The organism is Cytobacillus dafuensis (assembly GCF_007995155.1).
Lineage (GTDB): Bacteria > Bacillota > Bacilli > Bacillales > Cytobacillaceae > Cytobacillus > Cytobacillus dafuensis.
This window is the reverse complement of the sequence record NZ_CP042593.1, coordinates 1,958,007-2,015,677: the sequence shown is the minus strand read 5'-3', so window position 1 is coordinate 2,015,677 and position 57,671 is coordinate 1,958,007. Positions and strand designations below refer to the sequence as shown.

The following is a 57,671-nucleotide window of genomic DNA, read 5'->3' as shown; positions in this document are numbered from 1 at the left end:
ACATTAGGGGCTTTAGAAATTTCTTTTGCTACTGCAATATAGTCTTCTTCCAGCGATCCTGCAACATTTGCAATAATTGGCACATCAAATTGTTCCAGCCAACGAAGCTCTTCGTTTATTACTTTTTCTAACCCAGGATTTTGAAGCCCAATTGCATTCAGCATTCCTGCAGATGTTTCTGCTACTCGTGGCGTTTGATTTCCAAATCGAGGTTCAAAAGTCGTTGCTTTAATCATAATGGCACCTAACAAGCTAAGATCAAAGAGCTCGCTAAATTCACGGCCAAACCCGAAACATCCTGATGCTGGCATAATCGGATTTTTTAATTCCAATCCTGGTAAGCTAACTTGTAATGATTTCATAGGACAACCTCCCCCGCTTTAAAAACAGGACCGTCACTGCATACCTTTTTATACGTATAACCAGTTGGATCATCCCCAGTATGGCAAACACATGCGAAGCAAGCACCAATGCCGCAGCCCATACGTTCTTCCAAAGAGAGATACACCTTCTTTTGTTTATAAGCTTGTTCAAGTGCTTTAAGCATTGGTGTTGGACCACAGGAATAGAGAATGTTAAAATCAATTTTTTCACTTTCAATTACATCTGTAACAAATCCATTTGCTCCATAACTGCCATCAACTGTTGCAATATATGTTTCACCAAGTTGTGTGAATTTTTCATGATAGAAAACTACATTAGAGGATTGAAAGCCAAGTACATGGATAACCTTTACACCTTTATTTACAAGCTGCTTAGATAATTCATATAAAGGTGGAACACCGATACCTCCGCCAACTAAAAGAGCTGTTTCACCTGGCTGTACCTCGTTAATTGGAAATCCATGGCCTAATGGTCCTAAAACATCAATAAATTCCCCGGATTTTTTCTTTGATAACAAAACAGTTCCTTTTCCTTCGGCACGGTAAATCATTGTAAATTGTTGTTGATTTTTATTTATGTTAGAAATACTTATTGGTCTCCTTAATAGTGGGTCAAGATGATCAGATACTTTTAAATGAACAAATTGCCCCGGCTCATCCATTTCGTAGACAAGCTCACCTTGTAAGGTGAGCTCGAAAATATGTTCCGCTATTTCTTTTTGTGAAACGACTTTACATAATTCCTTTTTGATCATGCCAAGACTTCCTCCTTGATATCCGCAGATTTCTCCATTGCATCTGCAGAGAAATTCATGGACTCAATTACCTGTAGAATAGCATCAGCTGTATCGAGAGAAGTTAAGCATGGAACACCATTTTCTACAGCTTCCCGACGAATGCGGAATCCATCTCTTTCAGGCTGTTTTCCTTTTGTTAAAGTGTTAATGATAATTTGTGCTTCTCCGTTTTTGATTACATCAAGGAGATTTGGACCTTCAGAACCAATTTTATCGACAGTTTTTACAGGTATTCCCGCTGATTGTAGATATTTCGCAGTTCCGTTTGTGGCCATTAACCGATAGCCAATTGATACGAAGCGTTTCGCAAGTGATAAAGCCTCTTCTTTATCCTTATCAGATACAGTCATAAGGACTGAACCAAATTTATGAATTTTCATACCAGAAGCGACCAAACCTTTGTATAATGCTTTTTCTAATGTGCTATCTTTCCCCATTACTTCTCCAGTGGATTTCATTTCAGGTCCTAAGGTAATATCCACTCTTCTTAATTTGGCAAAAGAGAAAACTGGAACTTTAACATAAACCCCACATTTTTCAGCTACAAGGCCAGTTTTGTAGCCTTGCTGTGCGAGTGTTTGTCCAAGTATAACCTTTGTTGCAATTTTAGCCATTGGCACATTCGTAATTTTACTTAAGAATGGTACTGTACGGCTGGATCTTGGGTTAACCTCTATCACAAATACCTCTTCATTAGCGACTACATATTGGATATTTAATAATCCGATGATTCCTAATCCCTTTGCAAGCTTCTCAGTATATTCTATTATTTTTGATTTTACTTCGTCTGAAATGCTTTGAGGAGGATATACGGCAATTGAGTCACCAGAATGGACGCCTGCACGTTCAATATGCTCCATTATTCCAGGAATTAATATTCCTTCGCCATCAGAGATCGCATCTACTTCAATTTCTTTTCCTGTCAAATAGCGATCAATCAATACTGGATGCTCAGGGTTAATTTTTACGGCATTTTTCATATAATGCAATAGTTCTTCCTCTTTATAAACAATTTCCATTGCACGGCCGCCAAGAACATATGATGGGCGAACAAGTACTGGATAGCCAATTTCGCTAGCAATGGCAACTGCCTCTTCTACAGATAGTGCCGTCTTTCCTTTTGGCTGAGGAATATTTAATTTTGCCAATGCATGTTCAAATTTGTCTCTATTCTCTGCACGATCAAGGTTTTCAAGTGAAGTACCAAGTATTTTTACTCCTCTTTCAACTAGACTTGCTGCAAGATTAATCGCAGTTTGTCCTCCAAATTGGACAACTACACCTTCTGGTTTTTCGAGATCAATAATATGCATGACGTCCTCAATTGTCAGCGGCTCAAAGTATAGCTTGTCAGAGATGCTAAAATCTGTAGAAACAGTCTCAGGGTTATTATTAATGATAATCGCTTCATAGCCAGCTTCCTTAATTGCCCATACCGAGTGTACTGTCGCATAGTCAAATTCTACACCTTGGCCAATTCGAATTGGGCCTGAACCAAGTACAACAACACTTTTACGATCTGTCACAACCGATTCATTTTCCTCTTCATACGTGCCATAGTAATAAGGTGTTTCTGATTCAAATTCGGCTGCACATGTATCAACCATTTTATAAACTGGAATTATTCCATTCTCAGTTCTCCAGTTGTATACTTCTTTTTCCGAAACTCCCCAAAACTGAGCGATCACAATATCCGCAAAGCCCATTTCCTTAGCTTTCTTAGCAATTTCTATGTTGTAAGGATACTTTGATAGTTCTTTTTCAAATGCTACGATCTTTTCCATCTTATGAAGGAAAAATAAGTCGATTTGACTCCACTCATGAAGGGTTTCAATACTTACCCCTCTTCTAAGAGCTTCACCGATAAAGAATAAGCGTTCATCTCCAGCTTTTCGGATTCTCTTCTCTAGCAAATCATCGTCAGCTTCATTAGCACTATTTACACCAAGATGAAATACATTTGCTTCAAGAGAACGGACTGCTTTTAATAAAGATTCTTCAAGTGTCCGGCCGATAGCCATGACTTCACCAGTCGCTTTCATTTGCGTGCCTAAGGAACGGTTTGCTGATTCAAATTTATCAAAGGGCCAACGTGGGATTTTTGTCACGATATAATCTAATGCAGGCTCGAAACATGCATATGTTTTCCCGGTAACGGGGTTCATCATTTCATCTAAAGTTAATCCCACAGCAATTTTTGCTGCTAATTTTGCAATAGGATACCCTGTCGCTTTCGAAGCTAATGCTGATGAACGACTTACCCTTGGATTTACTTCAATAATATAGTAGTTAAAGCTGTATGGGTCGAGAGCTAGCTGAACATTACATCCGCCTTCGATTTCCAACGCACGAATGATTTTTAAAGATGTATTTCTTAAAAGCTGGTACTCACGGTCACTAAGTGTTTGACTCGGTGCAACGACAATTGAGTCGCCAGTATGGATACCGACTGGATCAATATTTTCCATGTTACATACAACGATGGCGTTATCGTTCGAATCTCTCATCACTTCGTATTCAATTTCTTTATATCCGGCAATGCTTTTTTCTAATAAACATTGTGTAACAGGACTGTGTTTTAATCCACTTGTTACAATTTCGATTAGCTCTTCCTCATCATTACATATTCCTCCGCCCGTTCCACCAAGTGTGAATGCTGGGCGAACAATAACGGGATAGCCAATTTTATTTACGAAATCATATGCTTCCTCTAATGAATGAATAATGTCACTTTCTGGAACAGGCTCACCTAATTCATTCATTAAGCTTCTGAATAGATCGCGGTCCTCTGCTTTCTCAATTGCTGAAAGCTTTGTACCTAAAATTTCTACCCCGCATTCTTCAAGGACGCCTGATTTAGCTAACTCGACAGCAAGGTTTAATCCGGTCTGACCTCCAAGGGTCGGTACAAGGGCATCTGGACGCTCTTTTCTAATAATCCGGCTTACAAATTCCAAGGTTAGCGGTTCGATATACACCGCATCAGCAATCTCTGTATCCGTCATAATCGTTGCAGGGTTTGAGTTGATCAAAATGACGCGATAACCTTCTTCCTTTAAGGCAATACATGCTTGAGTACCTGCATAATCAAACTCTGCTGCCTGACCAATAACGATTGGACCTGATCCGATGACTAAAATACTTTTTATATCTGTGCGTTTTGGCATTAGCAAGCACCTTCCTGTTCTTCAGATTCAATCATTTGCAAGAATTGTTCGAATAGACCATTCGCATCTTCTGGTCCAGGGGAAGCTTCTGGATGATATTGGACAGTAAATGCAGGAAAATCTTTATGCTTTAATCCTTCGACTGTACCGTCATTTAATGCTATATGAGTTACTTCTAGTCTAGTATTATCAATAGAGCTATCCTCTACCGTATATCCATGATTTTGTGAAGTCAGTGCAACTTTCCCCGTTTTTAAGTCTTTTACAGGGTGATTAGAGCCCCTGTGACCAAATTTCATTTTTTCTGTATTAGCACCGCATGCTAGAGCGAATAGCTGGTGGCCTAGACATATTCCAAAGAGCGGAATCTTACCTAATAGCTCTTTAATCATGTCAATTGCTTCTGGTACATCTTTCGGGTCCCCAGGTCCATTTGATAACATGACCCCATCTGGGCTTAAGTTTAATATTTCAATTGCTGATGTATTATAAGGTACAACAATTACATCACAATCCCTTTTATTTAACTCTCTTAAAATGCCATGCTTCATTCCAAAGTCTACTAAGACCACTCTTTTTCCACGCCCCGGACTAGGATAAGCCGTTTTTGTAGAAACTTGCTTTACTTGATCCTGGCGAAGCTTTGTAGCCCGCAATTTCTCCAAAACCGACTCTACATTATCGTCTATACTACAAATCGCACCTTTTAATGTTCCGTATTGTCGTATGATTCTAGTAAGCTTTCTCGTGTCAATCCCTGCAATTCCAGGAATATTTTTGATTTTGAAGTATTCATCAAGTGTCTTTTCATTTCTCCAATTGGATGGAAAGCTGGCAGCTTCCTTTACGATAAAGCCTTGTATAGCAGGTGTAATCGATTCAAAATCGTCTCGATTTATTCCGTAATTTCCAACGAGTGGATAAGTTAGCGTGACGACTTGTCCGCAATACGAAGGATCTGATAGTACCTCCTGGTATCCAGTCATACCTGTATTAAAGACAATCTCACCAATCGTGTGTGTATCACTTCCAAATCCTTCTCCAATAAACACAGTGCCGTCTTCTAAAATAAGCTGTTTTTTCATGCTGTAACACTCTCCTTATTCCATACGATTTTTCCATTTACGATTGTTAATACTGGCCAGCCTTTGCATTCCCAGCCAGCAAAAGGTGTGTTTCGCCCTTTTGAAGCAAATTGTTCCGGATTAATCTTTTCAGAATGGTTTAAGTCAAGTAAAACGATATCCGCATATGCTCCTACTTCAATTCTTCCTGAAGAAAGGCCAAATGCTTTAGCAGGTTTTACTGTTAAAAAGTCAATTAATTGTTTTAAGGTAAATATTCCTTTTTCAACAAAGTGAGTATAGAGAAGTGGGAAGGCTGTTTCCAATCCTACGATTCCGAATGGAGCAAGCTGCATGCCTTCTAATTTCTCCTCTGTTGTATGTGGTGCATGATCAGTAGCGATAAAGTCGATTGTCCCATCTAGTATGCCTTCAATGAGTGCTTCTTGATCTGCTGCTCCTCTAAGTGGAGGATTCATTTTATAATTTGCATCAAGACTCGGAATATCCTCGTCACAAAGCAGGAGGTGATGAGGTGTTACTTCTGCAGTAACCTTAATTCCTGCTTTCTTCGCATCACGAACAACTCTTACAGATTCCTTCGTGCTTATATGACAAACATGATAGTTGCAATCTGCAGCTTCTGCGAGCAGAACATCTCTTGCAATATGAACTGATTCACAAACTGATGGAATTCCATTTAATCCATGCTTTTTTGAAAATTCTCCCTCATGTACTGATCCTTTGTTGATAAGAGTATTTTCTTCGCAATGCGCAACAATTGGCATATTGATTTCCGCAGCTTTCTTCATAGCAGCTAGCATCATCGCAGCGGATTGAACTCCAACTCCATCATCTGTGAAGGCAAATGCTCCTGCTTCCTTCAAAGTTTGAAAATCAGTCAGTTCTTCACCTAATTCACGAATCGTTATGGATGCATATGGAAGTACACGGACAGATGCGGTTTCTTCAATTCGTTTATTAAGTTTCTCTAATTGCTCCTTTGAGTCAGGAACTGGTCTTGTGTTCGGCATAGCTGCAACAGTTGTAAATCCACCTTTTGCTGCAGCTCTTGTACCTGATTCAATCGTTTCCTTCTTTTCACCGCCTGGCTCACGTAAATGAACATGAAGATCAATAAATCCAGGAGCAATCAACAAATTGGTTGCATCAATTGTTTCATCCGCTTCTCTAACCATTCCCTCGCCAATTTCCACAATTTTTCCTGAGTCGATTAAAATATTGGTTCTTTTTAACTCACCCTCATTAGTTAGCAACTGGCCATTTTTTATTAGTGTTGACATTGTTATCGCTCCCTTCAGATTGTTCAATTGCTTTTTTTAATACTGCCATTCGGACATACACACCATTTTGCATTTGCTTAAATATTCTCGAACGTTCGCATTCTACTAAACTATCTGCAATTTCCACATTACGGTTGACAGGCGCTGGATGCATGATGATGCTGCCAGGCTTCATTTGTCGTTCTCTTTCTTCTGTCAATCCGTATGCTTTGTGATATTCTTCAACTGTCCTTTTACCTTTAACTTCATGGCGCTCATGCTGTATCCTCAAGAGCATGACCACATCAGATGTTTGTATTGCTGTATCGATGTTCTCATAATCGCCATTTTCAAGAAGTTCATTATCAAACCACTCCTCAGGTCCGGAAAAAACAACCTTTGCACCAAGTCTCACTAGAACATCAGCATTGGATCTCGCTACACGGCTATGTCTTATATCACCAATTATCGCGACCTTAAGACCTTCAAAGCTGCCAAACTCCTGCTTGATTGTTAATAAATCAAGTAATGACTGTGTTGGATGATGCCCACAGCCATCACCTGCATTAATAATGGAAACGTTTGATATTCCTTTTAGTTCGTCAAAATACCGATCTTTGCTATGGCGAATGACAACTGCATTTGCGCCAATCGCTTCAAGCGTTTTAACCGTATCATAAAGGGATTCACCTTTAGAAACACTCGATGTACTAACCTCAAAAGGAATGATATCAAGACCTAGTCTTCTTTCTGCTACTTCAAAACTGCATTTCGTTCTTGTGCTGTTTTCAAAGAAGAGATTGGCCACAAATATATTTTCTTTCGGTGTCCATGTACCACCATCTAAAAAATACTGTGCATCTACTAGAATCTCTTTCACTTCCTCAATTTTTAAGTCAGTTGTGGTAAGTAAATGTTTCAATTAAATCCCTCCCCTTAATATAGAAAAACACCCTAACTTTTGTTAGGGTGTTGAAAAACTTCATAGCAAGGCTCAGCAAATAAATATAAGAACTCTTATATGCTAAGCTTTGGCTTTCAACACCCTTTTAAATCTCTCTGGACTTACTTAAAAGGCGTTATCAAATTCTTTTTCTAATTCAATTTCGAACATATTTTTCTGTTCTTTTTCTCTTCCAGGTAATAGTAGGTTTAATAATACCCCTGCAATTGCTGCTAATGCCATTCCTTGGATCTGTACCATACCTATATCAATATGTGCACCGCCAATTCCAATAACAAGGATAACAGATGCGATAACTAGATTGCGCTTGTCACCAAAATCCACTTTGCTATCTACAAGCATTCTTAAACCTGATGATGCGATAATCCCGAATAAAAGGATAGATACACCACCCATTACTGGTGTTGGGATTGAACTAATTAATGCTGATATTTTTCCTATAAAACCAAAGATAATCGCGATAATTGCTGCTCCAGCTAATACATAAACACTATAAATCTTTGTAATAGCGAGTACTCCAATGTTTTCACCATAAGTAGTCTTTGGAGGGCCACCCATGATTGCAGAGATAATTGTAGCCATCCCATCTCCTAGAATCGAACGATGTAGTCCAGGATCCTTAATATAATCTTTATTTACTACTTTTCCAAGTACAAGCTGATGGCCGATATGCTCAGATATCGTCACGATTGCAACTGGAACCATCAAGAGGATAATATCCAATGTAATTTTTAAATCATAATCGACAAATGGGAAGACAAAATTCGGAACTGCTATCCAATCAGCATCTATTACCCCAGTAAAATCTACAACTCCTACGATTACGGCATAAATATAACCAATAATTATTCCAGCAAGTATCGGGATCATGCTGAGCATTCCCTTGAAGTAAATTGAGAAAATGATCGTTACTGCTAATGTTATGAGTGCAACCGAGAAGTGCACCATACTGTATTTCCCTGTTACGGGGTCATTCATCGCCATACCTACTGCTGTTCCTGATAATGCTAATCCAATAACCATAATAACAGGTCCTACAACGATCGGTGGCAGGAGGTTCATGAGCCAACGATATCCGCCATTTTTAATAATTAGAGCTATAACTCCATAAACGAGTCCAACCATAAAGCTTCCAATCATCATTGCTCCAATCCCACCAGCATTATTAGCCGCTATTAGTGGGGTGATATAAGCGAATGATGAGCCTAAATAGGCTGGGACTTTCCATTGTGTAATGATTAAAAAAGCAAGTGTTCCAAAGCCGCTCGAAATTAATGCAATCGCAGGATCCAAATCTACTAAGAAAGGAACTAAAACAGTTGCACCAAACATTGCAAATAAATGCTGTAAGCTTAATGTTATCCATTGTATTGGTGTTGGTACGTCTTTAATATCTAAAATGGGTTTGCTCATTATTTATCTTCTCCCTATTAGATTTTGCAGGTACTGGTTCTAAAAAAATTCTTCATAAGCACCAGCTTCTCTATATTCTTCTGCGTTTTTCAGTTTTCCAAAAAAATACCCTCTTTTTGCCAATTGGCACAAAGAGGGTATAAAAGTCATGCAAAAGAATAATTGCTTTTGCATGCTTCCCCCTTTGTCAGCCTCACGGGACTGCTTTTAAAAAAGGGCTATTTAGTTATTATGAATACTTACTTGATCGACATTGTCTACTTCTTTTAGTTCCACTACAATTTTTTCTGAACTTGATGTCGGGATATTTTTCCCAACAAAGTCAGCACGAATTGGCAGTTCTCGATGTCCGCGATCGACTAAAACTGCAAGCTGAATTGACGAAGGTCTGCCAATATCAATAAGTGCATCTAAAGCAGCTCTAACCGTTCTTCCTGTGTATAAAACATCATCAATTAGGATAACCTTTTGATCATTAACATCTGTCGGTAAATCTGATCCTTTTACAAGCGGTTCTTGATTCTCTGTTTTTTTTGTCAGATCATCTCGATAGAGAGTAATGTCTATCTCCCCGACTGAAACTTTAGTTCCTTCAATTTGCTCAATTCGTTCAGCTAGACGGTTTGCGAGGTAGATACCTCTAGTTCGAATGCCTACAAGAATACAGCCTTCAATTCCTTTATTCTTTTCAATTATTTCATGAGCGATTCTAGTCAGTGCTCTTCTTATTGCTTGTTCGTCCAAAACGACTGCTTTTTGTGAAATGATAATCACCTCATTTGAATGCTGAAACAAACTAAATTCATTTACTTGAGAAAAATTATTCTAATATAAAAACCCTCTCGCCGATTTGGCGAGAGGGTAAACGACTGTTCCATAAATCAAGGTATAATTCAATACACTTGACCATTATCCGCTTCCTTCCCAGCCTCACGGGACTGCTATTAAAGGACTTATTTAACTATAGCAATTTTATTGCATATTTAGCCGCATGTCAATGGTTAATTTTTAGCTGCTCGAGTAGTTGCTCAAAATATGCAGGCAATGGTGCTTCGAATTCCAAATAGTCTCCTGATCTTGGATGTATAAAGCCTAATACGCCTGCGTGTAAGGCTTGTCCACCTAATTCAAGTGTTTTTCTTGGACCGTATTTTGGATCTCCTACTAGGGGGTAACCGATATATTTCATATGTACACGTATTTGATGTGTTCGACCCGTTTCTAGTTGGCATTCAATATAGGTAAAATCATTAAAACGCTCGAGAACTTGAAAATGAGTTACAGCTTTTTTCCCATTGTCAGATACTGCCATGCTCTGTCTGTCCTTTTGATCACGTGCGATTGGCGCATCAATCGTTCCGTAGTCATGTGGAATCACACCATGTACAATTGCTTTGTATTTTCTTGTTACTGATTTTTCTACTAATTGATTGACAAGACTTTCATGAGCAAGATCATTTTTTGCTACCATTAATAATCCTGAAGTATCCTTGTCAATCCGATGAACGATGCCAGGTCTCATGACACCATTAATTCCAGATAAATCCTTACAGTGTGCCATCAATCCATTAACAAGTGTTCCAGTTAAATGACCTGGTGCAGGATGAACAACCATCCCTTTTGGTTTATTTACGACTAAAACATCATGATCCTCATAATAAATTTCTAAATTCATTTCTTCCGGAACTACATCTAATTCTTCCGGTTCAGGAATATTGATAACGATTTGATCATTGATGCTACACTTATAATTAGTTTTAATTTTTTGTCCATTAACGAGAACATTCTCGTCTTTAATCCACTGCTGAACTTGAGTTCTAGACCATTCCTCATTCAATGCTGAGAGGACTTTATCTATTCTTTCACCCACTTGTTCCTCAGGAATGATGTGTTCCATTTTCTCCATTAGATTTCTCCTTTTTCAATGCTCTCTCTTCCAGGAGCATTTGTATCATCAGCATTCCCACGCCGATTACTAAAGCAGAGTCAGCAATATTAAAGATAGGGAAATTATAGCCAAAAGGATACGTGTCAATAAAATCCACTACTTCTTGACGATAAACCCGATCTATAAAATTACCAATGGCTCCTCCAAGCATGAAGCCTAAAGAGACACCTAAAAGCCACTTTCCCTTTGCTGCCTTTTGAATATAATAAATAATCCCAATAACTACAATAATGGTGATGATATAAAAAAACCACATTCGACCTTCTAATATTCCCCATGCTGCACCCTTATTACGATGGGAGGTAATATAAAGGAAGTTATCAATCACTTCAATGCTTTCGCCTAATTCTAAATTCTTTACGATTAGCCATTTAGTAAATTGGTCAAGAGCAATAATAAATAAGGCAATTATGTAAAAAAACACAAAGGTAACCTCCAAACTCTTCATTGTATTACCTTTGCATTTTAGCACATTCTATTTAAAAAACACAGTTTTACGAAAAACAGTTGCAATTACAATTAAGAAAACTAAAAAATCTAATGATAAGCTTAACTTAATCAAATAATGCCTTTCGAAAATAACCATCTATTTTGAAGCAATCATCTAATGTTTTTATTGTAGGCACCATTTCCAATAGTTCTTCAGGTATTAGTTCCCCTGATATTTCACATTTACCATAAAGACCCATTTCAATTTTATTTAATGTGTCTTCAATATCTGAAAGCTCTTCTTGAATAATTGGTCTGATAAGTGATGATGCATCTTTATACTCTAGTCTTTCAATAAGTTCCTGTCTAATTTTACGGAGTTCTGAATAAAGGGCTTCTGCTTTTGCATCCATTTAAGATCCTCCGTTCTTATTTGTTTCTAACTATTATCTCCGTACAATTTAATTAAAATCTGAGTAAGTTTTTACAATGGGAACAACAATTTACGGACATGGAAATAAAGAAAACTCGCAGATTGGTGAGCCTTGGAAAGGCGAAGACAGAGGCGTAGTTGCACTTATCGCGCTCATATATGCCACGTCCTCCCAAAAGCTTCTCTTTTGGTCGTGCGATGTATCTCTGACGAAGCTTTCCTTGTCCTGTGGCATTCGCCCGACTAGGACATCCTGTCCGTCGTACTTAATTCCTAAATTGGCAACTGCGTCGAATCATCTTCTGCGCTGTCAATTTATACTTTCTTAATGTAGAACTAAAAATCAAAAAAATAAACCCCTGCAAAAATACAGGGGCTTTGTCAATTAAACTAAGTGACTATAATGACTTTTTACAACTTCAGCGCAACGTGGACATAAAGTTTCAAATTCATTTACTTGACCAACTTCAGGTGTAACAACCCAGCAGCGCTCACATGTTTCTCCTTCAGCTTTTGAAATTACGATGGCAGTATTTTCAAACTTGAGTGCATCCTTAGGTGCATCCTCATATTTGCCTGCGACTTCAAATGCAGAAATAATAAAGAGCTGTTGAACATTTTCTTCAATTGAATCAAGTAAGCTCTTAGCATTTTCATTCACATACATCGTAACTTTAGCAGTTAATGATTTACCAATAACCTTTTCATTACGTGCTTCTTCTAATGCTTTTAATACATCATCACGAAGCTTCATGAAGGAAGTCCACTTCTCTTCAATCTCTTTTGATTTTGGAAGTTCTTTAAATTTAGGCATGTCTGTAAGCTGAACACTTTCATCTGTCACAGAAGGGATTGAATTCCAAACCTCATCTGCTGTGTGGGAAAGAATCGGTGCAACTAGTTTTGTCAATGAAATTAAACATTCATACAGAACCGTTTGAATTGCACGGCGGTCAGCGTGATCTTTTCCTTCAATATATAGAATATCTTTTGCAAAATCCAAGTAAAAGGCACTTAAATCAAGTGTACAGAAATTGTTTACTGCATGGTAAATATCAGAGAATGCATAATTTTCGTATGCTTGACGAACTTGCTTAATTAATTTATTTAATTTGACAAGCATAAATTGGTCAACTTCACGTAAACTCTCGTAAGCAACCATATCTTTTGCAGGATCAAAATCTGCAAGATTTCCAAGCAAGAATCGGAAAGTATTTCGGATTTTACGATAGACCTCAGCTACTTGTTTTAAAATGGCATCAGAAACGCGAACATCCGCTTGATAATCTACAGATGAAACCCATAATCTTAAAATGTCTGCACCAAGCTGATCCATCACTTTAGCAGGGACAACGACATTCCCAATCGATTTACTCATCTTTCTGCCTTCTCCATCTAAAACAAAGCCGTGGCTTAAGATACCTTTATATGGTGCTTTTCCTGTGACTGCCACTGCTGTAGACATAGAGGAGTTAAACCATCCTCGATATTGATCAGATCCTTCTAAATAAATATCAGCAGGCCTTTGCAAATCATCACGTTCTAATAATACAGCTTGATGGGAAGACCCAGAATCAAACCACACGTCCATAATATCCGTTTCCTTTGTAAACTTGCCGTTTGGACTACCTGGATGTGTAAATCCTTCTGGAAGTAAATCTTTTGCTTCCTTTTCAAACCAAATATTAGATCCATGCTCACGGAACATGTTAGAAACATGATCAATTGTTTCTTCTGTAATAATTGGATCTCCATTTTCTGCATAAAAGACTGGAATTGGTACACCCCATGCACGCTGTCGGGAAATACACCAATCACCGCGGTCACGAATCATATTATAGAGCCTTGTTTCTCCCCAAGCAGGGACAAATTTTGTCTCATTAACTGCTTCTAAAAGCTCTTTTCGGAAATCCTTAATAGACGCAAACCATTGTGCAGTTGCACGGTAAATAACTGGCTTCTTCGTTCTCCAATCATGCGGATATGAGTGAGTAATGAATGTAAGCTTTAATAACGCACCGGCTTCTTCTAATTTTTCAGTGATCGGTTTATTGGCAGCATCATAGAATAGACCTTCAAAGCCCTCTGCTTCTTTCGTCATATGTCCGCGATCATCGACTGGGCATAATACTTCTAAACCATATTTTTGCCCTACATAAAAATCGTCTTCTCCATGCCCAGGCGCTGTATGAACACAACCAGTACCAGCATCAGTTGTAACGTGTTCACCAAGAACAACTAGAGAATCTCGGTCATAAAGAGGGTGTTTTGCTTGAATATATTCAAGCTCGTTCCCTTTTATTTTTTTCAAAACTTGAGGATGTTCCCAGCCAATTTCCTTAGAAACAGTTTCAAATAAATCCTCAACAACTACATATTTTTGACCTTTTTCTTCAACTACTACATAGAATAGATCAGGGTGGACAGCAATTCCTAGGTTTGCTGGAATTGTCCAAGGAGTAGTTGTCCAGATAATAATTTGTGTATCATTTTCAAGTACATCCTTGCCATCCTTTACTTTAAAGCCTACATAAATGGAAGGTGACTTCTTATCTTTATATTCGATCTCCGCTTCCGCTAATGCAGATTCAGATGAAGGAGACCAATAAACTGGTTTTAAGCCTTTATAAATATATCCTTTTGTAGCCATTTCTCCAAAAACTTTAATTTGCTGGGCCTCATACTCTGGCTTTAATGTGATATAAGGATTTTCCCAGTCTCCTCTTACACCAAGGCGTTTAAATTGTGAACGCTGACTATCAATTTGCTCGTAGGCATACTCCTCACAAAGCTTACGAAACTCAGCAACAGTCATTTCTTTACGATTTACTCCCTTATTTGTAAGTGCCTGCTCAATGGGAAGACCATGTGTATCCCAGCCAGGTACATATGGAGCGTTGAAGCCAGTCATCGATTTATGGCGAACAATAATATCCTTTAAAATTTTATTTAAAGCATGGCCAATATGAATATCACCATTTGCATAAGGAGGTCCATCATGTAATACAAACATCGGACGGCCTTTTGTGCGCTCCTGCACTTTATCGTAAATATTCATTTCTTCCCATTTTGCCTGAATTTCAGGCTCGCGTTTAGGTAAGTTTCCTCGCATTGGAAACTCTGTTTGTGGCATTAATAAGGTATCTTTGTAATCCATTTCAAATCCCTCCCGATTGTTTCACTAGCTTCATAATAGCCATTCTTCTAGTACATAAAACATAAATGGTTTTTTTAAAAAATGGCTATGTTAATTTCCGCTGCAGGCACTAAGCGATCGCGGGCGGTCCGGAAGCCTCCTCGTCGCTATCGCTCCTGCGGGTTCTTCCTTCGACTCGCTTTTCCCGCAGGACATTGAATAAGCTTCCTAGAATAATCACCGCACGAAGAAAATGCGATAGCATTTTCGAGGAGCTCGCGCCTTCCGCTCCAATTAACAACAAAATAGAATTATCAACATTGTGCTTTAACACAGCCAAAAAAATAAAAAAACCTCCTCATCCCAAAAAGGGACGAGAAGGTTATATTTCCCGCGGTACCACCCTTGTAGATAGAAAGACTTAAATCGAATTTCTATCCGCTTAAAACATTCATAACGTGAATGATTCGCCTTTATCTAATAATCCAAATATGGATGTTCAATAAGGAACTCGAGGGTGATCTTCCAAGTTTTCAGCTTATTCGGGCTTTCACCATCCCCGTATCGCTAACAATGCATATTTCTTGAATAACACATTGATTAATAAGCTTCGAGAAAAATGTACTGTCCCTCTCACAGTTACTATTCTTAATTAACTTTGTTTTTAAAATTATATTCGATGTATTCGGCTTTCGTCAAGCTAATGAATCTTCTTCTTGTGCAGATTTTAACTCAGTTGCATCAAGCTTATACGCAAGTAAATGATCCCAATCATCATTATTCAATAAATCTAATTGAGCCTCAATCAGCATTTTAAACCGTGTTCTGAACACCTTCGATTGCTTTTTCAATTCTTCAATTTCAAGAGCAATTTTTCGAGCTTTTGATAATGACTCATTAACAATACGATCAGCATTCTTCTCAGCTTCTTTTATAATTAACTTCGCTTCTTTTTGAGCATTTCTTTTTACTTCTTCAGCTGCTTCTTGTGCTATAACTATTGATTTATTTAGTGTTTCTTCAATATTGTTAAAATGGCCAATTCGTTCGTTTTGGTCATTTAACTTTTCTTCTAATTCCTTTTTTTCACGAATTAAAATTTCATAATCTTTTATCACTTGGTCAAGAAATTCATTTACTTCGTCTTCATCATAGCCGCGGAATCCTTTGCTGAATTCTTTGTTATGAATATCTAACGGTGTTAATGGCATCATGGCCACCTCCCAAAATCAATGTTCAATCATTTATGTATATTATAAAATAAAAAAAGTTTTCTTTCACTCAACAATTCGACAACTTGCACCAAATTCCTGCATTATTAATTATTATTTTTGTTTACCTGCAGTTATTTTCCACTTATCTTTTTTCGTTTTCCCTTCAATTCCAATGAGCTTTGTTCGTCCAAATCCTCTTACTGAAATAATATCACTTTCTCTGCATTCAAATGCTGAATTTTCAATGCTTGTCCAATTGACCTTTACGAGACCATGTTGAATCAGGCTTTGAGATTTCTGCCTTGAAATATTGAAAACAGCTGAAATGACTGTATCTAACCGGAGTGATGATGAAATGACAGATAATTCCACCCAAGAATCAGTTAGTTGAATTGCATTTATTAATGGCAGTTTTTTTAAACTCACGGTTGCTCTGCCAATTGATTCTATTTGAATACTTAAGTACTCTTCAATTTCCTGAGTGACAAAAAATTGGATTCGTTCATCCTGAAAAAGAATGTCACCAAACTTTCCTCGTTTTAATCCAGTCGACATTAAACTGCCAAGCACTTGTGGATGCTCAATCGTAATAAATTTTTTGGGGTAGATCACTTCATATAAAGATATATTAAAATCTTGTTCTTCGCACTGAAAATATTCAGGGAAAATTAGTGCCCTCTTCCTTTCGGCAAAGCTAGTACCGCCAAACAAATTCACTTTCACTTCATGATTACTTCCAATGATGTTATTAACAATTTCCTGTTCCCTCGGGTCTAGAAAATCCGTTAGCTTTGGAGCGTAATCAGCTTCCACTGTATGCTTCCAATTAAGAACCTGATCAATAAATTCCTTTTCTTCAGGACGATAATGCTGATAAATAGTCATCCTAATATTCCCCTTCAAAAAAGCTTAGCGAATATTTACATAAAATTAGCTAATTACATATATGGATTAAAACAAAAAGGGGCCTAAAAAAGCCCTCTTCTGTTCGCAAATTATGCAATCCAGAGAAATAATTGTCTTAATCCACCTGCCGCTAATTTAAGAACAAAAATCGCAACGATAGGTGAAATATCGATCATACCTATCGGAGGAATAATTTTCCTAAAAGGTTCTAAATATGGCTCACATATTCGTGCTAAAAACTGACCAATTGCGGATTCCCGAGCATTTGGGAACCAGGACATTAGAATATAAATGATTAATGCCCAAGAATATATAGAAATAATGGAAGTCAAAACATCATATAAAAAAATCATTAAATTTTACCACCTCGAATTTTCAAAATCTTGTTCTTGCATGATTTGGGAGATATTACCTGAAACCTCAATATTGTCAGGTGTACAGAGAAAAATATCTGTTCCAACTTTTTGGATATCTCCGCCAATCGCATAAACAGTACCGCTTAAAAAGTCAACAATTCTTTTAGCTTGATCCCTATCAATTCTTTGTAAATTAACAACTACAGCCCGTCTGTTTTTTAATTGATCTGCAATATCTTGAGCCTCAGCATATACTCTCGGCTCAACTAAGACTACTTTCGAAGACATTTGAACACTTTGTAGACTGACAATATTATTCTTCTGTGCTTGTTGTTTTTGATGACTTTGTGGTTGCTGTTTTAATTGCTCTGTTTCTTCTTCGATCACTTCCTCTTCCTGATAGTCATAATCATCATCTAGGAAGAAAAATGTTTTAAATTTTGATTTAATGCTCATATCTTTTAACCTCCAATTCCTAAATCTTCTTCACCTACTAATGCTGTCCCAATACGCACCATCGTAGCACCTTCTTCGATTGCAATACGATAATCATTTGACATCCCCATTGAAAGCTCGTTGCACGGTGCATAATCTAGATTTAAGCTTTGGATCTCAGCTTGCAAATCTTTAAGCTTTCGAAAACATGAACGTAAAATCTTTTCATCAGAAGTAAATGGGGCCATCGTCATTAATCCGCAAACACGGATATTTGGGTATTCAATAAGCTGGGAAATAAACTCATTTACCTCATCAGGCTGTATTCCTTGCTTCGTTTCTTCACCGGAAACATTAACCTGGACTAAACATTTTACTTGTTTCTCAGTTCGCTTATTAATTTCTTCTGCAAGTGATAATCTGTCTAAAGAGTGAATATATTCAACTTTATCAATAATATTTTTCACTTTTCTTGTTTGTAATGAACCTATAAAATGCCATATTGGCTTGTCCTTTAACTTTTCCCATTTTTCTAATAGCCCTTCATCTCTATTTTCTCCTAAGTGAACAATCCCTGCATTAAGTGCTTCTATTGCTCTGCTAGTTGAAACATATTTAGTTACGGCTATTATTTTTATATCTTCCATATTGCGTCCAGACTTTTCACATGCTTCTTTAATTTTTAATTGAATTTCCTTTAAATTTTCTACAACTTTCATTTAAGCCTGTAAATCCTCCTTCCAGCCAATAAAACTCATCATTCTTCCAGTTTTCCCTTTATCTCTTCTATGTGAGAAAAAATGATCATTTTGACAGCTGGTGCATAAAGTTGATACTTTAATATTTTTTTCAAAGACTCCAGATTGAATAAGGATTTCTTTATTTAATTGTTTTAGGTCAAGATTATATTGATTCTCACCAATTTGATTATATGGTTTATTATCAATATCTTCTAGTCTATTTTCAATTAATGTAATAACATGATCATCGACTATATAACAGTTATTGCAAATGGAAGGCCCTATCACCACATGAAGTCCTTCTAAATCCATTCCTTCATTTTTAAAGAATTTTACCATTTCCCTTGCAATGCCATTAACAGTCCCTTTCCAGCCTGCATGAGCAGTACCAATTGCTCCTGTATTTTCATGACAAAAGTAGAGAGGAACGCAATCAGCATAGCATAAAGTTAATAAAAGGCCTTTTTCGAAAGTAAAAAAACCATCTGTTCCATTGAACGATTCCTCATAAACAGCCGAGCCTTTACCACCATCGGCTTTTGATACCTTTTGAATGTGAATCTCATGTGTTTGTTCTGCCCCAACCCATGTATCAAGCGGAAAATTTAATAATTTTGCTATTGATTCACGATTTTTCCTAACAGATTCTGATGAATCCTTTACATGAAGACCCAGGTTCATGGAGGAAAAATGATTAATGCTATATCCGCCATTTTTGCTTGTAAAGCCTGCCAATAACCCCGGAAATATTTCAGTCCATTCTTTTATGACAAAATACTCGCTTTTATTCAAAATAAATGGTTCCATTTAACATTCCTCAACTTGTCTAGCGCAAGTAGCCACCCTGACATACAGGACAAGGCAGTTTTTGTCGAAGTTCTTCTTTCAAGTAGCTGCGCATTTCTCATTTTTCTATAGTTTAACACACACGAAGGTGTCTTCACAGTTAAATGAAGTTTTTTTGCACGCTTATTCGACGTCCTTGATCACGCTGTCATCCTTGAATCTTACTAATATGACATCTTCCCCAATTTTTAATATATTTTTCCATGGAATAATGATATCCTCTTCACGGCCAAAAAAACCTAACACTTTGCCATTACCGCCAATAATAACTGCATTTATTTCTCCCGTCTGAACATTAATATCAATATCTCCTATATTTCCAAGCTTCTTTCCATTTGCCACGTTAATGACATCTTTCTGTTGAAATTCTGATATCTTTATCATAGCCTCCCACCTCCGCCATTTTGTCCCTGATTTATATATATGAATTTATTTAATAAATTATCGTTATATGCAGAAAGAAAAAGCTGGATACCCTTCGTATTTCCTGCTAATTAAGTAAAACCTCAATCAGCGTGGGTTTTAAAGCCAGTTAATAAAATAATAAATAAAGCTAAAGCTGCCAAATGGCAGCCTTAGCTTTGAATATTTTTATTCATTTGTTTTATTGCGGCTTTTTCAAGTCTTGATACTTGGGCTTGAGAAATACCGATTTCCTCTGCAACCTCCATTTGGGTTTTCCCTTGAAAAAAGCGCTTTCTTAAAATGAGCTTTTCACGCTCGTTTAACCTTCTCATCCCTTCTTTTAATGCTATTTCCTCGATCCATTGAATATCCTTGTTTTTTTCATCGCTTAATTGGTCCATTACATAAATCGGATCTCCGCCATCATTGTAGATAGGTTCAAACAAAGAAACTGGATCCTGAATGGCATCTAAAGCAAAGACAATTTCCTCATGCGGTACATCTAGCTCCTTAGCGATCTCCGCTGCCGTTGGCTCTCTCGATGTTTTACTCATCAACCGTTCTCTCACTTGCAATGCTTTGTACGCAATATCCCTTAATGAACGAGAGACTCGAATTGGATTATTATCCCTTAAATACCTTCTAATCTCTCCGATAATCATGGGAACAGCATAGGTGGAAAACTTTACGTTTTGACTTAGATCAAAATTATCAATAGATTTCATTAGACCGATACAGCCGACCTGGAATAGGTCATCAACAAATTCACCCCTGTTATTAAAACGCTGAATAACACTGAGAACAAGTCGTAAATTACCATTGACGAGTTTTTCCCGAGCGGTTATATCACCCTTATGCATTTGCTTGAAGAGCTCTCTCATTTCTTCGTTTTTCAAAACTGGAAGCTTTGAAGTATCAACACCGCAAATTTCTACTTTATTTCGAGTCAATCTTTTCCCTCCTCACAGGAGCTGCTGTACAAAAAACAGTATTTCCTTGAGGAGGAAAATTATGCACCTTCATTCGAGCAACTAATATGAGAAAAAAGACAAACTCCATAAATGTAAGCTTTATTTAGCTACTTTTTTATGATAAAAAATTTTTTAATAAAACCATACAAATAAAAAAACTGTGGAACAAGCGTACAAATTATACCCTATACCATTTTATTAAATTCTTTCTTTAATCTTTTAATAATTCTCTTTTCTAACCTAGAGATATACGATTGTGAAATACCTAGCATATCAGCTACATCCTTTTGCGTTTTTTCCTCTCCAGTTCCAAGACCAAACCGAAGCTCCATAATTTGCTTCTCACGATCAGATAATTGATGCAAAGCTTTTGATAATAACTTCTTATCTACATTCGCTTCAAGATCCTTCGTAATAATGTCTTCTTCCGTTCCTAACACATCAGAAAGCAAAAGCTCATTTCCATCCCAATCAATATTTAGAGGTTCATCAAATGAAACTTCTGAGCGAATTTTGTTATTTCTTCTTAAATACATTAATATTTCGTTCTCTATACATCTTGATGCATAAGTGGCAAGTTTTATTTTCTTTTCTGGATTAAAAGTATTAACTGCCTTGATAAGCCCGATTGTGCCAATACTTATTAAATCTTCAATATTAATTCCCGTATTTTCAAACTTCCTTGCAATATAAACGACTAGCCTTAAATTTCTTTCAATTAAAATAGATCTTGCTGCTTTATCCCCATTTGGAAGCTTTTCTAATAAAAGCTCTTCCTCCTCTTTACTTAAAGGAGGAGGCAGTGCTTCGCTTCCACCAATATAGTATACTTCATCTGATTTAAGTCCAAGTTTCATTAATAATTTATACCAATAGTATGATAAGCGAAGTTTTATGCGTTTCAAGATTTGTCCTCCCTCTATATTTCTATTTCAAAAATTACGAGTTATATGCATCTTTAGATTTCGGTCATGCATGCTTTACAAGAATATCGTTTTTCACCTTCTTTATTGTGGTAAGCATTTTAGGATGGACAATACATTGGAATGCATTTTCTGCAGAAAACTGCTGCAGCGAAAATGATACAAGACCTCTCTCCACTTTATATCGTTCATTCTCTTTTTCTATAATAATTTCATCTGGTTTTATTGCTATAATAAGCTGATGTTCTTGTCCAACGACTTTGTATGGAATCACCCTCATTTTATGAACCCATTCTGAAGCTATCTGCTCTTCTCCAAGTATATAATGTTCGGGACTTTGAGCTACTTTTACTAATTCCTCTGGGAAATTTTCTTTCATATCTTTGATTGAAATAAACATCACAGGCATTTTTGTAATCGGGTCATAAAGCTGATTCCCACTATCTACTAACCCATTAAAAATATAAGACTCTCCATTAATTGTAACAATCACTTTGATTAAGGAATCATACTGTATTTTTGTCATTTCAATTTCATCCATTTTTCGCTTAGAAAAATGCCATGCAATTGGAAATCCGAGAAGAACAAACAACCAGCTAATTGGGTCACCAAACCCTTTTACACTTTCAAGAAAAACAGAGGAGGATAACTGGGAATCAAATTTAATAAAATAATGAACGCCAATCATAGATCCGCCAATTAAAAAAGTCGTTAAATAAAAAGTCGTTAGCACTTTAATAAAATATCGTAATCTTTTATATCCAAATGCTATTAATATCATGAAAATAGAAAATAATAATTTTGTTAATGGATGGCCCGAATAGGAATTTAAAGGAGTAACAGATAATAATATAATTACTGAACCAACTAAGCCTCCTGCAAAAAGTCTCCAGATTTTTATATTCCTTTTTAAAATTAACGCGGTTAAATAAAGAAGAAGGCAATCAAATAATAAATTTAATATCCAAATAATATCTAAATAGACCTCCAATCTTCATCCTCCTTATCGATTGGTAGGAACATAATTAGAGCATAGGTAACCGAAATAATAATTTGAATAATATCTAGTTTTATAGCCTATTAATCTGTTAAAAAAAGTATAGCGTACACCATTGTATAAAGTGTGTCACTTTCTGGAACGAAAACTTTAGAAATTTCCACTTTTCTTTTCGTATTTTGTCATTATTTATCTTTTGTTGTTTGAAATCTTCTTTGCTAGTAAATGTGTGATTTAAATCACAATCCAACCTTTTTAAATCACCTATAATTATAGTGACAATAAAGCAAAGGAGTTTGGACATCATGTTAGATCAAAAAACAATTGATATTATTAAAAGCACAGTACCAGTCCTAGAACAACATGGAGAAAAAATTACAAAGAGATTTTATGAATTAATGTTCAACAACCATCCTGAGTTATTAAATATTTTTAATCATGCAAACCAAAAACTAAGCCGTCAGCAAAAAGCATTAGCGAACGCTGTATATGCAGCGGCAAAATATATTGACCAGCTTGAAACGATTATTCCAGTCGTTACACAAATTGGACATAAGCATCGATCATTAGGGATCAAGCCGGAACACTACCCAATTGTTGGTGAGCATTTGCTCTTAGCAATTAAAGATGTTTTAGGGAATGCAGCAACAGATGAAATTATCAATGCATGGGCTAAAGCATATGAAGTAATTGCAAATGCCTTTATTCATGTAGAAAAAAATTTATACGACTCTGCAGAAAATCAGCATGGAGGATGGAAGGATTTCAGAGAATTTAAAGTGGAAAAAGTCGTTAAAGAAAGTGATGTTATTACATCATTTTACTTTAAGCCTATAGATGATAAACCGATCGCAGAATTTATTCCAGGTCAATATATAAGCATTAAATTGTCCACTATACCTAACGAACAATATACACATATTCGTCAATATAGCTTATCCCAATCACAAGATAAATCTTATTATCGAATTTCTGTAAAAAGGGAAGATCTTATGGGCGAAAAGCCTGCGGGGATCGTTTCAAACTATTTGCATAATCATGTCAAAGCTGGGGAAATCATTGAAATCAGTGCACCTGCTGGAGAATTTGTTTTAGAGGAACAAGCAGACAAGCCAACCATTCTTCTTAGTGGAGGAGTCGGAATCACACCTATGCTTTGTATGCTTCACCAATTAGCTGATAAACAACAAGAAACAACTTTTATCCATGCTGCAATCAATGGTAATGTCCATGCTTTTGTTGATGAAGTAAAGCAAATTGTACAGAAGAACGATTTGGTAAAAAGCTATTATTGCTATGAAAAACCAACGGAAACTGATAGAGAAGCAGCCATATTCGATAAAGAAGGCTTTATTACTTTAGAATGGTTAAATAAGATCGTAAAAAATAAAGAAGCCATTGTCTATATGTGTGGACCAGTCAGCTTTATGCAAGCCATGTATGAAGTATTAGTAGAATCAGGCTTTAAAAAGGAAAATATTCGTTATGAGTTCTTTGGCCCTGCTATGGAACTTAAAGAACCTCAAACAGTTTAATATGCATAAACAGAGGCATGACTATAAAAAAGTCATGCCTCTGTTTCAGTTACTCTTCTAATTATCTTCTTCGATTTCTGTTACGAAGGAATGTTGGTATATCTAGTGTATCTTCACTTTGTTGAGAAAAATTAGTTCTAACTGGTTCTTGTGTAACTTCTTCTCTTTTTGGTTCACGTTTAACCGTATTCATTGATGGTTTCGGCTGCTGACCAAAACTTGGTCTAGTCACTTTAGCTTGAGCATTTTCTTCCTTAAATCCAGTTGCAATGACGGTTACAACTATTTCATCATTTAAATTCTCGTTAATGACTGAACCGAAGATCATATTGACATCTTGATCAGATGCAGAAGCAACAATATCAGCAGCCTCTTGAACCTCATAGAGGCTGATATTTGTTCCACCAGTGATATTCATTAGAACACCTTGAGCTCCATCAATTGATGTTTCTAATAATGGTGAAGAAATCGCTTTTTTCGCTGCTTCTGCTGCACGATTTTCACCAGAAGCTACACCAATACCCATTAATGCAGAACCTTTGCTTGACATAATCGTTTTAACATCGGCAAAGTCAAGATTAATTAAACCAGGTTTTGCGATTAAATCTGAAATACCTTGGACACCTTGGCGAAGAACATTATCAGCTTCTCGGAATGCTTCAAGCATTGGCGTGCTTTTATCAACAATTTCTAATAAACGATCATTAGGAATAACGATTAAGGTATCTACTGCCTCTTTCATAGAAGCAATACCTCCAGCAGCTTGAGTTGAACGCTTTCGGCCTTCAAAAGTAAATGGACGAGTAACTACTCCAACTGTTAACGCTCCTAAGTCTCTGGCAATTTGCGCTATTACTGGAGCTGCACCAGTACCAGTTCCTCCACCCATACCGGCAGTAACGAATACCATATCAGCACCTCTGAGTGCTTCTTCAATTTGTTCTTTGCTTTCTTCAGCAGCTTTTTTCCCTACTTCTGGATTAGCTCCAGCACCAAGTCCGCGTGTGAGCTTGCCGCCAATTTGCATTCTTACTTCTGCTTTTGATAGATTTAGTGCCTGGGCATCTGTGTTAACAGCAATAAATTCTACCCCTTGTACACCATGCTCAATCATACGGTTAACCGCGTTGTTACCACCGCCGCCAACGCCGATGACTTTAATAGTTGCTAATGAATCTAAATTAGTATCAAATTCCAACATGACAAATCCTCCTAATTCGTCGATATCCCAGAGAACACCTTTATTTGATTGCTTTTTCTTTTAGGAACTATCCTTGAAATAGCTATTCAAAAAAGTATCCGAGGAACTTCTTCACTCTTGATGTTATTTTTTCTTCCGGTTGTTTTTCCGGCTTTTTTGGTTGCGGTTGTTTTGTTACGCGTTTTTCTTTTATTTCTGGAGTATGAACAGGGGCCCCTCCCCCCGCAACTTTTCTTCCTTGTACTTTCGCATTTTTATACGCAAATTTTATTAATCCTACTGCTGTTGTAAACTGAGGCTCTCGAACACCAATATAATCTGGAATGGCAATTCGGACTCGATTTTGAAAAATTTCTTGAGCTAGTTCAAGTATTCCTTGTGTATTAGCAACCCCTCCTGTTAATACAAATCCACCAGGCAAGTCTTCCGAACCTAATCTTCTAACTTCATTTTGAATAAAATCAAATATTTCTTCCATACGAGCTTCAATAATATCTGATATTTCCAATTGCGTGAACTGCTGATGCTGGTCACTTCCAATAATCGGTACACTGAAAACTTCTTCTTCAGATGCATGATCATAAAAAGCGTACCCATTTTTTATTTTAATTTTTTCTGCATCTTCTGTTGATGTTCGAAGGCCTATAGAGAGATCTTTCGTAATATGATCTCCACCAACAGGTAGTACACTCGTTGCTATCAGATTTCCTTGATCAAATAATGCAATCGTAGTGGAACCTCCTCCAATATCAACGAGGGCCACTCCAAGATTCTTTTCGTCCTTTGAAAGGGCGTATGCACCGGCAGCCAGTGGCTGCAGAGTAATATCAATAATCTCAAGTCCTGCTCGTTCAACACATCGTAATGTATTATGTAAAATTGTTTTCGATCCAGTAATAATGGTGCCTTCCATTTCAAGGCGAACACCAATCATACCTCGAGGATCATTTATTTCATCTAATCCATCAACAATGAATTGCTTTGGAATGACATCGATAATATCTCTTTCGGGAGGAATCGAAACCACTTGGGCGGCATCAAGGACTCTAGCAACATCATCATTCGTTATCTCTCTATTTTCGCTGGAAACAGCTACAACTCCATGACAAGGCTGAAGCATTACATGATTGCCAGTGATACCTACTATCACACTAGTAATTTCCATTCCTATCATTCTTTCAGCCTGTTCAATTGCCTTTCTAATTGAATGAACAGTTTCATCAATATCGACTATAGCTCCCTTTTTTAAGCCATCGGATCGCACACTGCCGACACCAATAATATTTAATGAGTCATTGACCATTTCACCTATGATAACTTTTACATTGGATGTACCGATGTCAAGACTTACATAGATTTCATTGTTGTTCATTCTCTGGCACCTCCTTTTGCTAATCCTTAAAAAATTGATCGATCTAAATCTGATAAAAAATATTAAATACCTGTCATTGCTTCATTCAAACTCCATAATGCCAATTTACTTACAAAGATACTACTAAAATTATTCGTCAAAATTAACAATTTCCCTTTAGAAAAATTAATTTTTTTCAGTTTTTTCACGTATTACAGTCCATTTTGTCAATAAAATTCTTCTAATTACAGCTATGTTTTGGAATAATCTCACTCCAAATGCAAAAACTGCTGCTAAGTATAAGTCTACACCAAGATGGACACCTAGAAAAGCTAAACTTGCAGCAAGCAAAATATTGAAAAAGAAACCTGAAACAAAGACTCTTTCATCATAAATATTTTGAAGCTGAGCACGAATTCCACCGAATAAAGTATCAAGTGCCGCTAAAACAGCAATTGATAAATAATTCGAATACTCATCAGGAATTTTTATTTCTGTTAGCAGACCGAGAATGACACCTATGATTAACCCCAGTATCGGAAGCCACATTATGAATTGCCTCCTTTTTCAGAATCCACAGGCTTCATATCCCTTATTCTAATTGTATTTTGATAAGCAGGTATTTCTATCATTTCATCTGGTTTAACTACTTTTACTCTTAGGTTATCAACAAAAAATTCATCAGCTGATTTGGAAACTTGCATTCGCTTAAATAGCTTGTCCGCTGATTTTGCATTTTCAGCAATTACTTTAATTTCGATGGGTAATCGATTTAAGGAATGACCATCAATTTTTGTTTCTCCATTAATATCTCTTATAACGGTTGAATTAATAATACGCTGGTTATCAATTGATATTTGCATGGCACCATACATATTTAATTCGTTTACAAGCCTTTTTAATAAATCTGGCGAAACACTTGAAACGGTTGTACCAATTAATAATTCTTCATAGACTGGCTCTATCATTAGGATGATGCCATATCCTTTTACATCCGTTAATCCAGCTTCAGCTTTTAATTCATCGAGTGTATCTCGAAGAACCTGTTCTTTACTTTGTTTTAGTTCAGTTTCGTATTTAGAAATTTTTTCCTCATTCGAACGAACTTCTTGAATTAGTTTAAGTTGGAGTTCATTTTCTTTGATCAAATCTTCCCTCAGCTGCCATGTATCACGTGTATCGCGTACAACAGGTTCTTTAACCGTTCGAAATTGTATAGCTAGCATAAAACCAATAATGACGGCTATGAGAGTGAAACTAATATTTTTTTTATATTTGTCCACATTTCCCACCTTACTTTCCAACTAATCTAAACTGTGGACAATTTGGGAGGAATATTGCAGCTAGCTCCCTAATAAAGGCTCCATAATAATTTCAGGTTTTTTCTCGAGAGTAAACTGAATATTATCATTTACTAATGAGTCCTTTACACCTCCTGTCAAGTTCAGTGCAGATGATAACACTTCCGAATCTCCAATGGCAGTAATGACGAATGGTGCAGGATGTTGATAGCCATCAATCTCAATTACAGGTCCATTGCAGAGGATATATGAATTATGAGAAAGCCTCTGTCCATTAATTGCAATAGCAGATGCACCTGATATATATAACTCATTAATTACTTTAAACACATGGTGCTCATGAACAATATAATTATTTACATTTTCTTCATCCGGATTATAAGCTCCATCCGCAAGAGTTACTTCAACACCTTGGCCCTTAACTTTTACTTTTCCTAAATACATTCTATATTTTTCAGTGTCTTCAGCAAGATTGAAATAAATTTGAGCTTCTTGTGACAATTCCTTTTCAATTTCCCGAACTCTTTCTTGTTTTTCATTTAATTCCTTCTGTAAGGAACGATTTTTTTCCTCAAGTTCAACTAATTGATTGCGAAGCTCTATGTCTCTTTCCCATTGTTTACTTGTTATCGTTGATTTTTTATTATCACTTTGTTGAGTCAGGTGGTAAGAAAAAGCAATCATATAACCAAGGACAAGAAACACTAAAGAAAAAATAACATGATTACCCTTCACTTTCATCTTCTTCTTCAACTTGATCAGCTCCCTCTTGTTCATAAGCTTTAAAATAAGAGCCGACTTCCAAATCAATAATACCTTTTTTATCAGGATCCAATTGGCTAACAATTGAAGGATAATGACTCATTTTCTCCGCAAAGCTTCTAACTGTAGCACTGACTTCAAAACCGTCATTCATGTAAAGTGTTATATGGAAAGAATCAGTTTTTTTGGGAGTATGATGTATTTCAGAAATTGAATTTAAGACTACTTCAGGTAATTCTTCAAGCTCTTTAATCATTCCATCTAATTCTTTACCTTCTGAAAAACCAATAAGAATTGGGGCAGATGCAGGAACCTCTGCAGTTTTACTATTTTTTAGTACTCGACCATTTTCCAAAACAGGAAGATAATTTTTCTCTTTCATTATGTATGCAATTCGATTGTATTCCTGAATGGAAATTTTAACAGTATTCGGTAAATGGATTTGAACTTTTGCAGATTTTACTTCATCCAGCTTTTCTAAATTACTCTTAATGACTTTTTCTTCTACCTTCCAAATATTTGTTTTCTCGCTAATCCCGGTTAAGGCAATTAATTCATCTTTACTGTAGATAGAGTTACCTGAAATAAGAATTTTATTAACATGACTTAATGGTGACTGAAAATAAATGATTAATGAGATAAGCGTAAAAAATATTAGCAGTAAAACAATTAGCCTACTATTCGCTTTTTTTCGCCTCTGCTGTTTTAGCTTAGGAATACGGTCCTCTAGAGAAACAACCTTTCCTTTTTCCATTCCCATACACCTCACAAAAAACACTCATATCATTCTAATTGCAATTTTAGTAAAACTTGACATTCGTCAAAACATTACGGTGAATGCCTTAGTTTTCCAAATGCATTAGCAGAGACGTAATCGATATTTCAATATCACTTTCGTATGCTAATAAACTTAAACCTTCCAATTAGTACGAAAAACATTATATTCGCGAAGTTCTCGCTGAGAAGATTAAAGTTTTTACTTATGCAATGACTCAAGTAGGTCTTTTGGATCATTTCTCCAATGAACGAGAAACAACGGCACGTATTAACATGCCGTCTTTTAAGAGAAAAAGACTAAAAACCATTGTCTCAATGAAATATTATACCACAGTAAATGGAATAAGTAAGGATTAATTCCCGTTACTTTCGACCGATTATTTCAACCTCAGTTTCAATATTTATATTGTACAATTCATAAATTGTTTTTTTAATATACTTAATCAACGCTAATACATCTTCAGCTTTTCCATTTCCTGTATTGACAATGAAATTTCCGTGCATGTCAGATATTTTTGCCCCGCCAATTGAATAACCCTTTAATCCAGCAACCTCAATCAATTTTCCTGCATAATTTGGTAATGGATTTCTAAAAATACTGCCTGCACAAGGATAATTCCATGGCTGAGTTTCTTTTCTATAGTCTTTATTTCTTTGCATTTCAGCAGAAATAGAATCTCTATCGCCTTCTTTTAATTCAAATACAGCTTCTAAAACGATACCTGGTCGTTTTTTCTGTAGAATAGAAGTTCTATAAGAAAACTCCATTTCTTCATTTGTTAACCAAGCTACTTCTCCATCCTCGAATAGAATGTGTGCTTTTGTAAGAATCTTAGAGATATCAGATCCATGAGCACCTGCATTCATATAAACGGCCCCACCAATGGACCCTGGAATCCCACTTGCAAACTCTAGACCTGACAGCCCTTTTCTGCTTATCTGAGTCGATAGACTTACAAGCGAGTAACCTCCGCCAACCTTTACCTTGTTTCCGCTCAACTCCATATTTGATACTCCTGCACCGAGCTTGATCACAGCCCCTGCAATACCAGCATCAGATATAAGCAGGTTTGAACCTCTCCCAATAGCAGTCCACTCCACTTTATAATTACGCAAAAGCTCCATTGTCTTTATTAAATTTTCAATAGACGAGGGCTCTATAAACAGATCGGCAGGTCCACCTATTTTCATTGTTGTATGGTTGGATAATAGTTCATTTTCCTTTACTTTTCCAATATTTAATTCATTAAGCTTTGTAATTATTTCGTTCATAAATACCTCCCTTTCTATTCGAAAGTAAGAATTGATATTAGTTTATGCAGTTTCACTTACGAGGGCTACTGCCCTCTTTTGCTACTAGTTCTTCCATTAGACGGAAGAGTCTCTTAGCAGCATCTGGAATACCTAATTTTTTAGAAGCCATTTTCATTTCTGATAATCTTTTATCATCTAATAAAATTAAATCCATAAGTTCAACAAGTTTTTTTCCTGTTAAATCTTTTTCTAATAGTATTTCTGCAGCACCGTGCTCACTCAAGGATCTTGCGTTCTTTTCCTGATGATTATTTGTTACATATGGACTCGGAATAAGAATACTAGGAATACCAAGGGAGGTTAATTCTGCTAAAGTGGTAGCGCCTGCTCTAGCGACAGTTAAATCCGTTCCTGCAAGAACTTCAGGCATATTATGAATGAAAGGTTTAATGATAACATTTTCTGGGCTACCAATTAATTGCACCTCTTTTAGAACTTCTTCATAATGCACATCACCTGTCACATATAATATTTGATACGCTTTTTCACCAAGTTCTGCTAAGGATTTAAGAACCGCTTCATTAATTGGTCTTGCTCCCCTGCTCCCGCCAAAAATAAGAACAACAGGGATATCCGTTTTTAATCCAATCGAAAGTCTTCCTTTTATTCCATCCTTACCAAGCACTTCAGACGCACGAGGATTACCTGTTAGTACAACTTTTTCTTGTGGAAAGAACGAACTTGCTTCCTCAAAACAAACTGCTATCCGGTCAACATATTTACTAAGAAATTTATTTGTCAAACCTGGTACACTATTTTGCTCATGAATAATTGTTGGGATACCCAGTTTACTTGCGGCGTATACAACTGGACCGCAAACATATCCGCCTGTCCCAATAACAACATCAGCGTTAAATTCTTTTATTATTTTTTTGCTGTCTCTTACTCCTTTTAAAAAACGAAAAATCGTCTTTATGTTTTCTAATGACAGCTTCCTTTTAAAGCCTGTTATATGTATTGATTTAAATGGAATATTTTCTCTAGGGACAAGATTGCTTTCCAGCCCTTTTTCAGTTCCTATATATAAAAACTCTGCATTCATATTCTCTTTTTGTATTTCTCTTATAAGGGCCAGTGCCGGATAAATATGTCCACCAGTCCCTCCACCGCTTACTACTACTCTCATTTTTTCACCTCATAGAAGAGTATAATCATTTGTGCATAATAAATGTTGTTTAAACACATCTGCACTTTACTTTACTCTATTCTACAATATAAAATCCACTTATTAGAAATGGATAACATATTGACACGTAAATGTAATAATTATTAGTAAAATATCTTCATTTTTATATCTAAGTAATGCTGTTATAACAAAAAGAAACCCTGTATCCCAGGGTCAAATATTAATAAATATAATTTTTTCTCGAGAAAGAGAAATGTCTAGATCCAGCGCTTTCGCTTTTCTAATACCTTGAATATCTGCTTATATTCAAAAGGACACCTACTGCCATTAACATGAGCGTTAAAGAAGAACCCCCATAGCTTAAAAAGGGAAGTGTTATCCCTGTTACGGGCATTAGGCCAATAACAACACCTATATTGATCATGACTTGGATGGCAATCATGGCAATAATCCCTACTGCTAAAAAACTGCCGAAAAGATCAGGAGCACCTAGTGCTATTCTTATTCCTCTCCATAACAAAAGAGAAAATAATAAAATGACGAAGGAACCACCGATAAATCCAAGCTCTTCAGAAAGAATAGCAAAGATAAAGTCCGTTTGCGGTTCAGGTAAATAGAAGAATTTTTGTCTGCTTTGACCGAGTCCTAATCCGAATAATCCCCCAGGTCCAATCGCAAATAACGATTGTATAATTTGAAACCCACTTCCTAAAGGGTCTTCCCAAGGATCTAAGAAGGATGTAATTCGTTTAATCCGATATGGAGCAGATAAAATCAACCCTACAAATCCTAATAGACCAATGAGACCTAGAATGATAAAATGACTAATCCTAGCTCCAGCAATAAAAATCATAACAATACTTGTTCCAACCATTACAGTACCTGTGCCAAGATCAGGCTGAAGCATAATTAGTCCAAATGCTAAAAACACGAGCCCTAATGAAGGTGCTAACCCTTTCGTAAAAGAGGTAATAAGTTTTTGTCGTTCAGATAAAAACTTTGCAAGGAAAATAATCATCGCAATCTTCATAAATTCTGAAGGCTGAATGGAGAAAGCACCTACACCTATCCAGCTTCTCGAACCATTTCTTTCAATCCCAATACCTGGAATTAGAACAACAAGCAATAACACAAAACAGATGATGATTATAACCTTTGCCCAAGTTCTCCAAGCCCAATAATCAATATTCATAATAAAAAACATCGCTACTATTCCAATAACAGCAAAGAGCATCTGTCTTTTTGCAAAAAAGAATGAATCATTAAATTTATACTCTGCCCATATAGCACTTGCACTGTAAACCATTGTTAACCCTACTGCAAGCAAGGTTAATGTAACAATGATTAGAATAAAATCGGGAGTCGTTCTTTTTGTTGGCAATACAAAACACCTCGAATGCAAGTTTTAGGGCTTTGTAAATTACGCTTCTTCAAGCGAAAAAAGATGACTCCCAATGTTGTTTTTACTGTTTTCGCGTACAAGCCCTCACTTAAGCATATGCACCGCTTGAATAAAAATGTCTCCCCTTACCTCAAAAGTTTTATATTGATCCCAGCTTGCACAAGCGGGAGATAATAAAATAACGTCACCTTGTTCAGACAACTCATAGGCTACGGGAACGGCTTTTTCCACATTATCGACATGTATAATTGTTTTTATTCCAGCTTCCTCGGCCACACGTTCTATTTTTTTAGCAGTTTGACCAAATGTAACAACTGCCTTTACATTTTTCAAATATGGAATTAACTCATCAAATTCATTCCCTCTATCCAAGCCTCCTGCTAAAAGGACAACAGGCTCAGTAAAGGCTGCAAGAGCATTTTGAGTCGCCAGCATATTTGTTGCCTTAGAATCATTATAAAATTTTCTACCCTTATGTTCCGTTACAAATTGCAGACGATGCTTCACTCCTTGGAATGAATTAAGCACTTTAAAAATAGCATCGTTATCAACTTTTGATAGTTTGGCAGCAGCGATGGCTGCTAAAATATTTTCAAGATTATGAGTTCCAGGCAATGCAATATTTTTTAAGGCTATTATTTTTTCATCATTGAAATAAATCCATCCTTCATGTGTATAGGCACCTGATGATAGTTTATTTTTAGATGAAAAAGGAATCATTATCGCCTTTGAATTATTTGCAATTTCCATCACTTCAGATTGCTCAGCATTTACAATTAAAAAATCATTTTCTGTTTGATTTTTTGTAATATTTGCTTTCGCTTTCACGTATTCATATCTTGTTCCATGATAATCTAAATGAGCATCATAAAGATTTGTTAATATTGCAATTCTAGGATTAAACGTTTCTATGCCCATTAATTGAAATGAAGAAAGCTCGATAACGATCGTATTCTCTGTCGATGCCTCCTGTGCTACTTCAGAAGCAACAATACCAATATTCCCTGCGAGTAACGGCTGCTTCTCCCCCGTTTTTAACATTTCAAAAACAAGTGTTGTTGTCGTTGTTTTTCCGTTCGTCCCTGTAATAGCAATAAGTGGGGCTTCCGAAATCTGATAAGCAAGCTCAACCTCAGTAATAACAGGTATTCCTTTTTCGATAGCTCCTGCAATCATTGGATTATGATATGGGATCCCTGGATTTTTAACAATTAGTTCAAAGCCTTCCTCAAGAAGCCCTATTGGGTGTTCCCCGCAAATGACTGTTATCCCCTGTTCAAGAAGCTCTTGGGCTTCAAGATTTTCAGATAATGGCTTGTAATCATTTACTGTAACAAATGCTCCAAGCTTATGTAGAAGAGAGGCTGCGGCAACTCCACTTTTTGCTAGTCCTATTACTAATATTTTCTTATGATGATAGTGATTAATCTGTTTCAATTACATCCACACCTCGATATAAATTCCAAGTATTGCACAAAGTAAGCCAACTGCCCAAAAAGTAACAACTACTCTCCATTCTGACCATCCTACTAATTCGTAATGATGATGTAATGGACTCATTTTGAAAATTCTTTTTCCCGTCGTTTTAAAGGATATTACTTGTAATATTACAGACAATGTTTCTATTACAAACACGCCTCCGATAATAATTAAAATAATTTCAAGTTTCGTTAATATAGCAATAGTAGCAATGGCTCCTCCTAAAGCAAGGGAACCAGTGTCTCCCATAAAAACTTTTGCAGGATGCGCATTAAAGACTAGAAAACCAAGTAAAGCTCCCGTCACTGCCACAGAGAAAATCGAGATTTCAAATTGCGATAAATTCCAAGCTAAAACGGCAAAAGCCCCAAAGGCGATCGCAGCAGTACCAGATAGGAGGCCATCCAATCCATCAGTTAAATTAACTGCATTTGAAAATCCAACTAGCCAAAAAATGATAAAAAATACATACGTCCATCCTAAATCATAGGAGAAATTAGTAAAAGGAATATGAATAACGGTTGAAAATTCATTTTGTTGAAAAACAAAATAAAAAATAACTGAAATGATTATTTGTCCAAACAGCTTTTGTTTCGAAGTAAGCCCGAGATTCCTCTTCATCGCTACTTTAATAAAATCATCAAGAAATCCAAGTAATCCAAACCCTAGCGTTACTAATAAAAGCAGATACGTCTTAACAGTAGGCTCCGCAAACTTATTTGTCATGATCAATGTGGTAATGGTAATGGAAAGGAGGATCATAATCCCTCCCATTGTTGGTGTACCAGATTTCTTTAAATGTGACTTTGGACCTTCTTCCCGAATACTCTGCCCAAACTTCAATCTTCTCAAGAAGGGAATAAAAATGGGAGAAAGTAATACCGTAACTAAGAATCCCATAATAATTGTGAAAAAGATAACTTTCTCCATCATTTTGCTCCCTCCTTTCCTTGTCGGAGCTGTTCTAATAATTTACTTATTTTGTCTGCTATAATTGCATTATCATATGTAGAATTATTATTATTAAGATCCATTTCTCTTGAAAAAAGAAAATGAGTCACTTCATTTAGTTTTATTTCGGTTTGATTTATTTTTTCTATATATAGTTCCATCATGTCCTTTAAGCCTTTCAATAAGTCATTAGTAAAAAATATTGGAAAATGATTTGGTGTATATCGTGGAATCTCTTCCCCCTCTTTCCATAGGGCAGCAATGGCTCCATTTTCAATGGCCATTTTCAATGCCCCTGAATTCTCTTCGAAAGGGATAAATATTCCTTTATACTGTTGTACATTCGAAATCGTTGTGACCGTATGAAAAAAGAGCTCATCATCCTGTATTCCTTTGTTTTTTGGAAACAGATTCGCTAAATCACCATAGGTCAATAACATTTTATCTCTCCTCTATTGCCTCTTTTGCAACTTGACGGTCATCAAAATTAATTACCTGATCTCCAATCAGTTGATAGGTTTCATGGCCTTTTCCAGCAATTAATATAACATCTTCTTCCTGAGCCTCGTGGATTGCAGATCGAATTGCTTCTCTGCGGTCAACTATTATCTTATAATCCATTCCTATTACCCCTGCTTCCATATCATTTAATATTTGGATAGGGTTTTCACTTCGAGGGTTATCTGAAGTAAATATTGGATTTGAACTATATCTGCAAGCTATTTCAGCCATTAGTGGCCGCTTTGAACGATCTCTATCCCCACCGCAGCCTACAATAACGAAAACACGTCTTTTTGCAAACTGCTTAACGGTCAATAGTACATTCTCTAAACTATCAGGGGTATGCGCATAATCAACAATCACTGAAAAATTTTGCCCGGCATCTACTGTCTCGAAACGTCCCGAAACTCCTTTAACTTCTTCTATTGATTTTATTATTTTTTCAATGGGAATATCTGAAACGATTCCAGCTCCAATACTAGCAAGTACATTATAAACGCTAAATTTACCAATCAGTTGCATAGATACTTGATGTTTGCCTAATGGACTGTGTAATTCAAATGTAGTTCCATACGCAGTCATTTGAATATTTATAGCTTGTAAATCTGCTGATTGATCTATCCCATATGTGAGTACATGTGCTGCTGTCGCTTTAATAAATACATTTGATGCTTGATCATCCATATTGATAATGGCGTATTTCTTACGCTCATGCTGAAATGCACTTCCGAGCTGAGCAAACAAGAGGCATTTAGCATTTCTATACTCATCCATCGTTTTATGATAATCTAAGTGATCTTGTGTAAGATTAGTGAATACAGCAATGTCAAAATCACAGCCATGAATTCTTCCTTCATCAAGGGCATGTGATGAAACCTCCATTACTGTAGTTTTTACACCTTTGTCAACCATTTCTTTAAAAATACGCTGTAATGTAAGGGAATCTGGAGTTGTATTTTTTACTTCAGATTTTTCTTCACCAATTTTTGTATACATTGTACCTATTAAGCCTGTTTTTTTTCCAGCATCCGATAAAATTTTTTCAATTAAATGACTTGTTGTTGTTTTTCCATTCGTTCCTGTAATACCAATTAAATAGAGATTCTTACTTGGCTGCTCGAAAAAGGCATCAGCTAATACAGCCATTGCTCGTCGAGTATTTTGTACGACAACGACTGGAACAGGCAGGTCTAAATCAATTTCTGATAGAACAGCAGCTGCCCCTTGCTTTACAGCATTAGACACAAAATCATGACCATCAACAGTAAAACCTTTTATACAAATAAATAGACTTCCCGGTTGAACATTGCGACTATCGTTTTCTATTGAAGTGATTATAGGATTTTCACCGCTAAATACCCTATATGGCTGCAAATAAGAAATAAGCGTATGTAATTCCATTTCGTCCATCTCCTCATAAACAAACTTTACATACATACAACCTATAGCAATCTCGAAAAACAGCCAAAACTCATCGCGGTTTTCATTTTACATGAAAACGAGAGTTTTAGCTATTTGTTTTATATATCCGAAAAATTTGGAGAAATTAAAGGCAGCATTTCTTTGTACCGCCTTTTGCTTTACCATGCCCAATTTTCATTATTCATTATCAAAATAAAGTCTAATGGTTGACCCCTCTTTTAATTTTATACCAGGTTCTGGAGTTTGTTTAACAACTGTATTTCCTTCTCCACTCGCATCAATTTTTAAATTGATATATAATTCACCGAGTTCTTTTTTCGTAATTCCTACTAGGTCCGGAACTTCAATCAACGGAACGTCCGGCCATCTTAGTTTTTTCTCAATTTGACCCTTTCGTGGTTGAATACCCATTGATCGCAGACTATCTTCCATAATATTTCCAACGATTGGAGCAGCAACTGTTCCTCCAAATTGCGGGGTGCCTTTAGGATTATCTACTGCAACATACACAACTAGCTGCGGATCGTCAGCAGGTGCAAAACCAATAAAAGAAACGATATGGTTGTTTTCAAGATATCTTCCACCTTGAGCTTTTTGAGCTGTTCCTGTTTTTCCGCCCACTCTATATCCGTCGATAAATGCTTTTCCGCCTGTACCTTGGGCAACAACACTCTCCAGAGCAGACCTGATTTGGTCTGATGTTTCTTTTGAAATGACTTTCCGTTTCGCTGAAGGTGTTTTTCTCATGACTATTTCACCTGTTTTTGGATCAATCAGCTCCTTAGCTACATATGGAGTATATAAAGTCCCGCCATTAACTGCAGCAGATATTGCAGCAACCTGCTGTATTGGTGTAACCGAAACCCCCTGCCCAAAAGCAGTAGTTGCCTGTTCTACAGGGCCTACACGATCAAGGTTAAAGAGAATTCCAGTTCCTTCTCCTTGAAGGTCAATCCCCGTTTTTTCACCAAAACCAAAATCTCTGATGTATTTGAAAAGTGTTTCTTTTCCTAATCTCTCTCCAAGTTCAACAAAGCCAGGGTTACAGGAGTTTTGAACGACCTCCAGAAATGATTGGCTCCCATGACCGCCCTTTTTCCAGCATCTTAACCTTGCTCCGCCTACCTTGACAAAACCAGGATCGTGAAAATGATCCTTTTTAAGATCTACCTTTCCTTCTTCAAGTGCTGCAGCTAATGTAATAATCTTAAAGGTTGAACCTGGCTCGAATGTACTCCAAATTGGGAGGTTGCGGTTATAGATTTCTGGTGCTGCATCTCCGAATTTAGCTGGATCAAATGTTGGTCTGCTTGACATAGCCAATATTTCACCATTATTCGGATTCATAGCAATAGCAATAATTCCATCAGGATTATAATCAGCTTGGGCAATATCTAATACTCTTTCCATAATGGTCTGAACTTTTGAATCAATCGTCAGCTTTAAATCCATTCCATCAACTGGTGGCTCATAATCATCAGCCATATCATTCATTCGTTCACCTTTAGCATTGGCATAAAACTTTACAGAGCCTTGCTTACCTTTTAACTCCTTATCGTAATACAATTCAAGCCCCATTAATCCTTGATTATCGATCCCTGCAAATCCAAGAACATGAGATAGATAACTGCCAAAAGGATAATGGCGTTTAGAATCTTCTGCGATATAAACACCTTTCAAGTTCATTGCTCTTAATTCTTTTGCTTTTTCATGGGATATTTTTCTGCCTTTTTTCAGTCTTACACTACTCTCATTTTGAGTGATTTCTTTTTTTACTTGTTCCTTTGAGGTATTTAATAATGCAGCTAATTTTTCTGCAGTACCATCTGGATCTTTTACTTGTCTTGGAACAACATAAACCGTTGGGGCACTTATGTTAGTAGCTAGTGGAACTCCATTTCTGTCTACAATTTCTCCTCTTTCTGGCTCAAATGGAATATCCCTGCTCCATAACTCCTTTGCTCCATCAGTTAAAGTGTTACCTAAAAAAAATTGAACATATCCAAGTCGAATATCAATTACAAAAAAAATTAATATACCTACGACTAAAGCTACCGTTAACCTTTTTCTCACGGTTACATTTGAAACACGCATATTAGAACGAACCTCCTTAGATTATGGCTCGTTCCAATATATGCTTGTACCTTTTTAATTAGAAGACTATGTTAAACTTCTCTGTTAATTTCCGCTTCAATCAACAACAAATTAGCATCTTTAAAGATTACTCACTTTCAATTATTGATATGCGATTTATTGTGACATTAATATTATTTTTGCTAATCAATCCTTCACTTCGATCGTCTCTTCCTCTTCTTGCCCTATTTCCTCTTCTTCATCATTATTATATTTCTCTTCAGGATGTTCTAATTCAACAATTAAATATTCGCCCTCTTTAAATTTAGTGCCAGGCTTTAAGTTTTGTTTCACTACATAACCATTTCCAACCGTGTTTAATTGCAAATTTCCCAACTCTGCAATTTTCATAACATCACGCCTAGACCATCCAGTCATATCTGGAATTGTTAAATCTCCCTCTGTTTTTAGAATTACTTTTTCTCCAGAAATCAGATCGGAATCTTTAGCTGGCAGTTGGCTTACAACCGATTTCCCTTTACCTAAAACGATAGGTACAAGGTTTTTGCTGCTTATTTGTTTAATCGCTTCATCAGTTGATTTACCTGTCACATCCGGGATTTTTGTAGAAAGGGATTTGCTTTTCTCTACAGGATCGATATTCAAGTATTGGAGACTGCTTTTCATGACTGGGTTAAAAATCTCCGCAACAGGTGTAGAGCCACTCGTGTGAATATCTATTTCAGGCTGTTGAACAGCTACATAAACAATTAACTCAGGATCATCCTTTGGTGCCATTCCTAGAAATGAAAACACATAGTTTTGACGACCAGTTAAATAACCTCCACTTGGATTAGGAATTTGTGCTGTCCCGGTTTTTCCAGCAATTTCATACCCATCGATTTTAAAATCACGAAAGCCGGTTCCTTTAGGTGATGAAATAACTGTCTCTAATATATCTCTAGTTTGTTTTGCTGTATTCACAGAGATCGGATTACCTACTACCTCTGGTTTTGTTTTCTTTACTACCTTATCGCCTTTATTTGGATCTACAATTTCACTAATAATGTGCGGTTTCATCATATTTCCATCATTTGCTATTGCTGTAGATGCTTGGACTTGCTGTATTGGGGTGATTGCCGTTCCCTGTCCAAAACCAGTCGTAATTTTTTCTAACGGATAGTTATAAACGATTTTACCGCTTGTTTCATTCGGTAATTCAATTCCTGTTTTCTGGTCAAAACCAAATTTAGTTAAATACGTTCCGTAGGTTTCATAGCCCAACTTTTCTTTTACAAGCTTCGCAAAAGCAACATTTGAAGATCGTTGAACTCCTTCTAAATACGTTATCGTTCCCCATCCCCGGCCTTCATTCCAATCTCGAATCGGTCTGGTCTTATTATCTACAGCATATTGACCTGATTTAAACGTTTCATTCGGATTAAAGACTCCTTCTTCAATAGCTGCAGCTAATGTAAAAATCTTCATTGTAGAGCCTGGCTCAAAGGAATTTTCGATTACTTCATTATGCCAGCTTTCCTCAATTCCTTCCTTTGATGCCGGATGAAAGGAAGGTCTTTGTCCCATTGCAAGAATATCCCCCGTTTTCGGATCTGCAACGACAGCAACAATTTTCTTTGGCTTGTATTTTTCTTCCACCTTATTCATCGAATCTTCTAGAAATGTCTGGATTTTTTTATCGAGCGTTAAATAAACATCTTGTCCGTCAGTAGCGGGTGTGACGTGTTCCTTACTATCATTTAATAAATATCCCCAAATATCACTTTCATACTTTACCTTGCCATCCTTTCCTGTAAGGATGTCGTTAAGGCTTTTTTCTATACCAAGCATACCAACGGTTTCCGTTTTATTATTTTCTTTTTCTTTCTTTTCAACATATCCAATCGTATGGGAAGCAAAAACCCCGTTCGGATAAAACCTTTTCTTATCTTTGATAAATGTGATTCCGGGTAATTTTAATTCCTCTATTTCTCTTTTCTCTTGATTTGTTAAATCCCGGCCAGCTTTACCAAACTCTACTTGAAACGGCTTTTTACCATCTTTGTCTACTTTCGTTAAGATTTTATAAATCTCTGATTCTTCCATATCGATAACTTTTGCAAGCTCTCTTGCCGTTTTATCAGGATCGACTACATGGCGGGGTTTGTTTTTATTAGTAGTCATTTTTTCATCCAAAATGGCTACAAGTTTGTATGAATTTATATCTGTTGCAATGACTTCACCATTTCGATCGTAGATCGTTCCTCGTTTAGCTTCAATGGTCTTTTCTTTTTCATATTTTTGCTGTGCCTCTGCTGCCAGAACATGTCCTTTAATTTCTCCAGTTACTTGAATCGATATAAATCGGTAAACTAAGACAAAAAAGAGCAGGCTAAATATTACAAAAAATATCGCTGCTCCTAAATTTATATTCGGCTGTTTTTTTATCATTAATCCTGCACAACCTTAACATTATTTTCGTTCAACTTTAACCCAAGTTCCTTCGCTTTTTCCCAAATCCGTTCATATGTACTAAGTTCACTTACTTGCATTTCAAGGTCCCCATTTACCCTCTGCTGTTCCTGAATGGAAACTTTAGTATCTTGTATTTCCTTATTTAATTCATATATTGCGGCTTGGTTTGACACGATATTAACTGCTGCAAAACATACGATTCCCGTAAAAGCCAATCCTAATATTTTCTCTCCGGGTGAAAGCCATGGATTTCTAGCCTTAGCTTTTTTTGGTGTTTGTACAATTTGTTTTTGCTGTTGATTTCTTTGCTCTTGCTGAAGCTTTCGTGCTAAATTCCCCATTGTATCCCTCCTATAATTTTATCTTTATTAGTGACGGAAACTTATAGCTTTTCAGCGATTCGCAGCTTTGCTGATCTCGCTCTGTTATTAATCTCCAATTCGTTTTCTGATGGGATGATTGGCTTTCTCGTGATTAATTTAATAATCGGTTTATACTCGTCTGGAATTATTGGTAATCCAGGAGGGAGGTTTGGCGTCTCACTTGCTTTTTTAAAGGCTACCTTACATATTCTATCCTCTAAAGAGTGGAAGGTTATGACACTAATTCTACCAGCTGGCTTTAATAAATTGATTGCTTGATGCAAAGATCTTTCAAAAACCCCGAGCTCATCATTTACAGCAATACGGATTGCCTGAAAGACTCTTTTTGCCGGATGCCCACCCTTTCTTCGTGCTGGGGCAGGAATAGCCTCTTTTATTAATTCAACAAGCTGACCTGTCGTTTCAATTGGTGCAATCATTCTCGCAGCTTCAATTTTCCTAGCTATTTGCTTGGAAAATTTCTCTTCACCATATTTAAAGAATATTTTTACCAATTCAGCATAGTCCCAATTATTCACGACATCATAGGCTGAGAAGCTAGCCTCCATATCCATTCTCATATCAAGAGGGGCATCATTATGGTAGCTAAAACCACGTTCTGCAGTATCTAATTGAGGTGATGAAACACCTAAATCATAGAGAACTCCATCTACTTTATTTACTCCCAATTTCGCCAATTCCTCTTCAAGAAATTCAAAATTACTCTTTATAATAGAAATTCTTTCACCATATTCAGCAAGTTTTTCTTTTGCATGTAAAATCGCAGTTTCATCTTGATCAAAGGCATATAACTTACCTTTTTCAGAGAGTTTTGACAGGATTAATTCACTATGTCCTGCACCACCTAACGTGCAGTCAACGTAAACACCGTCAGGATGAATTTTTAATCCTTCAATTGTTTCTTCTAATAATACTGTTTTATGTTCAAACATGTTGTCCACCTCTTTTTTGGAGAGTATTTATTAAATATCAAACCCAATCATATTCTCTGCAATTTCGGCAAAAGATTCTTCTGAATCTGAAAAATAATCTTCCCAAAGGTTTTTGCTCCATATTTCAATCCGATTGGATACACCTAATACGACACACTCTTTTTCTAATTTTGCATATGCCATCAGCGGAGAAGTTATATTTATTCTTCCTTGTTTATCGATTTCACATTCTGTGGCACCTGAAAAGAAAAATCGGGTAAATGCACGGGCATCTTTTTTCGTCAATGGTAAGCCTTTAAGCTTTTCTTCAAGCAACTCCCATTCATTAAGTGGGTAACCAAACAAGCATTGATCCAATCCGCGTGTCAATACAAAATTCTCACCTAAGTGATCACGGAATTTGGCAGGTACAATTAATCGGCCCTTATTATCAACGTTATGATGGTATTCACCCATAAACATGCCCACTAACCCCACTTTCTTACTCCAATGTACCACATTCCCCCACTTTCCTCCACATGTTTTTTAATTTCTAGAAATTATCTCTAAATCCTTTAGAAAAAATAAAATTTTTCCCATTATTCGTTCGCCTTTTCCCTACAATAATTAGCACCAGATTAAAAGCATCTTTCTTTTTCAACAAAAAAAGACTTCATCCTTTAAGATAAAGTCTCTTTTTGGCTATTAAAAATATTTAAGATTAATCATGAACGCTTAATTCTAATAAAGATTATATTCTTATTAATTTATGCGTACCATCAAAAGTGAATGTATTCTCTAAAAGATCGTCTATAAAATTTAAACCATATTGATTTATATAAAATAAACCATTTATGATTCTTTCTTGTGGTGACCCTAAAGGTCTAAGAGCATTTCCCACTTTATTATATTTATTAATCACAACTTCATTTTTCAAATGAACAGAATGCTCAAGCTTTGATTCCATGAAGTCTAATTGATTTAATATTAATTTTTCATTCTTTTTTAATAAAGGTATAAGGCCTCTGTCCTCAATTTGTAAATAAGATTCCAGCTGCTCATAATTTTTCTGAAACTCTAGCTTTGTGTTATTAAATATTTTCTCCAAATGTAGATTTTTTAATGAATGAAGGAATTCTTCCTTTTTCTTTTCAATACCAAAGATAAGCGTTTCTTGTAAATCCAGGTCAAGCTCCTTCAAATCCCTTTCAATCGAACGATCAAGAATAGTAATATTCAGGCGAGGAACGATAGGAGGCATCTTTAGCCCAAATAGTTCAAAGGCCGTTTTAAGCTCTGCCCAATAAGCAATTTCACCAGGACCAGCTATAAAAGCAAGGGTTGGAAATAGCCATTCCTGCATGATTGGCCTTGTAACAACATTATTGCTAAGCTTTTCTGGGAATTCTCCGGCTATCTCTAGCATCTTCTCCATTGAGAATTGAAAAAGGCCGTCTTTTCCATAGAATACATCTTTTGTTTCATCATATTCAAGAAGTATTCTTTCATTATGTTCATTATCGTAATAGAAAAGATTGACCGCGTTTTTGCTCATTTCAATCGCAGAAGGGAAACCGCAATTATTTAGTTCAGCTTGCTGATCCTTCACAGATTTTGTTATTTCTTTAAAATTATTAATTTGTTTAATAAAAAATTCTCTTTCCAATGTGCGAAGCTTTTTATCCCCTGAATCAATGATCAAAAGTCCTGATTCTTTAAACAGCTCCATAATAATATGGGCAAAGAAGTCAACAAATGAGGTAGATTTTCTTATGGCCGATTCCAAACAATCAAGTAATTGCTTTGTATGTTCGGTTTCTCCAAAAGATTGGATAATTTCATCCACCCAACTTAAGCACTGATCCTGATCTAACAAAATATCTGAAACCATCCGTTTGTCACGAAGCTTTTCTGGATAAATCTTTTTTTCTAGTTTATGATCTTTTTCAATATACACATGGTTAACTTCTTGGTAATCATGATCCTCACCTGCAATCCAAAATACAGGAACGACTGGTATATTTAATTCCTGTTCCTTCTGTTTTGCTAGAGCAATGATTGAAATAATTTTATGTATAGAATAAAGTGGTCCTGTTAGGATTCCGGCCTGCTGACCACCGATTACGACCGTACTATTTGATTGTTTTAACTTTTTTAGTGAAGCTCGAACTTGATTAGACGTTGGGAAGTTCTCCATATATTGTTCAATATGGTTAGCAAGCTCCATTCTCATATATGACCGACCCATTAGTTCATGAAGTCGCTTCTCGTATTCTAATTGATCATCATAACGGTAATGAAAATTCCGCTGAACTTCCATAGAATACGTTAAATATTCTGTAGCAAATCGGTTAGTAGCAGGTAAGGAGAGATTTACAATCTCCATGTAAGACTTCCTTTCTTATCAACAATTTTCATTCGTTTCAATACATTATATGCTATGGATTTTTTCTTTGAATTCCATCGCTTACTACATATGAGTATATCATTTTCAGTAATGAAATGAAAAAACTTTGCTTGCGTATTGTTTGTTTACTTTCTAAATGCTTGCAACGAACGAACTAACACTTTGTATTAATCCGATAAGTGTTAGTACAATATAAGCTGTAAAAAAAAGTAGAAAATTAAAGCGCCAATATCCTTTAAAGACACGGGAGAAATTTATTTCTTGCTTTAATTTCCAATGTATCAAAACAAAGATTAAGGCAATGACAAGCATAGAAAGAATAATGACCCATAAATACGATTGATTCCAAATCGTAACAATTAAATAATGTACCGAAATAACAAATAATAAAGTGCTGAAATCCAAAGCCAAATGGACAGACTTTTTGTGTTTCTTTGTCACTTGCTTGCTGATAATGAAAACTAATAAATATCCTAATAATGGGATTGTTACAAAAGTCGCGATTATGGAAGAAAAAATAGAACTCAACCTTACCCCTCTTCTCTTTTATACTCCTTTCCTTTTATCAGATGAAAAAAAACTTCTGTAAGAGGAGCATTTATTTCGTTTTCTCTCGCTTTTTCAAGAACATAACCAAGAATAGCATCTACTTCAGTTGGCCGTTTTTCATCTATATCTTTAAGCATGGATGATCGATTTGCAGATGTTTTTCTACATACATTTTTAATATAGGAAAATACAGCCATTTTATCTTCAATATTTAGAACAATACAAATTTCTTCAAATAACTCTTTAAAAGTATGATAGTAATGCGGATTAACCAAAAGATCACCATTTCTTACATTTAATACTGCTGTTAAAGGATTAATAACTGCATTGACAATCAGCTTTCTCTGCAGCATTTCTTTAAAATCATCTTCAAAAGTAAACGGAAACTCAACTAGGAGAGGATTGATCATTTCTTTTATTGCAGATTGTTCTTGCCCTTTAAAATGGGCCAACTTCGTTACACCGTTACCCGTATGTATTACATGATTGAAATTCAACTTATTCGCACCATGGTCAACAGATCCGATATAAATATTTCTTGCTGTTATTGTCTCAAGCCATTTTAAATGACCCATACCATTTTGTAGAAACAATAATGTCCCCGCATAGAAAGGAACAACTTTCATCATATCTGATAAAACCGATTGCAAATGATATTGCTTTACAGCGATAATCGTTATATCTTCATCGCCCTTCCAATTAGAAAATTCTGTTGTATGGATAGAATCAAACGACTTGCTATCATTCTTCTCAAAGATTAAGCCTTCTGATACTATTTTAAACTTCTGTTCTTTTGTTCGTACATATAAAAAAACTCGATGAAATTTACTAAGATAATGGGCGTACAGCAGGCCAATTGACCCCCCGCCAATAATTGCAATTTTCATAATAGCCTCTTCGTATTAATGTATTTAGTCATATTTTAACAGAAAAATAAATAAAGTTGGCAAGAAAGGCAACTTTATGAAAAAAATTCATAAAAGAAATAAGACTCCCTTCTTCAAAATTCGAAAAAGGGAGTGATGAATTTAAACTGGGTATACTGGATGTTTACGAACACTAAAGATTAATTCCTTCGTCTCATATAATTCATATCTTTGAATAAGGACATCTCTTAATTCTTGAGGTGACACGATATCATCAACAATTAGCTCAGATGCCAGTTTGTATATATCAATATGCTCACTGTATTCTTTCTGTTTTTCCTGTACGAATGCGATTTTCTCTTTCGGATCCTGGATTTCATTTATTTTATTCGAATAAACCGCATTTACTGCCGCTTCCGGTCCCATAACAGCGATTTGAGCCGTTGGAAGAGCAATACAGCAATCAGGTTCAAATGCAGGACCTGCCATCGCATAAAGTCCAGCACCATAAGCTTTTCTAACGACTACTGAAATTTTTGGAACAGTTGCTGAGCTCATAGCGGCTATCAACTTTGCTCCATGTCGAATGATTCCAGCCCTCTCTACCTTTGTACCAATCATAAAGCCAGGAACATCGGCAAGGAATAATAACGGAATATGGAAAGCATCACAAAGCTGAATAAACTTTGCTGCTTTGTCAGCAGAATCCACAAATAATACCCCGCCTTTTACTCTTGGCTGATTCGCAATAATACCTACTGCTCTTCCTCCAATTCTCGCAAGTCCAGTTATTAATTCTGCAGCAAATAGTTTTTTTATTTCAAAGAAGCTGCCTTCATCAATTAATGTATCTATACATTCATACATATCAAATGGGGCATTTTGATTTTTAGGAATGATTTCCTCTAAATCCCGACCTTCTCTCGGCTGTATTACCGCAAGTTTCTTTGGTTTCTCCTTAAAGCTAGCAGGGAAATACGTAAGATATTTTCTCGCTGTATCGATGGCTTCCTCTTCACTTAATGCAAGAATATCCCCACAGCCACTCACCGTACAATGCATTCGGGCACCGCCCATTTCCTCCAATGTTACTTTTTCACCAATTACCTTCTCTGCCATTCGTGGTGAACCTAAATACATAGATGCATTTTTATCAACCATAATGACAATATCACAAAAAGCTGGAATATATGCTCCACCAGCAGCGGAAGGACCAAATAACAAACAGATTTGTGGTATCATTCCAGATAGCTTAACTTGATTATAGAAAATTCTTCCCGCTCCTCTTCTATTCGGAAACATTTCAAGCTGATCTGTAATTCTCGCACCTGCAGAATCAACTAAATACAATAATGGTACTTTTAGTTTTTCAGCTGTTTCTTGAATACGAATAATTTTTTCAACTGTTCTCGCTCCCCAAGATCCAGCTTTAACAGTAGAATCATTCGCCATGACACAGACCGTTTCTCCATTTATTTTCCCAATGGCTGTGACAACACCGTCAGCAGGCAGATCTTTCTCCATACAGTTTGCAAATTTACCATCCTCTTCATAGATACCGTCATCAAAAAGGAGCTCTAATCTTTTTCTCACAAAAAGTTTATTTTGACTTTGAAGCTTTTCATGATACTTTTGATGTCCGCCAGCTTCAATTTCCCTGCTTTTTTCTTTTAACTTTTCAACTAGAGTATGTGCAGTTGTCATTCCTTCTCCCCCTATTCAAGTACTACTAGTACGTCACCTTCATTTACAAAATCTCCAATATTTACTTTAATATCCACCACTTTACCTGCATCTTGACTTTCCACAGGTATTTCCATTTTCATCGACTCCAACATACAAACCTCTTGACCTGCAGTAACTTCATCTCCCGCTTCAACCATTACATTTAATACAGTTCCTGCCATTGATGATATAATTTCTTTCATTATTTTTTCCTCCTATTTTTTTATAAAGTGAAACTTCCTTCAGTGGGGGTTTTTCGACGCACAGGACGTGCTAGTACCGACGTTGCCATAGGACGTGGCGTTCTATGTCGGCTTTCATCCCCCACTGATGGTTAGTTGCGGCCCACAGGAAGTGGGTCACGCAGACGTTGCCACACGATGTGGCGCTTTTAGTCTGTGTTCATTTTATGGCCTTTACGGACAGTTGATCCCCCACTTAGGTTTCTTCGATTCTCTCGCAAACTTGAAGTGGGGGTCTTACTGCCCGTTAATCTGCGATAAAAGATTTTTGTGTTAAGAAGCTAGTGGAATAATTACCTTTTTGAAATTCAGGGTCCTTCAAGATTTCATAAAAAAGTGGTGCATTTGTTTTTATTCCTTCAATTTTTAGCTCGTTGAAAAATTCACTTGCCTTCACGATTGCATCATTCCTTGTTTCTCCGTGTATAATACATTTTGCAATCATCGGGTCATAAAAAGGTGTCACAATGGAGCCTGACTCATACCCAGGATCTACACGTACCCCATGGAAGCTATTCCATTCAAACAATTCAATTTTCCCTGGTGAAGGTAGAAAGCTTATTGGATCTTCTGCATACAATCTAAATTCGATTGAATGACCTGAGCTTTTAATATCTGTTTGAAGCAGCGGTAGTTTTTCATCTTGGGCCACAAGAATTTGCCATTTAACAAGGTCAAGTCCAGTAATTTGTTCTGTAACTGGATGCTCTACTTGAAGCCTAGTATTCATTTCTAAAAAGTAGAAGTTCTCCTTTTCATCTACAATGAATTCAATCGTTCCTGCATTTTTATAGTTAACAGCTGCAGCTGCCTGAAGAGCTGTATCATACATTTTTCGCTTCCCATTCTCTGACAGGAATGGGGAAGGAGATTCTTCAACCACCTTTTGGTGCCGTCTTTGTATTGAGCAGTCTCTTTCAAACAAATGAACGATCTGGCCATGATGATCTCCAAAAATTTGAACCTCAACATGTCTAGCGTTTTCGATATATTTCTCAACAAAAACTTCATCAGAACCAAAATAGGCTTTAGCACGGGCTTTTGTAGATTCAAAGGATTTGGCGAGCGCTTGCTCATTTTCGCAGCGCACCATTCCAATCCCTCCACCTCCACCACTCGCTTTCAGCATTACAGGGTATCCCATCGACTCTGCAAGTTTACTTGCCTCTTCAATAGTAGATGTACCATCTTCACTTCCAGGTACTACAGGAACACCAGCAGCCATCATTGTTCTCCTTGAAACAATTTTATCCCCCATTAATTCAATTGTTTCAGGATCAGGACCAATAAATATGATTCCTGCTTTCTTCACTGCCCTTGCGAAATCTGCATTTTCAGAATTAAAACCATAACCAGGATGGATGCCATCTACCGCTTCTTTTTTAGCGATTTCAAGAATCACATCTGTTTTTAAATAAGATTTATTTACAGGCGCTTCTCCGATACAAAATGCGTAAGTCGCCTTTTTAACAAAAAGTGAATCCTTATCTGCTTCAGAATATACAGCGACTGTTTCTATTCCCATTTCATGGCAAGTATTTATGATCCTTAAAGCAATTTCTCCCCTATTTGCAATTAATATTTTCTGCACACTCTCTCCCCTTTCTATACTCATGATGTAAAAAAAGTTGTTAAAAAAATCTAAAATTTCATAATTGATACTACATTATATGTTTCTACAATCTTCTGTCTTTTTCCTTCTTAATTTGTAAACGCTTTCGAATTTTTTATTACACATCCTTCTAGAAATATTTAGATATGGGACTGATTTTCAATTACATGCAGAATTATTAGTTTTTTTGTTATATAATAAGTTTTATAGAAATGACTCACCTGCATCTTTTAGTTAAAACAAATATAGATTAGGCTAGTAATGTTATTAAAGACTTCAACGGAGGAGGAAAACAAATGGACTATAAAGTGGAAAAGTTAATTGTAAATTACAAAACACTGGAAGAATTTAAAAAGTTCAAAGAATACGGTTTACAAGAGCTATCAATGTTCGAAGACCTAGAAGCCAATATAATCGAAAACGATAGTAAGTCCCCCTTTTACGGAATTTACTTTGGAGATAAATTAGTTGCAAGAATGAGTCTTTATCAAGTGGAAAAAAAATTTGACAGATATTTCGATCCTTCCCAAGATTATTTAGAGTTATGGAAGCTTGAGGTTATTCCTGATTATCAGAATAAAGGCTACGGAAATGCGCTCGTTGAATTTGCAAAAAGTTTCGGTCTTCCTATAAAGACAAATCCAAGAGTAAAATCAGCTGGTTTTTGGCTTAAAAAGGGCTTCTCCTCCGTTCATTATGATATGGAACGTGACAGGGGTGAAAATCCGCTTGTTTGGATTCCTGAAGGCGTTAAGGAACAGTCGTATTAGAACGAGATTAAACCTCTAAATCCCTAATAGCATAGAAAAGCGGACAAATTTTGTCCGCTTTCTAAATACTCCCCATAAAGTTAAACCTTGGCTTGAGTAATGTCATTTCTCAATCCAACCATTTTCCTAGCTCTTTCCATTATTTCTATTAATGCTTTATAATCCTTCTCGATCGTATTTAATTCTTTTATCAACTTTTCATTTTCTGATGCAAGATAGTACAATTGCTTTTCGAGTTGCTGAATTCGATTTTCATATGATGTAATATCTTCGCTTTGCAAACCATATTTTTCAGCCCTATCGTAAAGCACCTTTAAATAGCTGACCAGATCTTCAAATGCTAATATTTTTTTATTTTCATCATTATAAACCGGAGGAACTTCAAGTGTGGAGGATGGTTGTTCTGATTCTACATACTCCTCCGAATTATCAATTTGATGATTATATTTTCTTTCTTTTCGCTGTTTTTTTGCGAGTTCAATGCCTGATTTATATTGTTTCCTTACATATGAATTCCAGCGAAAACCACAAGCTGCTGCAGTTCTCGAAAGCTTTTTCCCTACCATTTCAAATGCTTGCAGCTGTGTTCCCCCTTCTCTAATATGACGAAGCACCAATTCAGCAAGCAGCAAATCTTCATCATTAGACCAAGCATCCTGACGAGTTGAAGACATCGGAATATCCCTCCTATTGTTTTTTATTTATACATATGCTTATGCTAGAAAAGATAGACTGATATCCTGCTTGAATCTTTACAAAGAATTGCAAAGTTCCTTTACTTTTTACCTAAAAATTTTGCAACCTGCTTGTGATGTGCTTCATCTTCCCATAATTCAGAGCATCTGCGGACTTCTTTGTTAACTCTCTCTTTAAGACAAGCTTTTTCCCATTTATTTATGAACATCATTTTATACGCCCCTAAAACACTCCCTTCTAAAAGAAGCATTTTATCCAAAAAATGCTTACTGCTTTCCAGTAAATCACCATCTGTAATCATTTGAACAAATCCTAGATCCTTTAATTGCTCAGCATCATAAAGTGATGCTTCCATTAACATCTTCATAGCATTTGCTGGCAATAGCTTCTCAGTTACAAAAGTTCCTCCTCCCCAACCTGTTGTAATAGCTAAAGTTCCTTGGATAAACCCTGCTCTCACATTCTTTCTGGCAATCCGAAAATCACAAGCAGAAGCTAGCTCACAACCACCACCAACGGCCGTCCCGTTTAGTAGTGCAATGGTTGGTTTTTGTAAATAGAATAGCTTGACTAGTAAATCGGACATTCTACTTAGCATCTCAAAGGCTTCATCTTCCGTTCTTAAGCTATGAAAAGCAGATAAATCGCCTCCTGAACAAAATGCCTGGTCTCCCGCACCTGTAATAGCAAACACTTTAACCTTTTCGTCATTTGCCAAATTAAGTGCATGCTCCAAACCATCCATAATTTCATAATTTACCGCATTCCTTTTTTCCGGTCTGTTAATAGTAAACAACAATATTCCATCATCATATTCTTCCACTATGTACGGTTTCATAAGATCCTCCATTAAATCATTTTATTTCCTCTGCTTTATTCTATCATCTTCATCGTAACAAAAATTATTTCACATATCCCAATAAAGTGGTTATTCCATTAATCTAAAATACTGTAAAAAACGATAAAAGCACAAGAACATATCGTTCTTGTGCTTTTATCAATATGGAATTTAGTTGTTAACAACTTCTTTTCCTTTGTATGTTCCGCAAGCCTTACATACGCGGTGAGCAAGTTTCATTTCACCACAGTTAGGGCAACCTACCATACCTGGAACCTGTAATTTAAAATGGGTACGACGCTTTCTTTTCGCAGTTTTAGAAGTTCTTCTAAAAGGTACAGCCATTCTTCCCACCTCCTTAAAGAGAATAAGAGATATTGTTTTCAAAAAGGATTTTCTTCCTTTTTAAACACTCACTAAGAAAGTTATGAAGGCCAGAGCATACTCTAGTTCTTCAATTGCTTCTTTGTTTTTCCTCCAATTATGAATCGGAAGAAGGATCACTTTGACCAAAAAAATGAGCAAGTCCGGCAAGACGAGGATCGATGGAATCCTTTTTATCTTGCTCTTGAATGACCTCCCAATCATTTCCAGATTGAGGAGCTCCTTCTTCGCTGCTATCTTCGCAGAACACTTGCATTGGAACCTCGAGTAGCAGGATTTCCTGAATGACCGGCATTAGGTCAATTAAATCACCTTTTACTTGGTGAATTTCCTCTTCTGTTTCGAAGTCGAAACTCTTTAAGAGAAAAGTTTCAGTAGTTTCTACATTAATTGGGAAATTTACGTCAACTAAAGTACGAGAGCAAGGCAGGGTTAAATGACCAATTATTTTTAAATGAAAGGTCACTTTAGCAGAATCAATATCCGCTCTTCCAGTAATTTTCATTGGTGAAGCATCTCTGATTGTCGAATCAATTGCTTTGATATCGGCAACATCAATAAATTCATCGATGAGAAATTCCTTGTTTCGATTTTTTTGTAACTGACTTAAAGTCCATTTCATATGATTCACCCCAAGGCAACAAAGGTAATTATAGCTTTCAAATAATTATTTGTCAATAAAATTTCTTTACAGTATAATGTGATCATTATCAGATTATTTTAACCCTTTTATCCTTTTTCAGCCATCCTTTTTTATCCTTCACTCCCTCTCTTCTTTTTAAACAAAAAATAAGGAGATAAATTAATGAATGCTGTTGGCGTAATCGTAGAATATAATCCTTTCCATAATGGGCATGCCTTTCATCTACATGTAGCAAAAGAACAAGCAAATGCAGATATTGTTATTGCGGCAATGAGCGGCAATTTCCTACAGCGCGGTGAGCCAGCTTTAGTATCAAAATGGAAACGAACTGAAATGGCTTTAAAAGCTGGCGCAGATATCGTATTTGAACTACCGTATATTTTTGCTACACAACAGGCTGATTCATTTGCAAGTGGTGCTGTATCCATTCTAGAAGCAGCTGGATGCAATTCCTTATGCTTTGGCAGTGAATCAGGAAATATTGACAGCTTCTATCAAACCATTGGTTTTCTCAAAAATAATAACGAACTTTTTCAACAAAAAGTGAAATACCATATTGCTCAAGGCAATAGTTATCCAAGAGCAACAGCTCTAGCCTTTCATGATCTTACGCCTAATGAAGACATGCTTGATTTGTCTAAGCCAAATAATATTTTAGGTTACCAATACATACTATCTGTACAAAAACAACAGGCTTCTATTAATGTTTTTACTGTATCAAGAAAAAATGCTGATTACCATGATGCTTATTTTTCATCCGAGACGATTGCGAGTGCAACAAGCATTAGAAAAGCGTTATTCTCTGAAAATGGGGATATTTTTTCCGTTAGACAGTATATGCCTGAGACATCATATAATAGCTTGCTTGAGTATAAAGAAGAATATGGTCACTTCCATGACTGGGAGCAGTACTTTCCTTTATTAAAATTTCGGTTAGTTCAGACAACACCAGCTCAGCTAAAAAACATTTACGAAGTTGAAGAAGGACTAGAGAATCGACTGATCTCAACAGCTTTAGAGTCTTATACCTTCAAACAATTTATGGAAAAACTAAAAACAAAACGCTATACTTGGACAAGATTACAAAGGGCATGTGTTCACATATTAACGAATACTACTAAAAATGAAATGGATAGGAAAGTTGAAAAAGCATCCTATTTAAGATTATTGGGAATGACAACTAAAGGCAGAGTGTATTTAAACAAACATAAATCGCAACTAAGCCTACCATTAATTTCAAAGCTTTCCCTACAGCAAAATGAGCAGATCATGCTTGATATTAGAGCATCTAGAATATACGCATTAGGTACAAGAAAAAATCAACAACGCTTGCTTGAAATGGAATTCAAGCAGCCGCCTCTCATTTTAAATTAATTTTCTTAGATAAACTTGGCATTCGCCAAGTCATTTTTGGCGAATCCTTAGTTTTTCTTATGCGATCTTGTTAGAAGATATTTAATTGAAAGCACACTATACTTTAGTACGTTAATAAACTTAAACTTTCCTATTAGCTAACAAAAATAGCGGCATTTTGCCGCTATTTTGTTTTTAACTCTTGCAAATATTCAATTGCTTCATCAAATGTATCTACCGGTACAATTTTCATATTTGTCTTTATATCTTCCGCCGTTTTTACTGCAGCTTGATAGTTTGAATCATTAGCTCCATTTTCATTTGGAGCAAAAAAGATTTCAGCACCCGCTTTATCGGCTGCAACAATTTTTTGTTCTATTCCACCAATTTTCCCTATATTCCCATTCGAATCAATTGTTCCAGTTCCAGCAATTTGATAGCCTCTAGTTAAATCTTCTTTAACTAGTTGATTATATATTTCTAATGAGAACATAAAACCTGCAGATGGACCGCCAATTTCTTCAGTATTAATTGTTACATTCGGTGTAACCTCAATTTCTTTATCGTCAACTAATGCAATTCCAACACCTATTTTTCCGGTTTCCGGAATCTTTGTTAAAGAAATTTTAACTTCTTTAATTTCTTTAAGTCGTTCTATCGTAAATACAACTTCATCGCCTTCATTTTTCCCAGAAATATATGTAATAAATTGCTCCGAAGATTCGAATTCCTTTCCATCAACTTTAAAAATTCGATCTCCAGCTTTTAGCTTTCCATCAGCAGGCATATTCGGGAATACATTTAAAACAAAAATCCCATTATAATCGTATTTAATTGGAATTCCTGCTTTTTTATAAGCTGTTTCGATAGCAGCTTGCTTAGAGGTAGCCATTAAATGCAGCTGGCGGACATTATATTCCTCTTCCGTTTCTTCCTCTCTTCTAATTGCTTCTATAGGGAAAATTTCCTGATATTTACTTAGCTTTGCTATTGCATATGAATAAATATTCGCCTTTCCCATTCTCACTGTCGTTAGCATAAAACTGCCTTCTTCTTCATGTCCATTCTCAACCTGTATAATCGGTTCAAGCTCTTTAGCCATTCCAGGTTTTGATACGTAGTATGGCAAATAGTAGAAGGAGCTTAACATTAGGATAATTGCTGCAATTACAAAGGAACGTAAAAAATATTTCTTTTTCATTAATTAGGAAACTCCTTCCATTCATTCATAAGTTCTTTTATTTTATCAATATGCTTGCGAGTTTCCTCTTCTCCAATTCGAATAATATCTTCAATATTTGTAAATGCTCTTGAACTATACATTTCTACTCTTGGTCTCACCATTATATCAGACTCTATTTCCCTATGTGAAACTAATTCCATTTGCATGATGTCGAGACTTTGCATGATTACATCATAAATAGTGGTAATGTCTGTATTTATTTTTACATGGGAAACATCTACAGCAATGATAATATCTGCCCCCATCTCCTTTACAACAGATACAGGAACTCGATCTACAACTCCCCCGTCAACTAGAAGACGGCCATTTAGCTTTTCAGGAACAAAAATGCCAGGAATGGAAATGCTTGCTCTTACCGCATCTGCAATCGACCCCTTCGTAAATACTACCTTTTCTCCTGTCATTAAATCTGTCGCAACAACACTTACGGGTAGTTCCAATTGTTCCAGTGTCTTTCCATGAGTAAATACTCGAATGAGCTCCTTTACCCTTTTTCCTGCAATAAAGCCCATTTTGGGTATGGTAAAATCTAGATAATACTTACGTTTAAAAGCCTTTGACAATTTATA

At 36.2% G+C, this 57,671-nt stretch carries 56 protein-coding genes (2 of these 56 cut by a window edge); 3 read left to right on the top strand and 53 right to left on the bottom strand.

The annotated features are described in order from the left end of the window. The 23 genes from FSZ17_RS09540 to spoIIGA form a co-directional block, all read right to left on the bottom strand. Positions 1–362 carry the beginning of a dihydroorotate dehydrogenase gene (locus FSZ17_RS09540; RefSeq protein ID WP_057769724.1) on the bottom strand. The gene continues 550 nt to the left of window position 1, outside the view, so only the first 362 of its 912 coding nucleotides appear in the window; its start codon is at positions 360–362; its stop codon lies beyond the left edge, outside the window. Beyond that, positions 359–1,138 carry a dihydroorotate dehydrogenase electron transfer subunit gene (locus FSZ17_RS09535; RefSeq protein ID WP_057769722.1) on the bottom strand — a complete coding sequence of 260 codons (780 nt, stop codon included), beginning with the start codon at positions 1,136–1,138 and terminating at the stop codon, positions 359–361. Before FSZ17_RS09535 ends, FSZ17_RS09540 begins: the two co-directional genes overlap by 4 nt. Continuing rightward, on the bottom strand, positions 1,135–4,347 hold the full coding sequence (carB, locus tag FSZ17_RS09530) for a carbamoyl-phosphate synthase large subunit (RefSeq protein ID WP_057769720.1): 3,213 nt from the start codon (positions 4,345–4,347) through the stop codon (positions 1,135–1,137). The genes FSZ17_RS09535 and carB overlap by 4 nt, the downstream gene beginning before the upstream one ends. After that, on the bottom strand, positions 4,347–5,432 hold the full coding sequence (locus FSZ17_RS09525; RefSeq protein ID WP_057769718.1) for a carbamoyl phosphate synthase small subunit: 1,086 nt from the start codon (positions 5,430–5,432) through the stop codon (positions 4,347–4,349). Before FSZ17_RS09525 ends, carB begins: the two co-directional genes overlap by 1 nt. Then, positions 5,429–6,715: a dihydroorotase gene (locus FSZ17_RS09520; RefSeq protein WP_057769717.1), complete on the bottom strand. Its 1,287-nt coding sequence runs from the start codon at positions 6,713–6,715 to the stop codon at positions 5,429–5,431. The genes FSZ17_RS09525 and FSZ17_RS09520 overlap by 4 nt, the downstream gene beginning before the upstream one ends. Beyond that, positions 6,678–7,616: an aspartate carbamoyltransferase catalytic subunit gene (locus FSZ17_RS09515; RefSeq protein WP_057769715.1), complete on the bottom strand. Its 939-nt coding sequence runs from the start codon at positions 7,614–7,616 to the stop codon at positions 6,678–6,680. The genes FSZ17_RS09520 and FSZ17_RS09515 overlap by 38 nt, the downstream gene beginning before the upstream one ends. A gap of 147 nt (positions 7,617–7,763) precedes the next feature. Then, a complete protein-coding gene (locus FSZ17_RS09510; RefSeq protein ID WP_057769712.1) occupies positions 7,764–9,071 on the bottom strand; it encodes a uracil-xanthine permease family protein in 1,308 nt (435 codons plus the stop codon). Between the two features lie 39 nt (positions 9,072–9,110). Next, on the bottom strand, positions 9,111–9,245 hold the full coding sequence (locus tag FSZ17_RS23905) for a hypothetical protein (RefSeq protein WP_267128901.1): 135 nt from the start codon (positions 9,243–9,245) through the stop codon (positions 9,111–9,113). A 48-nt stretch (positions 9,246–9,293) separates the two neighbouring features. Continuing rightward, positions 9,294–9,836 (bottom strand): bifunctional pyr operon transcriptional regulator/uracil phosphoribosyltransferase PyrR, encoded by a 543-nt coding sequence (gene pyrR, locus FSZ17_RS09505; protein WP_057770657.1) that lies wholly within the window; start codon positions 9,834–9,836, stop codon positions 9,294–9,296. Between the two features lie 229 nt (positions 9,837–10,065). Further along, positions 10,066–10,977, bottom strand: coding sequence for an RluA family pseudouridine synthase (locus FSZ17_RS09500; RefSeq protein WP_057769711.1), 912 nt, complete (start codon positions 10,975–10,977; stop codon positions 10,066–10,068). Next, positions 10,949–11,467, bottom strand: a complete 519-nt coding sequence (gene lspA, locus FSZ17_RS09495) for a signal peptidase II (protein ID WP_082625183.1) — start codon at positions 11,465–11,467, stop codon at positions 10,949–10,951. The genes FSZ17_RS09500 and lspA overlap by 29 nt, the downstream gene beginning before the upstream one ends. Positions 11,468–11,573: 106 nt before the next feature. Further along, on the bottom strand, positions 11,574–11,861 hold the full coding sequence (locus FSZ17_RS09490) for a hypothetical protein (RefSeq protein WP_057769708.1): 288 nt from the start codon (positions 11,859–11,861) through the stop codon (positions 11,574–11,576). Between the two features lie 405 nt (positions 11,862–12,266). Further along, positions 12,267–15,038 carry an isoleucine--tRNA ligase gene (gene ileS / locus FSZ17_RS09485; protein ID WP_057769705.1) on the bottom strand — a complete coding sequence of 924 codons (2,772 nt, stop codon included), beginning with the start codon at positions 15,036–15,038 and terminating at the stop codon, positions 12,267–12,269. A 674-nt stretch (positions 15,039–15,712) separates the two neighbouring features. Then, positions 15,713–16,228, bottom strand: a complete 516-nt coding sequence (locus tag FSZ17_RS09480) for a DivIVA domain-containing protein (protein ID WP_057769701.1) — start codon at positions 16,226–16,228, stop codon at positions 15,713–15,715. Positions 16,229–16,342: 114 nt separating this feature from the next. Beyond that, positions 16,343–17,116, bottom strand: a complete 774-nt coding sequence (locus tag FSZ17_RS09475; protein ID WP_057769699.1) for a YlmH family RNA-binding protein — start codon at positions 17,114–17,116, stop codon at positions 16,343–16,345. Positions 17,117–17,226: 110 nt separating this feature from the next. Next, positions 17,227–17,490, bottom strand: a complete 264-nt coding sequence (locus FSZ17_RS09470; RefSeq protein WP_057769697.1) for a YggT family protein — start codon at positions 17,488–17,490, stop codon at positions 17,227–17,229. 6 nt (positions 17,491–17,496) lie between these two features. Next, complete coding sequence (locus tag FSZ17_RS09465) at positions 17,497–17,949, bottom strand: cell division protein SepF (protein WP_057769696.1); 453 nt, start codon at positions 17,947–17,949, stop codon at positions 17,497–17,499. Positions 17,950–17,954: 5 nt separating this feature from the next. Continuing rightward, positions 17,955–18,647: a YggS family pyridoxal phosphate-dependent enzyme gene (locus FSZ17_RS09460; protein ID WP_057769694.1), complete on the bottom strand. Its 693-nt coding sequence runs from the start codon at positions 18,645–18,647 to the stop codon at positions 17,955–17,957. Further along, complete coding sequence (gene pgeF, locus FSZ17_RS09455) at positions 18,648–19,475, bottom strand: peptidoglycan editing factor PgeF (RefSeq protein ID WP_057769692.1); 828 nt, start codon at positions 19,473–19,475, stop codon at positions 18,648–18,650. A gap of 162 nt (positions 19,476–19,637) precedes the next feature. Then, positions 19,638–19,898, bottom strand: a complete 261-nt coding sequence (locus FSZ17_RS09450; RefSeq protein ID WP_057769690.1) for a YlmC/YmxH family sporulation protein — start codon at positions 19,896–19,898, stop codon at positions 19,638–19,640. A 191-nt stretch (positions 19,899–20,089) separates the two neighbouring features. Beyond that, entirely contained in the window at positions 20,090–20,869 is a 780-nt protein-coding gene (gene sigG / locus FSZ17_RS09445) for an RNA polymerase sporulation sigma factor SigG (protein ID WP_057769688.1), read from the bottom strand. A gap of 206 nt (positions 20,870–21,075) precedes the next feature. Next, a complete protein-coding gene (gene sigE / locus FSZ17_RS09440; protein ID WP_057769686.1) occupies positions 21,076–21,795 on the bottom strand; it encodes an RNA polymerase sporulation sigma factor SigE in 720 nt (239 codons plus the stop codon). Positions 21,796–21,859: 64 nt separating this feature from the next. Continuing rightward, positions 21,860–22,804 carry a sigma-E processing peptidase SpoIIGA gene (gene spoIIGA / locus FSZ17_RS09435; RefSeq protein WP_057769684.1) on the bottom strand — a complete coding sequence of 315 codons (945 nt, stop codon included), beginning with the start codon at positions 22,802–22,804 and terminating at the stop codon, positions 21,860–21,862. 311 nt (positions 22,805–23,115) lie between these two features. Between spoIIGA and hmpA the strand changes: the two genes are divergently transcribed. Continuing rightward, positions 23,116–24,345, top strand: a complete 1,230-nt coding sequence (hmpA, locus tag FSZ17_RS09430; protein ID WP_057769682.1) for an NO-inducible flavohemoprotein — start codon at positions 23,116–23,118, stop codon at positions 24,343–24,345. A 61-nt stretch (positions 24,346–24,406) separates the two neighbouring features. Here hmpA and ftsZ read toward each other — a convergent pair whose 3' ends face one another. The 24 genes from ftsZ to FSZ17_RS09310 all read right to left on the bottom strand — a co-directional run bounded on the left by ftsZ (position 24,407) and on the right by FSZ17_RS09310 (position 51,154). Then, positions 24,407–25,546 (bottom strand): cell division protein FtsZ, encoded by a 1,140-nt coding sequence (ftsZ, locus tag FSZ17_RS09425; protein WP_057769680.1) that lies wholly within the window; start codon positions 25,544–25,546, stop codon positions 24,407–24,409. A gap of 82 nt (positions 25,547–25,628) precedes the next feature. Continuing rightward, entirely contained in the window at positions 25,629–26,918 is a 1,290-nt protein-coding gene (ftsA, locus tag FSZ17_RS09420; protein ID WP_057769679.1) for a cell division protein FtsA, read from the bottom strand. Positions 26,919–27,083: 165 nt separating this feature from the next. Next, complete coding sequence (locus FSZ17_RS09415; RefSeq protein ID WP_057769677.1) at positions 27,084–27,446, bottom strand: small basic family protein; 363 nt, start codon at positions 27,444–27,446, stop codon at positions 27,084–27,086. Continuing rightward, positions 27,446–28,180, bottom strand: coding sequence for a DUF881 domain-containing protein (locus tag FSZ17_RS09410; RefSeq protein WP_057769675.1), 735 nt, complete (start codon positions 28,178–28,180; stop codon positions 27,446–27,448). Before FSZ17_RS09410 ends, FSZ17_RS09415 begins: the two co-directional genes overlap by 1 nt. A 60-nt stretch (positions 28,181–28,240) precedes the next feature. Then, a complete protein-coding gene (locus FSZ17_RS09405; protein ID WP_057769673.1) occupies positions 28,241–28,975 on the bottom strand; it encodes a DUF881 domain-containing protein in 735 nt (244 codons plus the stop codon). Then, positions 28,923–29,714 (bottom strand): cell division protein FtsQ/DivIB, encoded by a 792-nt coding sequence (locus FSZ17_RS09400; RefSeq protein WP_057769671.1) that lies wholly within the window; start codon positions 29,712–29,714, stop codon positions 28,923–28,925. Before FSZ17_RS09400 ends, FSZ17_RS09405 begins: the two co-directional genes overlap by 53 nt. Positions 29,715–30,100: 386 nt before the next feature. Further along, positions 30,101–31,009: a UDP-N-acetylmuramate dehydrogenase gene (murB, locus tag FSZ17_RS09395; RefSeq protein WP_057769669.1), complete on the bottom strand. Its 909-nt coding sequence runs from the start codon at positions 31,007–31,009 to the stop codon at positions 30,101–30,103. A gap of 52 nt (positions 31,010–31,061) precedes the next feature. Next, positions 31,062–32,177, bottom strand: a complete 1,116-nt coding sequence (gene murG / locus FSZ17_RS09390) for an undecaprenyldiphospho-muramoylpentapeptide beta-N-acetylglucosaminyltransferase (RefSeq protein ID WP_057769668.1) — start codon at positions 32,175–32,177, stop codon at positions 31,062–31,064. 280 nt (positions 32,178–32,457) lie between these two features. Continuing rightward, entirely contained in the window at positions 32,458–33,558 is a 1,101-nt protein-coding gene (gene spoVE / locus FSZ17_RS09385) for a stage V sporulation protein E (RefSeq protein WP_057769666.1), read from the bottom strand. A gap of 105 nt (positions 33,559–33,663) precedes the next feature. After that, positions 33,664–35,016 carry a UDP-N-acetylmuramoyl-L-alanine--D-glutamate ligase gene (murD, locus tag FSZ17_RS09380; protein WP_057769663.1) on the bottom strand — a complete coding sequence of 451 codons (1,353 nt, stop codon included), beginning with the start codon at positions 35,014–35,016 and terminating at the stop codon, positions 33,664–33,666. Further along, entirely contained in the window at positions 35,017–35,991 is a 975-nt protein-coding gene (gene mraY / locus FSZ17_RS09375) for a phospho-N-acetylmuramoyl-pentapeptide-transferase (RefSeq protein WP_057769661.1), read from the bottom strand. After that, positions 35,988–36,449: a hypothetical protein gene (locus FSZ17_RS09370; protein ID WP_057769659.1), complete on the bottom strand. Its 462-nt coding sequence runs from the start codon at positions 36,447–36,449 to the stop codon at positions 35,988–35,990. Before FSZ17_RS09370 ends, mraY begins: the two co-directional genes overlap by 4 nt. A 1-nt stretch (position 36,450) precedes the next feature. Beyond that, complete coding sequence (locus FSZ17_RS09365) at positions 36,451–37,911, bottom strand: UDP-N-acetylmuramoyl-L-alanyl-D-glutamate--2,6-diaminopimelate ligase (protein ID WP_057769657.1); 1,461 nt, start codon at positions 37,909–37,911, stop codon at positions 36,451–36,453. Between the two features lie 198 nt (positions 37,912–38,109). After that, positions 38,110–40,026, bottom strand: a complete 1,917-nt coding sequence (locus FSZ17_RS09360; protein ID WP_057769656.1) for a stage V sporulation protein D — start codon at positions 40,024–40,026, stop codon at positions 38,110–38,112. A gap of 186 nt (positions 40,027–40,212) precedes the next feature. Then, positions 40,213–42,456: a penicillin-binding protein gene (locus FSZ17_RS09355; protein WP_057769654.1), complete on the bottom strand. Its 2,244-nt coding sequence runs from the start codon at positions 42,454–42,456 to the stop codon at positions 40,213–40,215. After that, positions 42,456–42,821: a cell division protein FtsL gene (ftsL, locus tag FSZ17_RS09350; protein WP_057769652.1), complete on the bottom strand. Its 366-nt coding sequence runs from the start codon at positions 42,819–42,821 to the stop codon at positions 42,456–42,458. The genes FSZ17_RS09355 and ftsL overlap by 1 nt, the downstream gene beginning before the upstream one ends. A 41-nt stretch (positions 42,822–42,862) precedes the next feature. Then, the gene (gene rsmH, locus FSZ17_RS09345; protein ID WP_057769646.1) at positions 42,863–43,795 is read right to left on the bottom strand and encodes a 16S rRNA (cytosine(1402)-N(4))-methyltransferase RsmH; all 933 of its coding nucleotides are present in this window, start codon (positions 43,793–43,795) and stop codon (positions 42,863–42,865) included. A 30-nt stretch (positions 43,796–43,825) separates the two neighbouring features. After that, positions 43,826–44,257, bottom strand: a complete 432-nt coding sequence (gene mraZ / locus FSZ17_RS09340; protein ID WP_057769644.1) for a division/cell wall cluster transcriptional repressor MraZ — start codon at positions 44,255–44,257, stop codon at positions 43,826–43,828. 268 nt (positions 44,258–44,525) lie between these two features. Then, a complete protein-coding gene (gene bshC / locus FSZ17_RS09335) occupies positions 44,526–46,160 on the bottom strand; it encodes a bacillithiol biosynthesis cysteine-adding enzyme BshC (protein WP_057769642.1) in 1,635 nt (544 codons plus the stop codon). A 153-nt stretch (positions 46,161–46,313) separates the two neighbouring features. Next, positions 46,314–46,709, bottom strand: a complete 396-nt coding sequence (locus FSZ17_RS09330) for a DUF3397 domain-containing protein (RefSeq protein ID WP_057769640.1) — start codon at positions 46,707–46,709, stop codon at positions 46,314–46,316. Between the two features lie 2 nt (positions 46,710–46,711). After that, a complete protein-coding gene (locus FSZ17_RS09325) occupies positions 46,712–47,617 on the bottom strand; it encodes a 2-dehydropantoate 2-reductase (protein ID WP_057769638.1) in 906 nt (301 codons plus the stop codon). Between the two features lie 141 nt (positions 47,618–47,758). Next, on the bottom strand, positions 47,759–49,300 hold the full coding sequence (locus FSZ17_RS09320) for an acyl-CoA carboxylase subunit beta (protein ID WP_057769637.1): 1,542 nt from the start codon (positions 49,298–49,300) through the stop codon (positions 47,759–47,761). Positions 49,301–49,311: 11 nt separating this feature from the next. Continuing rightward, positions 49,312–49,524 carry a biotin/lipoyl-containing protein gene (locus FSZ17_RS09315; protein WP_057769635.1) on the bottom strand — a complete coding sequence of 71 codons (213 nt, stop codon included), beginning with the start codon at positions 49,522–49,524 and terminating at the stop codon, positions 49,312–49,314. Positions 49,525–49,810: 286 nt separating this feature from the next. Next, entirely contained in the window at positions 49,811–51,154 is a 1,344-nt protein-coding gene (locus tag FSZ17_RS09310) for an acetyl-CoA carboxylase biotin carboxylase subunit (RefSeq protein WP_057769633.1), read from the bottom strand. Positions 51,155–51,471: 317 nt separating this feature from the next. Here FSZ17_RS09310 and FSZ17_RS09305 point away from each other — a divergent pair, with 317 nt between their 5' ends. Continuing rightward, positions 51,472–51,945, top strand: a complete 474-nt coding sequence (locus tag FSZ17_RS09305) for an N-acetyltransferase (protein WP_057769631.1) — start codon at positions 51,472–51,474, stop codon at positions 51,943–51,945. An 80-nt stretch (positions 51,946–52,025) separates the two neighbouring features. Here the strand turns inward: FSZ17_RS09305 and FSZ17_RS09300 are convergent, their stop codons facing one another. From FSZ17_RS09300 to FSZ17_RS09285, 4 genes are all read right to left on the bottom strand, one after another. Beyond that, a complete protein-coding gene (locus FSZ17_RS09300) occupies positions 52,026–52,619 on the bottom strand; it encodes an RsfA family transcriptional regulator (protein ID WP_057769629.1) in 594 nt (197 codons plus the stop codon). A 101-nt stretch (positions 52,620–52,720) separates the two neighbouring features. Further along, the gene (locus FSZ17_RS09295; RefSeq protein ID WP_057769627.1) at positions 52,721–53,479 is read right to left on the bottom strand and encodes an enoyl-CoA hydratase/isomerase family protein; all 759 of its coding nucleotides are present in this window, start codon (positions 53,477–53,479) and stop codon (positions 52,721–52,723) included. 171 nt (positions 53,480–53,650) lie between these two features. After that, positions 53,651–53,824, bottom strand: a complete 174-nt coding sequence (rpmF, locus tag FSZ17_RS09290) for a 50S ribosomal protein L32 (RefSeq protein ID WP_057769625.1) — start codon at positions 53,822–53,824, stop codon at positions 53,651–53,653. Positions 53,825–53,960: 136 nt separating this feature from the next. Continuing rightward, a complete protein-coding gene (locus FSZ17_RS09285; RefSeq protein WP_057769623.1) occupies positions 53,961–54,485 on the bottom strand; it encodes a YceD family protein in 525 nt (174 codons plus the stop codon). A 183-nt stretch (positions 54,486–54,668) separates the two neighbouring features. On the opposite strand from FSZ17_RS09285, the gene FSZ17_RS09280 reads away from it, so the two are divergent. Further along, positions 54,669–55,880 carry a nucleotidyltransferase gene (locus tag FSZ17_RS09280; protein WP_057769621.1) on the top strand — a complete coding sequence of 404 codons (1,212 nt, stop codon included), beginning with the start codon at positions 54,669–54,671 and terminating at the stop codon, positions 55,878–55,880. Positions 55,881–56,043: 163 nt separating this feature from the next. Here FSZ17_RS09280 and FSZ17_RS09275 read toward each other — a convergent pair whose 3' ends face one another. Both FSZ17_RS09275 and FSZ17_RS09270 read right to left on the bottom strand, forming a co-directional pair. Beyond that, a complete protein-coding gene (locus FSZ17_RS09275) occupies positions 56,044–57,060 on the bottom strand; it encodes a SepM family pheromone-processing serine protease (protein ID WP_057769620.1) in 1,017 nt (338 codons plus the stop codon). Beyond that, positions 57,060–57,671, bottom strand: partial view of a patatin-like phospholipase family protein gene (locus FSZ17_RS09270; protein WP_057769618.1) — the 3' portion only. The gene runs 177 nt beyond the window's last position; only the last 612 of its 789 coding nucleotides appear in the window; its start codon lies off the right edge, out of view; the stop codon is at positions 57,060–57,062. Before FSZ17_RS09270 ends, FSZ17_RS09275 begins: the two co-directional genes overlap by 1 nt.

What these genes read in the sequence shown, in the direction of transcription:
- FSZ17_RS09535 (WP_057769722.1), bottom strand. Translation starts at nt 1,138, where the DNA reads ATGATCAAAAAGGAATTATGTAAAGTCGTTTCACAAAAAGAAATAGCG.
- FSZ17_RS09525 (WP_057769718.1), bottom strand. Translation starts at nt 5,432, where the DNA reads ATGAAAAAACAGCTTATTTTAGAAGACGGCACTGTGTTTATTGGAGAA.
- ftsZ (WP_057769680.1), bottom strand. Translation starts at nt 25,546, where the DNA reads ATGTTGGAATTTGATACTAATTTAGATTCATTAGCAACTATTAAAGTC.
- bshC (WP_057769642.1), bottom strand. Translation starts at nt 46,160, where the DNA reads ATGGAGATTGTAAATCTCTCCTTACCTGCTACTAACCGATTTGCTACA.
- FSZ17_RS09405 (WP_057769673.1), bottom strand. Translation starts at nt 28,975, where the DNA reads ATGAACAAGAGGGAGCTGATCAAGTTGAAGAAGAAGATGAAAGTGAAG.
- FSZ17_RS09500 (WP_057769711.1), bottom strand. Translation starts at nt 10,977, where the DNA reads ATGGAGAAAATGGAACACATCATTCCTGAGGAACAAGTGGGTGAAAGA.
- FSZ17_RS09400 (WP_057769671.1), bottom strand. Translation starts at nt 29,714, where the DNA reads ATGGAAAAAGGAAAGGTTGTTTCTCTAGAGGACCGTATTCCTAAGCTA.
- FSZ17_RS09325 (WP_057769638.1), bottom strand. Translation starts at nt 47,617, where the DNA reads ATGAAAATTGCAATTATTGGCGGGGGGTCAATTGGCCTGCTGTACGCC.
- ftsA (WP_057769679.1), bottom strand. Translation starts at nt 26,918, where the DNA reads ATGAACAACAATGAAATCTATGTAAGTCTTGACATCGGTACATCCAAT.
- ftsL (WP_057769652.1), bottom strand. Translation starts at nt 42,821, where the DNA reads ATGGGGAATTTAGCACGAAAGCTTCAGCAAGAGCAAAGAAATCAACAG.
- FSZ17_RS09415 (WP_057769677.1), bottom strand. Translation starts at nt 27,446, where the DNA reads ATGTGGCTTCCGATACTGGGGTTAATCATAGGTGTCATTCTCGGTCTG.
- lspA (WP_082625183.1), bottom strand. Translation starts at nt 11,467, where the DNA reads ATGAAGAGTTTGGAGGTTACCTTTGTGTTTTTTTACATAATTGCCTTA.
- murB (WP_057769669.1), bottom strand. Translation starts at nt 31,009, where the DNA reads ATGAACGAAATAATTACAAAGCTTAATGAATTAAATATTGGAAAAGTA.
- FSZ17_RS09370 (WP_057769659.1), bottom strand. Translation starts at nt 36,449, where the DNA reads ATGTTATTGACCTATGGTGATTTAGCGAATCTGTTTCCAAAAAACAAA.
- FSZ17_RS09315 (WP_057769635.1), bottom strand. Translation starts at nt 49,524, where the DNA reads ATGAAAGAAATTATATCATCAATGGCAGGAACTGTATTAAATGTAATG.
- FSZ17_RS09365 (WP_057769657.1), bottom strand. Translation starts at nt 37,911, where the DNA reads ATGGAATTACATACGCTTATTTCTTATTTGCAGCCATATAGGGTATTT.
- FSZ17_RS09320 (WP_057769637.1), bottom strand. Translation starts at nt 49,300, where the DNA reads ATGACAACTGCACATACTCTAGTTGAAAAGTTAAAAGAAAAAAGCAGG.
- ileS (WP_057769705.1), bottom strand. Translation starts at nt 15,038, where the DNA reads ATGGATTACAAAGATACCTTATTAATGCCACAAACAGAGTTTCCAATG.
- FSZ17_RS09460 (WP_057769694.1), bottom strand. Translation starts at nt 18,647, where the DNA reads ATGAAAGTTGTAGAAAATTTAAAGGAAATTCAATTAAAAATTAAAGAA.
- FSZ17_RS09285 (WP_057769623.1), bottom strand. Translation starts at nt 54,485, where the DNA reads ATGAAATGGACTTTAAGTCAGTTACAAAAAAATCGAAACAAGGAATTT.
- FSZ17_RS09490 (WP_057769708.1), bottom strand. Translation starts at nt 11,861, where the DNA reads ATGGATGCAAAAGCAGAAGCCCTTTATTCAGAACTCCGTAAAATTAGA.
- FSZ17_RS09450 (WP_057769690.1), bottom strand. Translation starts at nt 19,898, where the DNA reads ATGATAAAGATATCAGAATTTCAACAGAAAGATGTCATTAACGTGGCA.
- FSZ17_RS09465 (WP_057769696.1), bottom strand. Translation starts at nt 17,949, where the DNA reads ATGAGCATTAAATCAAAATTTAAAACATTTTTCTTCCTAGATGATGAT.
- FSZ17_RS23905 (WP_267128901.1), bottom strand. Translation starts at nt 9,245, where the DNA reads ATGCAAAAGCAATTATTCTTTTGCATGACTTTTATACCCTCTTTGTGC.
- carB (WP_057769720.1), bottom strand. Translation starts at nt 4,347, where the DNA reads ATGCCAAAACGCACAGATATAAAAAGTATTTTAGTCATCGGATCAGGT.
- hmpA (WP_057769682.1), top strand. Translation starts at nt 23,116, where the DNA reads ATGTTAGATCAAAAAACAATTGATATTATTAAAAGCACAGTACCAGTC.
- FSZ17_RS09275 (WP_057769620.1), bottom strand. Translation starts at nt 57,060, where the DNA reads ATGAAAAAGAAATATTTTTTACGTTCCTTTGTAATTGCAGCAATTATC.
- mraZ (WP_057769644.1), bottom strand. Translation starts at nt 44,257, where the DNA reads ATGTTTATGGGTGAATACCATCATAACGTTGATAATAAGGGCCGATTA.
- murG (WP_057769668.1), bottom strand. Translation starts at nt 32,177, where the DNA reads ATGAGAGTAGTAGTAAGCGGTGGAGGGACTGGTGGACATATTTATCCG.
- FSZ17_RS09470 (WP_057769697.1), bottom strand. Translation starts at nt 17,490, where the DNA reads ATGATTTTTTTATATGATGTTTTGACTTCCATTATTTCTATATATTCT.
- FSZ17_RS09510 (WP_057769712.1), bottom strand. Translation starts at nt 9,071, where the DNA reads ATGAGCAAACCCATTTTAGATATTAAAGACGTACCAACACCAATACAA.
- FSZ17_RS09355 (WP_057769654.1), bottom strand. Translation starts at nt 42,456, where the DNA reads ATGATAAAAAAACAGCCGAATATAAATTTAGGAGCAGCGATATTTTTT.
- FSZ17_RS09475 (WP_057769699.1), bottom strand. Translation starts at nt 17,116, where the DNA reads ATGACTATTTATCAGCATTATCGTCCTGAAGAAAAGGAATTTATTGAT.
- FSZ17_RS09480 (WP_057769701.1), bottom strand. Translation starts at nt 16,228, where the DNA reads ATGCCATTAACACCGTTAGATATTCATAACAAAGAATTCAGCAAAGGA.
- FSZ17_RS09305 (WP_057769631.1), top strand. Translation starts at nt 51,472, where the DNA reads ATGGACTATAAAGTGGAAAAGTTAATTGTAAATTACAAAACACTGGAA.
- FSZ17_RS09520 (WP_057769717.1), bottom strand. Translation starts at nt 6,715, where the DNA reads ATGTCAACACTAATAAAAAATGGCCAGTTGCTAACTAATGAGGGTGAG.
- FSZ17_RS09280 (WP_057769621.1), top strand. Translation starts at nt 54,669, where the DNA reads ATGAATGCTGTTGGCGTAATCGTAGAATATAATCCTTTCCATAATGGG.
- mraY (WP_057769661.1), bottom strand. Translation starts at nt 35,991, where the DNA reads ATGATGGAGAAAGTTATCTTTTTCACAATTATTATGGGATTCTTAGTT.
- FSZ17_RS09360 (WP_057769656.1), bottom strand. Translation starts at nt 40,026, where the DNA reads ATGCGTGTTTCAAATGTAACCGTGAGAAAAAGGTTAACGGTAGCTTTA.
- rpmF (WP_057769625.1), bottom strand. Translation starts at nt 53,824, where the DNA reads ATGGCTGTACCTTTTAGAAGAACTTCTAAAACTGCGAAAAGAAAGCGT.
- FSZ17_RS09295 (WP_057769627.1), bottom strand. Translation starts at nt 53,479, where the DNA reads ATGAAACCGTACATAGTGGAAGAATATGATGATGGAATATTGTTGTTT.
- FSZ17_RS09300 (WP_057769629.1), bottom strand. Translation starts at nt 52,619, where the DNA reads ATGTCTTCAACTCGTCAGGATGCTTGGTCTAATGATGAAGATTTGCTG.
- rsmH (WP_057769646.1), bottom strand. Translation starts at nt 43,795, where the DNA reads ATGTTTGAACATAAAACAGTATTATTAGAAGAAACAATTGAAGGATTA.
- pgeF (WP_057769692.1), bottom strand. Translation starts at nt 19,475, where the DNA reads ATGGAACCATTTATTTTGAATAAAAGCGAGTATTTTGTCATAAAAGAA.